Annotated in this window: 52 protein-coding genes and 1 riboswitch (2 of these 53 only partly in view); of the genes, 24 read left to right on the top strand and 28 right to left on the bottom strand. The window is 61.8% G+C overall.

Features of this window, described 5'->3' with window-relative positions; translation table 11 throughout:
- Window positions 1-1963 carry the 5' portion of a tetratricopeptide repeat protein gene (locus tag ACFJIU_RS03430; RefSeq protein ID WP_379067508.1) on the bottom strand. 80 nt of this gene lie to the left of the window's left edge, so 1963 of the gene's 2043 nt are visible here — the first part of the coding sequence; its start codon is at window positions 1961-1963; its stop codon lies off the left edge, out of view.
- A 240-nt stretch (window positions 1964-2203) separates the two neighbouring features.
- On the bottom strand, window positions 2204-3880 hold the full coding sequence (leuA, locus tag ACFJIU_RS03435; protein ID WP_379067510.1) for a 2-isopropylmalate synthase: 1677 nt from the start codon (window positions 3878-3880) through the stop codon (window positions 2204-2206).
- A gap of 585 nt (window positions 3881-4465) precedes the next feature.
- Between leuA and ACFJIU_RS03440 the strand changes: the two genes are divergently transcribed.
- The 3 genes from ACFJIU_RS03440 to ACFJIU_RS03450 all read left to right on the top strand — a co-directional run bounded on the left by ACFJIU_RS03440 (window position 4466) and on the right by ACFJIU_RS03450 (window position 7482).
- The gene (locus tag ACFJIU_RS03440; protein ID WP_379067512.1) at window positions 4466-5632 is read left to right on the top strand and encodes an ATP-grasp domain-containing protein; all 1167 of its coding nucleotides are present in this window, start codon (window positions 4466-4468) and stop codon (window positions 5630-5632) included.
- A gap of 3 nt (window positions 5633-5635) precedes the next feature.
- A complete protein-coding gene (locus ACFJIU_RS03445; protein ID WP_379067514.1) occupies window positions 5636-6412 on the top strand; it encodes an esterase family protein in 777 nt (258 codons plus the stop codon).
- A 77-nt stretch (window positions 6413-6489) separates the two neighbouring features.
- Complete coding sequence (locus ACFJIU_RS03450) at window positions 6490-7482, top strand: Bug family tripartite tricarboxylate transporter substrate binding protein (protein WP_379067515.1); 993 nt, start codon at window positions 6490-6492, stop codon at window positions 7480-7482.
- Window positions 7483-7606: 124 nt separating this feature from the next.
- Here the strand turns inward: ACFJIU_RS03450 and ACFJIU_RS03455 are convergent, their stop codons facing one another.
- A complete protein-coding gene (locus tag ACFJIU_RS03455; protein WP_144379357.1) occupies window positions 7607-7927 on the bottom strand; it encodes a putative quinol monooxygenase in 321 nt (106 codons plus the stop codon).
- A gap of 163 nt (window positions 7928-8090) precedes the next feature.
- Window positions 8091-8528, bottom strand: a complete 438-nt coding sequence (locus tag ACFJIU_RS03460; protein ID WP_379067517.1) for a DsrE family protein — start codon at window positions 8526-8528, stop codon at window positions 8091-8093.
- A gap of 94 nt (window positions 8529-8622) precedes the next feature.
- On the opposite strand from ACFJIU_RS03460, the gene ACFJIU_RS03465 reads away from it, so the two are divergent.
- A complete protein-coding gene (locus ACFJIU_RS03465; RefSeq protein WP_379067519.1) occupies window positions 8623-9702 on the top strand; it encodes a hypothetical protein in 1080 nt (359 codons plus the stop codon).
- A 13-nt stretch (window positions 9703-9715) separates the two neighbouring features.
- Here the strand turns inward: ACFJIU_RS03465 and ACFJIU_RS03470 are convergent, their stop codons facing one another.
- From ACFJIU_RS03470 to ACFJIU_RS03515, 10 genes are all read right to left on the bottom strand, one after another.
- A complete protein-coding gene (locus ACFJIU_RS03470) occupies window positions 9716-10645 on the bottom strand; it encodes a cation diffusion facilitator family transporter (protein ID WP_379067521.1) in 930 nt (309 codons plus the stop codon).
- A gap of 6 nt (window positions 10646-10651) precedes the next feature.
- Window positions 10652-12841: an anthranilate synthase gene (locus tag ACFJIU_RS03475; protein WP_379067523.1), complete on the bottom strand. Its 2190-nt coding sequence runs from the start codon at window positions 12839-12841 to the stop codon at window positions 10652-10654.
- 1120 nt (window positions 12842-13961) lie between these two features.
- Complete coding sequence (locus tag ACFJIU_RS03480; protein WP_379067525.1) at window positions 13962-14840, bottom strand: hypothetical protein; 879 nt, start codon at window positions 14838-14840, stop codon at window positions 13962-13964.
- Between the two features lie 133 nt (window positions 14841-14973).
- On the bottom strand, window positions 14974-15924 hold the full coding sequence (locus ACFJIU_RS03485; RefSeq protein WP_379067527.1) for an FAD-binding oxidoreductase: 951 nt from the start codon (window positions 15922-15924) through the stop codon (window positions 14974-14976).
- Complete coding sequence (locus tag ACFJIU_RS03490; RefSeq protein WP_379067529.1) at window positions 15924-16475, bottom strand: pyridoxamine 5'-phosphate oxidase family protein; 552 nt, start codon at window positions 16473-16475, stop codon at window positions 15924-15926. The genes ACFJIU_RS03485 and ACFJIU_RS03490 overlap by 1 nt, the downstream gene beginning before the upstream one ends.
- A gap of 10 nt (window positions 16476-16485) precedes the next feature.
- Window positions 16486-17802 carry an aspartate aminotransferase family protein gene (locus ACFJIU_RS03495; protein WP_379067531.1) on the bottom strand — a complete coding sequence of 439 codons (1317 nt, stop codon included), beginning with the start codon at window positions 17800-17802 and terminating at the stop codon, window positions 16486-16488.
- Window positions 17799-18632: an N-formylglutamate amidohydrolase gene (locus ACFJIU_RS03500; RefSeq protein WP_379067533.1), complete on the bottom strand. Its 834-nt coding sequence runs from the start codon at window positions 18630-18632 to the stop codon at window positions 17799-17801. Before ACFJIU_RS03500 ends, ACFJIU_RS03495 begins: the two co-directional genes overlap by 4 nt.
- Window positions 18565-19887, bottom strand: coding sequence for a glutamine synthetase (locus ACFJIU_RS03505; RefSeq protein ID WP_379067535.1), 1323 nt, complete (start codon window positions 19885-19887; stop codon window positions 18565-18567). Before ACFJIU_RS03505 ends, ACFJIU_RS03500 begins: the two co-directional genes overlap by 68 nt.
- A complete protein-coding gene (locus ACFJIU_RS03510) occupies window positions 19884-20531 on the bottom strand; it encodes a cysteine hydrolase family protein (RefSeq protein WP_379067537.1) in 648 nt (215 codons plus the stop codon). Before ACFJIU_RS03510 ends, ACFJIU_RS03505 begins: the two co-directional genes overlap by 4 nt.
- Window positions 20528-21445: a MurR/RpiR family transcriptional regulator gene (locus tag ACFJIU_RS03515; protein WP_379067539.1), complete on the bottom strand. Its 918-nt coding sequence runs from the start codon at window positions 21443-21445 to the stop codon at window positions 20528-20530. Before ACFJIU_RS03515 ends, ACFJIU_RS03510 begins: the two co-directional genes overlap by 4 nt.
- 143 nt (window positions 21446-21588) lie before the next feature.
- On the opposite strand from ACFJIU_RS03515, the gene ACFJIU_RS03520 reads away from it, so the two are divergent.
- From ACFJIU_RS03520 to ACFJIU_RS03550, 7 genes are read left to right on the top strand one after another with little or no spacing between them, the layout of a single operon-like run.
- Window positions 21589-22755 (top strand): NAD(P)/FAD-dependent oxidoreductase, encoded by a 1167-nt coding sequence (locus ACFJIU_RS03520; RefSeq protein WP_379067541.1) that lies wholly within the window; start codon window positions 21589-21591, stop codon window positions 22753-22755.
- On the top strand, window positions 22755-24611 hold the full coding sequence (locus tag ACFJIU_RS03525; RefSeq protein WP_379067543.1) for a branched-chain amino acid ABC transporter ATP-binding protein/permease: 1857 nt from the start codon (window positions 22755-22757) through the stop codon (window positions 24609-24611). The genes ACFJIU_RS03520 and ACFJIU_RS03525 overlap by 1 nt, the downstream gene beginning before the upstream one ends.
- Window positions 24612-24646: 35 nt before the next feature.
- Window positions 24647-25813 carry an ABC transporter substrate-binding protein gene (locus ACFJIU_RS03530; protein ID WP_379067545.1) on the top strand — a complete coding sequence of 389 codons (1167 nt, stop codon included), beginning with the start codon at window positions 24647-24649 and terminating at the stop codon, window positions 25811-25813.
- A 4-nt stretch (window positions 25814-25817) separates the two neighbouring features.
- The gene (locus ACFJIU_RS03535; RefSeq protein WP_379067547.1) at window positions 25818-26522 is read left to right on the top strand and encodes an ABC transporter ATP-binding protein; all 705 of its coding nucleotides are present in this window, start codon (window positions 25818-25820) and stop codon (window positions 26520-26522) included.
- Between the two features lie 2 nt (window positions 26523-26524).
- Window positions 26525-27406: a branched-chain amino acid ABC transporter permease gene (locus ACFJIU_RS03540; RefSeq protein WP_129413762.1), complete on the top strand. Its 882-nt coding sequence runs from the start codon at window positions 26525-26527 to the stop codon at window positions 27404-27406.
- 14 nt (window positions 27407-27420) lie between these two features.
- Window positions 27421-28047, top strand: a complete 627-nt coding sequence (locus ACFJIU_RS03545; protein WP_379067549.1) for an FMN-binding negative transcriptional regulator — start codon at window positions 27421-27423, stop codon at window positions 28045-28047.
- A 37-nt stretch (window positions 28048-28084) separates the two neighbouring features.
- On the top strand, window positions 28085-29155 hold the full coding sequence (locus tag ACFJIU_RS03550; RefSeq protein WP_379067551.1) for an ornithine cyclodeaminase: 1071 nt from the start codon (window positions 28085-28087) through the stop codon (window positions 29153-29155).
- Window positions 29156-29284: 129 nt separating this feature from the next.
- Here the strand turns inward: ACFJIU_RS03550 and ACFJIU_RS03555 are convergent, their stop codons facing one another.
- The 8 genes from ACFJIU_RS03555 to ACFJIU_RS03590 form a co-directional block, all read right to left on the bottom strand.
- Entirely contained in the window at window positions 29285-30496 is a 1212-nt protein-coding gene (locus tag ACFJIU_RS03555) for an amidohydrolase (protein WP_379067553.1), read from the bottom strand.
- 36 nt (window positions 30497-30532) lie between these two features.
- Window positions 30533-31498 (bottom strand): branched-chain amino acid ABC transporter permease, encoded by a 966-nt coding sequence (locus ACFJIU_RS03560; protein ID WP_379067555.1) that lies wholly within the window; start codon window positions 31496-31498, stop codon window positions 30533-30535.
- Window positions 31498-32361, bottom strand: coding sequence for a branched-chain amino acid ABC transporter permease (locus tag ACFJIU_RS03565; RefSeq protein ID WP_379067557.1), 864 nt, complete (start codon window positions 32359-32361; stop codon window positions 31498-31500). The genes ACFJIU_RS03560 and ACFJIU_RS03565 overlap by 1 nt, the downstream gene beginning before the upstream one ends.
- Window positions 32361-33086: an ABC transporter ATP-binding protein gene (locus ACFJIU_RS03570; protein ID WP_379067559.1), complete on the bottom strand. Its 726-nt coding sequence runs from the start codon at window positions 33084-33086 to the stop codon at window positions 32361-32363. Before ACFJIU_RS03570 ends, ACFJIU_RS03565 begins: the two co-directional genes overlap by 1 nt.
- The gene (locus tag ACFJIU_RS03575; RefSeq protein ID WP_379067561.1) at window positions 33086-33817 is read right to left on the bottom strand and encodes an ABC transporter ATP-binding protein; all 732 of its coding nucleotides are present in this window, start codon (window positions 33815-33817) and stop codon (window positions 33086-33088) included. Before ACFJIU_RS03575 ends, ACFJIU_RS03570 begins: the two co-directional genes overlap by 1 nt.
- A gap of 97 nt (window positions 33818-33914) precedes the next feature.
- Window positions 33915-35147: an ABC transporter substrate-binding protein gene (locus ACFJIU_RS03580; RefSeq protein WP_379067563.1), complete on the bottom strand. Its 1233-nt coding sequence runs from the start codon at window positions 35145-35147 to the stop codon at window positions 33915-33917.
- A gap of 126 nt (window positions 35148-35273) precedes the next feature.
- Complete coding sequence (locus tag ACFJIU_RS03585) at window positions 35274-36587, bottom strand: M20 family metallopeptidase (RefSeq protein WP_379067565.1); 1314 nt, start codon at window positions 36585-36587, stop codon at window positions 35274-35276.
- On the bottom strand, window positions 36584-37231 hold the full coding sequence (locus tag ACFJIU_RS03590) for an isochorismatase family cysteine hydrolase (RefSeq protein ID WP_379067567.1): 648 nt from the start codon (window positions 37229-37231) through the stop codon (window positions 36584-36586). Before ACFJIU_RS03590 ends, ACFJIU_RS03585 begins: the two co-directional genes overlap by 4 nt.
- 414 nt (window positions 37232-37645) lie before the next feature.
- Between ACFJIU_RS03590 and ACFJIU_RS03595 the strand changes: the two genes are divergently transcribed.
- From ACFJIU_RS03595 to ACFJIU_RS03635, 9 genes are all read left to right on the top strand, one after another.
- Window positions 37646-38500, top strand: coding sequence for a MurR/RpiR family transcriptional regulator (locus tag ACFJIU_RS03595; protein ID WP_379067569.1), 855 nt, complete (start codon window positions 37646-37648; stop codon window positions 38498-38500).
- A 237-nt stretch (window positions 38501-38737) separates the two neighbouring features.
- A complete protein-coding gene (locus tag ACFJIU_RS03600; RefSeq protein WP_379067571.1) occupies window positions 38738-39508 on the top strand; it encodes a MerR family transcriptional regulator in 771 nt (256 codons plus the stop codon).
- Window positions 39509-39706: 198 nt separating this feature from the next.
- Window positions 39707-40981, top strand: a complete 1275-nt coding sequence (locus ACFJIU_RS03605; RefSeq protein ID WP_379067573.1) for an ABC transporter substrate-binding protein — start codon at window positions 39707-39709, stop codon at window positions 40979-40981.
- Window positions 40982-41053: 72 nt separating this feature from the next.
- The gene (locus ACFJIU_RS03610) at window positions 41054-41908 is read left to right on the top strand and encodes a sugar phosphate isomerase/epimerase family protein (protein WP_379067575.1); all 855 of its coding nucleotides are present in this window, start codon (window positions 41054-41056) and stop codon (window positions 41906-41908) included.
- On the top strand, window positions 41905-42696 hold the full coding sequence (locus tag ACFJIU_RS03615; RefSeq protein WP_379067577.1) for a 6-phosphogluconolactonase: 792 nt from the start codon (window positions 41905-41907) through the stop codon (window positions 42694-42696). The genes ACFJIU_RS03610 and ACFJIU_RS03615 overlap by 4 nt, the downstream gene beginning before the upstream one ends.
- Window positions 42696-43604, top strand: coding sequence for an ROK family protein (locus tag ACFJIU_RS03620; protein WP_379067579.1), 909 nt, complete (start codon window positions 42696-42698; stop codon window positions 43602-43604). The genes ACFJIU_RS03615 and ACFJIU_RS03620 overlap by 1 nt, the downstream gene beginning before the upstream one ends.
- A 3-nt stretch (window positions 43605-43607) precedes the next feature.
- Window positions 43608-44702, top strand: a complete 1095-nt coding sequence (locus ACFJIU_RS03625) for an ABC transporter ATP-binding protein (protein WP_379067581.1) — start codon at window positions 43608-43610, stop codon at window positions 44700-44702.
- Window positions 44699-45595, top strand: coding sequence for a carbohydrate ABC transporter permease (locus ACFJIU_RS03630; RefSeq protein ID WP_379067583.1), 897 nt, complete (start codon window positions 44699-44701; stop codon window positions 45593-45595). The genes ACFJIU_RS03625 and ACFJIU_RS03630 overlap by 4 nt, the downstream gene beginning before the upstream one ends.
- Window positions 45596-45597: 2 nt before the next feature.
- Window positions 45598-46476: a carbohydrate ABC transporter permease gene (locus ACFJIU_RS03635; RefSeq protein WP_379067585.1), complete on the top strand. Its 879-nt coding sequence runs from the start codon at window positions 45598-45600 to the stop codon at window positions 46474-46476.
- Between the two features lie 11 nt (window positions 46477-46487).
- Here ACFJIU_RS03635 and ACFJIU_RS03640 read toward each other — a convergent pair whose 3' ends face one another.
- Window positions 46488-47711: an ROK family protein gene (locus tag ACFJIU_RS03640; RefSeq protein WP_379067587.1), complete on the bottom strand. Its 1224-nt coding sequence runs from the start codon at window positions 47709-47711 to the stop codon at window positions 46488-46490.
- Between the two features lie 94 nt (window positions 47712-47805).
- Between ACFJIU_RS03640 and ACFJIU_RS03645 the strand changes: the two genes are divergently transcribed.
- On the top strand, window positions 47806-48870 hold the full coding sequence (locus ACFJIU_RS03645; protein ID WP_379067589.1) for a Gfo/Idh/MocA family protein: 1065 nt from the start codon (window positions 47806-47808) through the stop codon (window positions 48868-48870).
- Between the two features lie 30 nt (window positions 48871-48900).
- Here the strand turns inward: ACFJIU_RS03645 and ACFJIU_RS03650 are convergent, their stop codons facing one another.
- Together ACFJIU_RS03650 and ACFJIU_RS03655 are read right to left on the bottom strand one after the other, a co-directional pair.
- Window positions 48901-49476 carry a L,D-transpeptidase gene (locus ACFJIU_RS03650; protein WP_379067591.1) on the bottom strand — a complete coding sequence of 192 codons (576 nt, stop codon included), beginning with the start codon at window positions 49474-49476 and terminating at the stop codon, window positions 48901-48903.
- A 335-nt stretch (window positions 49477-49811) separates the two neighbouring features.
- Window positions 49812-50678 carry a LysR substrate-binding domain-containing protein gene (locus ACFJIU_RS03655; protein ID WP_379067593.1) on the bottom strand — a complete coding sequence of 289 codons (867 nt, stop codon included), beginning with the start codon at window positions 50676-50678 and terminating at the stop codon, window positions 49812-49814.
- 101 nt (window positions 50679-50779) lie between these two features.
- On the opposite strand from ACFJIU_RS03655, the gene ACFJIU_RS03660 reads away from it, so the two are divergent.
- Window positions 50780-51685 carry a DMT family transporter gene (locus ACFJIU_RS03660; protein WP_379067595.1) on the top strand — a complete coding sequence of 302 codons (906 nt, stop codon included), beginning with the start codon at window positions 50780-50782 and terminating at the stop codon, window positions 51683-51685.
- Window positions 51686-51765: 80 nt separating this feature from the next.
- Window positions 51766-52479, top strand: coding sequence for a DUF1868 domain-containing protein (locus tag ACFJIU_RS03665; RefSeq protein ID WP_379067597.1), 714 nt, complete (start codon window positions 51766-51768; stop codon window positions 52477-52479).
- A 27-nt stretch (window positions 52480-52506) separates the two neighbouring features.
- On the opposite strand, the gene ACFJIU_RS03670 is transcribed toward ACFJIU_RS03665, so the two are convergent.
- The 3 genes from ACFJIU_RS03670 to ACFJIU_RS03680 all read right to left on the bottom strand — a co-directional run bounded on the left by ACFJIU_RS03670 (window position 52507) and on the right by ACFJIU_RS03680 (window position 55594).
- Window positions 52507-53559, bottom strand: a complete 1053-nt coding sequence (locus ACFJIU_RS03670) for a succinylglutamate desuccinylase/aspartoacylase family protein (RefSeq protein ID WP_379067599.1) — start codon at window positions 53557-53559, stop codon at window positions 52507-52509.
- A 194-nt stretch (window positions 53560-53753) separates the two neighbouring features.
- Complete coding sequence (locus ACFJIU_RS03675; RefSeq protein ID WP_379067601.1) at window positions 53754-55136, bottom strand: FAD-containing oxidoreductase; 1383 nt, start codon at window positions 55134-55136, stop codon at window positions 53754-53756.
- On the bottom strand, window positions 55133-55594 hold the full coding sequence (locus tag ACFJIU_RS03680; RefSeq protein WP_379067603.1) for a DUF4126 domain-containing protein: 462 nt from the start codon (window positions 55592-55594) through the stop codon (window positions 55133-55135). Before ACFJIU_RS03680 ends, ACFJIU_RS03675 begins: the two co-directional genes overlap by 4 nt.
- A 138-nt stretch (window positions 55595-55732) precedes the next feature.
- Between ACFJIU_RS03680 and ACFJIU_RS03685 the strand changes: the two genes are divergently transcribed.
- Window positions 55733-56284, top strand: a complete 552-nt coding sequence (locus tag ACFJIU_RS03685) for a sugar O-acetyltransferase (RefSeq protein WP_379067605.1) — start codon at window positions 55733-55735, stop codon at window positions 56282-56284.
- 55 nt (window positions 56285-56339) lie between these two features.
- A riboswitch (FMN riboswitch) is annotated at window positions 56340-56402 on the top strand (it continues 84 nt past the right edge of the window).

The raw sequence follows: 56402 nt of genomic DNA on the forward strand, positions 1-56402 counted from the left end.
GGTTCCGTTTTGCAAATTCTGGATCTCGACGGCCACCGTTCCTGCCGAAGGACCTGGCTGGACGTTGAAAACGAAACTGGTCGCGTCCGCTGCCCTGTTGCGGTCCTGGGCGGGATCGCGACCGATAAAATTGATGGTTTCGAAATGGGAAAGACCTGCACGTAGTGCGGCAACCACACGCTCCATGGCGGCGCCGGTTCCTTTTGCAGAGAGATACACGATCGGCAGATCTTCCGAATTGGGCATCGCCACTGTCGCTGGTGAAGGCTGTGGAGCGCTCGCCGCAATGCCGGTTGCATGCTTCAGCCCGGCATTCTGAAGGGCCTGCAGCAGTTTCTCCGTCATATCTGGCGGATAGTGATTCTTGGCGAAGGTGGCGCGTGGATTTGCCGCAAAATCCGGAAAACCTGGAATGCAGATCCGCCAACAGGCGTGTCATCTGATCCGAATTGCCGTCCTGGGTCGCTACGATGAGCTGCGCAACGAGATATTCGGGCTGGGGTTCGACTGTCGACAGTGCTTGCGCGGCACGCTTCTGCAATTCGAGATCGTCCAGCATGAAGGCCCCTTGGAAAAGGGCGTAGTCGAGCCATTTGCTGTGCGGGTTTGCCAGGTTGAGGCTACGAGCCAGCAGGGCTGTGCCTTCCCGATAGTCGGCGACCATCACAAGCGCCCAGCCGTAGTGATAGACGGCTCTCAGATCATAGGGGGCGGCATCATAGGCCTTCTTTGCCCAGCGGACCCTTTCCTTCTGGTTTCCAATGACCCCTTCGGCATAGGCAGCCATGCGATAGGCACGCGAACTGCTCGGATCGATCTGGATGGCCTTGTTTACGTAGGCCATGGCCTGCTGCACGCTCGGATTGGGCGGGTAAGGATAACCCCAGACGATGGCGTCCAGCTGCTGGCCAGCCAGCGTTGCGTAGATCATGGCCGACGTCTCGCCACGCGCGACCAGATTTTCCAGACAGCGGTAGGCAGCTTCGTGGCCCTCGGCGCTCTGGTTTGATGGATAGCTTTTCGAGAGAATGACACAGGTTGTCAGGTCGTTTTGCAGGCGGTTCTGTTCGATGTAGCCATAGATGGACCCGAACGGACCAGTGACGCTGCCGAGGATCTTCGCGACATGATCGGTCACCTGCGAAGCCGTGGTTTCAAACGCAGTCAGCGTCTCTGAAGTCAGGATGCGACCTGTCTTCAGGTTCTTTACTTCAATTGCCACGCTGCCGAGCGTTGCGCCCGAGCCGAGCGTGAAGGCAAAATTTGTCGGATCGTCAGAGCGCAGCGGATCCTCGCCGGGGCTTCGATCGATGAACTGGATCGTTTCCATATTGGAGAGACCAGCCCGCAATATCGTCTCGACGCGCTGGATCTGCGGACTTTCCTGAGCAGTGATCAGATAGACGGCGGGCAGCTTCTCCAATGCCGTCGCCGTCCCCAGGGCCGGCCTGCCGCCCTTCGCCGGATTGCCCGGAATGAGGTCCGGCCCGTAGGCCTGGCGCAGCATCAGCACGATGAGAGTGATAACGACAATGAAAAAGATCGCCATGGCGATCCAGAAGGCATGCAGATGCCTGAACAGGAAAACCGCCGAACCCGGAAGGGTCTGTGTACCGGCGCTCGGAATGGAGTCTGCCTCTGCCGGCGCGAATGCGGCTGTCTGCCCTTGAATGACCGGGACCATCCGCTGCGTATGCGGCTGAAACGGGATTCCAACTCCGTTCGGTTCATAACTTGGAATATAGCTGCCGCGTGGGATGACGATGCGAATTGGCTCGCCGGCACCTTCTCCGCTGAAATACTGCTCGAGCAGTTCCCTCAGCCTGCCTGCCTGCACACGCACCACGGCGTCAGTCGACGGGTCGAATCCCGAATCCTTTCCAAAGACATCGATTGCAATGGAAAAGCCCTTGAGCTTGTCGGCCTCGCCGGACTGTTCGCGTTCAACAAGATAGCGCAGCAATTCGCGCGCGCGTTCTGAGCGTCCAAATGTCTGGCTCGCTAGCAGTCTATCAAGCGTTTCGCGCACTGCGGGGGCGGCAGGCGTGGAATGCTGCAAGTGTCGAACCTCTCAAGCCGGCACAGGTCGTACGACATTACCCGCGATACTCGCACCTCCGCGCCAATATCGTCCCAAGCCCGGTTGAATCATTACAACCCCGGCTGGAAAAATCCAGCCGGGGTTTTTCGCAAAGCGTGGAAATCAGTGGCCTTTGAGGCCGATAATGCGATTTGCCGCGGATACAACCGCTTCAAGGGATGCAGCAACGATATTGGTGTTGATACCGGCGCCGAAGACCTTGCCGCCGGGATGCTCCATTTCGACGTAGGAGACGGCAGAGGCGTTCGAACCACGCTGCAGGGAATGTTCCGAATAGTCGAGCACCGACATCGGGATGCCGACATGCCGCGAAAGCGCGTCAACGAAACCGTCGATCGGACCCGTGCCGGTGCCCTTGATAAGGGTTTCCTTGCCCTTGTCGAGAATAACGGCCTCGACAACGCGCCGGCCTTTCACCGCAGGATCGGGGAAGGTCTGGTGATCGACAAATTTCAACCGGCCGTGAGGCTGTTCGACATATCTGTCGATAAAGCGATCATAGATCCGCTTTGCCGGCACCTCCTTGCCCTCGGCGTCGGTGATGGCCTGGATGTCCTGGCTGAACTCGATCTGCAGGTTACGCGGCAGGTTGATGCCGTAATCGGCCTGCAGCACATAGGCGATACCACCCTTGCCGGACTGCGAATTGATGCGGATGATCGCTTCGTAGGAGCGGCCGACATCCTGCGGGTCGATCGGCAGGTAGGGCACTTCCCAGACCTCCTTGTTGGCGGTCTGGATCGCTTTCATGCCTTTGTTGATGGCGTCCTGATGCGAACCGGAGAAGGCCGTGTAGACCAGCTCCCCGACATAGGGGTGGCGTTCGGGGATCTTGAGCTGGTTGGAATACTCATAGACATCCTTCATGCGGTTGATGTCGGAACAATCCAGATCCGGGTCGACACCTTGCGTGAACATGTTCAGGGCCAGCGTGACGACGTCGACATTGCCGGTGCGCTCACCATTGCCGAACAGCGTGCCTTCGACGCGGTCGGCACCGGCCATCAGGCCGAGCTCGGTCGTGGCGATACCGGTGCCGCGGTCATTGTGCGGATGCAGCGAGATGATCAGGCTGTCGCGGTTGTCGAGATGGCGGATCATCCATTCGATGCGGTCGGCATAGACATTGGGCGTCGACATTTCGACCGTCGACGGCAGGTTGATGATCAGCTTGTTGTCGGGTGTCGGCTTCACGATTTCGGTGACTGCGTTGCAGATCTCCAGCGCGACCTCCAGTTCGGTGCCGGTAAAGCTTTCCGGCGAGTACTGGAAACGATAGCCGCCACCGGCCTTGGCGGCCATGTCGGTGATCATCTTGGCGGCGTCGGTGGCGATCTGCTTGATGCCGGCCACGTCCTTCTGGAAAACGACACGGCGCTGCAACTCACTGGTCGAGTTGTAGAAATGAACGATCGGCGTCTTGGCGCCCTGGAGTGCTTCGAAGGTGCGCGTGATCAATTCCGGCCGGCACTGCACCAGCACCTGCAGGTCGACATTGTCGGGTACGCCGCTTTCCTCGATGCACCAGCGGGCGAAATCGAAGTCGGTCTGCGATGCGGATGGGAAGCCGACCTCGATTTCCTTGAAGCCCATGTCGAGCAGCAACTGGAACATGCGTGCCTTGCGCTCGTGACCCATCGGATCGATCAGTGCCTGGTTGCCGTCGCGCAGGTCGACGGAGCACCAGATCGGTGCTTTTTCGATCTTCCTGTTCGGCCAGGTTCGGTCGGTGAGGCCGACCAACGGATAAGGTTCATATTTGCGCGCGGCACTCGGCATACCTTTGGGGGCAAAAGCTGGGGCATGTCGACCTCGACGCTCGTTCGTTGCGTGATGTTCATCTTTCAGTCTCCCGGCTGCTTGGCCGGCATCGCCGAAGCACAAGCAGCGCCTTTGGGCTAAGTCAATCGGTTTGGTGACTTGAGGAGCTTTGCCTGGGAATAAGCCCTGGGCGGCAACGACCGCCGGGCGCTCCTTCAGCGGACCCGGCGATCGCCGATAAGGCCGAGAAGAAGTAGGGTCGAGGAAAGCGCGCGCACGGTCTCGCCAGCCAGGCTGGTCGGACGGAAAGCAGATTCTGCTGGGCGCGTCTTCATGGTCGCTCTCTTACAGGAGCGATCCGTTCGAGGCAAGCCGGACGTCATGGCCGCCTGTGAACAGAGTGCCCGGAACGGTTTTCCTTTGCGGTTTCACGCAAATGCGGCAGACTTTGGCGATCGCGCAGCGACCAGAGCGCCGCACGTCCTTTCGGGCGCGCAAAGGTCGCTCTGGCACTTTGATTTGGCGCATGACAGGTGGCGCAGGCCGCCCCCCTTTCCGAAAATCGATTCCGATTTTCGGGGTCATGCGCGAGGAGGACTGGCCGTGAATTTCGTGTTCTTCTCGCCGCATTTTCCGGCCAATGGCGCCGAATTCTGCGATCGGCTGAAAAAGGCCGGCGCAACGGTGCTCGGCATTGGCGATGCACCTTACGAAGCTTTGGTGCCCAGGCTCAAAGGTGCTCTCAGCGAATATTACCGCATCACCGACATGGAAGACTACGATCAGACCTATCGGGCGATGGGGCACTTCATCCACAAATGGGGGCGTATCGACCGGTTCGAGTCACTCAACGAGCACTGGCTCGATCTGGAAGCCGGCATCCGCACCGACTTCAACATAGAGGGCATCAAGCTCGATTATGTGAAGAACATCAAACGCAAGAGCCGCATGCGGGCGTCCTTCCGCAAGGCCGGCGTGAATGTCATTGCTCAACGCAAGACATCCGATCGCGCCGGTGCCATGACCTTCCTGCGCAAGGTCGGTTATCCCGTGGTGGTGAAACCGGATTCGGGTGCGGGCGCCGCCCACACCTACAAGATATCCAACGTTGCCGAACTGGACGAATTCTTCCGGATCAAGCCGGAAGGCATGAGCTTCGTGATGGAGGAATTCATCGATGGGTTGGTCGTGACCTATGACGGCCTGGTCAATCGGGATGGCAAGATCGTCTTTGCCGCGAGCACGAAATACGACGACTCCATCATGGACGTCGTCAACAAGAACAAGCACATGAGCTACACCTGCCGGCCCGAAATTCCGGCCGAGGTGGAAGAGGCTGGCCGCAAGATCGTCAAGGCGTTCGATCTCAAGGAACGTTTCTTCCACATCGAGCTGTTCGAGACGAAGCAGGCCCGGATCATTGCGCTGGAGGTCAACATCCGTCCCCCAGGCGCCTGGATGCCGGATGCGATCAACTACAGCTTCGATATCGATATCTATGCCGAATGGGCCAACATGGTGGTCAGGAACGAAGTCGGCGGGCCGTTCGAGGGCAAGTATTTCACCGTGTACGCCAGCCGCAAGAAACACATCCGCTATCGCCACAGCCATGCCGATGTGTTAGCCGCCCACGCCGACAAGATCGTCCATCATCAGGACATCGAAGAGGTGTTCAGCCGCGCCATGGGAAACTACGCCTATCAGTTGCGCTCGCGCGACCGCCAGGCATTGCGCGCGGCGGTCGATTACATCCATGCCGAGGAGGCGTAAGCGATGGACATCTCCTATCACAAGCGCTGGAGCGGCAGACTCGGGCGCGACATGGAATACAAGCGCTATGGCTATGCCGGCCGTCCCGTCATTGTCTTTCCGACCTCGCAAGGGCGCTTCTACCAATTCGAAGATGCTGGCGGGGTTGGTTCCCTGGCCGAGTTCATCGATACCGGCCGCATCCAGATATTCACGGTCGACGGCATCGACAGCGAGAGCTTCTTCGACAAGCACGGTGCTCCCGCACAGCGGATCGCCCGGCATGAAGCCTATTTCCGCTATCTGCGCGAAGAGGCCTTGCCTGAGTTCGCGGCCATCGCTTCGGAAGCCAATGGCGGCCGCTCACTGAAGCCACTGTTCTCCGGCTGTTCGATGGGCGGCTATCACTCATCGAATTTCGTGTTTCGCTATCCGGATATGGCCGCCGGCGTGATTTCCCTCTCTGGTGTCTATTCGACCCGAGGTTTCCTGGGAGACGGCCTGGCAGGCGATATCTACTACAACTCTCCGCTCGATTATCTGCCTGGCGTTTCCGACGAAGTCCTGCTGTCGCGGTTACGTTCGTTGCGACTGATCTTCTGCTGCGGGCAGGGGGCCTGGGAAGAACAGATGCTGGCGGAGACGCACGCGCTGGAGCGAGTGCTGCGCGACAAGGCGATTCCGGCCTGGGTCGACTATTGGGGCGGCGATGTCGACCACGACTGGCCATGGTGGCACAAGCAGCTCCCCTATTTTTTCAGCCGCTGGCTGGATGAGGATCTGAAGCACCGGCTGGATTGACGCTACCTTTCTCCTTGTTGTCTGCCCCTTTCGATTGTCGTAACCAATTCAAAGGGTGAGGGATGAGGAGGAACAGCATGGCATTTTCTAAATTCACACGTCGCGCCGTCCTAGCGCTCGGCCTGTCGATACTGCCGCTGGCCGGCATGGTGGCTCAGTCGGTGGCGCAGGAATTCCCCAACCGTACGGTGACGCTGGTGGTGCCGTTCGCCGCCGGCGGCTCGACCGACCTCGTCGCACGCATCATCGCGCAGAAGATGTCGGATGATCTTGGCCAGCAGGTGATCGTCGAGAACGTTGCCGGTGCAGGTGGCAACATCGGCGCCGATCGAGTCGCGCGCGCCGATCCGGATGGCTACACCATCCTGATGGGCACCGTTGCCACCCATGCGCTCAACCCGTTGATCCTGAAAACCAAACCCTACGACCCCGAGAAGGACTTTTCGCCGGTCTCCCTGCTGGTGATCGTGCCCAACGTGCTGGTGGTCAATCCGGAATTGCCGGCCAAGAACGTGCAGGAGCTGGTTGCGCTGCTGAAGGCTGAACCGGACAAATACTCCTATGCCTCGTCAGGCATCGGCACGCCGCTGCACCTCTCGGGCGAGCTGTTCAAGATCATGGCGGGCGTCGAAATGCAGCACATTCCCTACAAGGGTGCTGGTCCGGCACTCAATGACGTGATCGCCAACCAGGTGCCGATCATGTTCGACAACCTGCCGTCGTCATCTTCGCACATCAAGGGCGGTACGCTGAAGGCACTCGGCGTGACGACGGCCAAGCGTGTGCCGTCGTTCCCCGACCTGCCGACCATCGCCGAATCCGGCGTGCCGGGCTATGAAACCTACACCTGGAATGCGCTGTTTGCACCGCCCGGCACGCCGAAGGAAGTCGTCGACCGCCTCAACGCATCGGCTAACAAGGCGATGAAAGATCCGGCAGTGATTGCCAAGATGGGCGATTTCAGCGCCACCATCGTCGGCTCGACCCCCGAAGAGCTTGGCTCTCACGTCAAGGCGGAACTCGCCAAATGGGAGCCGATCGTCAAGCAGGCCAAAATTCAGGTCGAGTGACGGGCTTCCCAGATCCGGTTGCGCGGGGCATTAGAGCGTTTCCGTTTCTTACGGAAACGCTCTAAGCTTTTGTTTTCATCGCATTTTTGTAACGCCAAGTGATGCCGCTTGGCTACAAAATGCTCTAGTCCTGCGCATCCGCATCAGCGAGCTGGTTCAGTCCATATCCGCCCGCTGGCTCGGTTTCGAACTGAAAATCGAAACCAGACACCATCGGGCGGGCCCTGGCGATTGCTTCCTGCACATGCGGAAGCTGCAGCGATGCCTTGTGGCTCGCGGCATCGACCCAGACTTCGGTGACCCAGATCGCCGTGGTGTCGGCGGGGTCTCGGGCGACGATGTAATTCAGGCAGCCAGGCATGGAATCGGTGGCTTCGAGCAGGAGCTGCAGGAGCTCCTCGCGCTTGCCGGGAGTTGCACGCATCTTTCCGATCAGGCCATACATCAGGCACTCCCTTCGATCGCCACCCCCTAGAGCGCCGCGCATCCATTCGAATGCGCAAAGGACGCTCCAGCACTTTGAATCTGCGCATCGTGCTTTCCGAAAATCGATTTCGATTTTCGGGCCGATGCGCTGGACCGATCATCCGATGAAATCGGGGCCAGTATCAAGGCCTTAGATAAGCATAACCCGCAGCCTGCAGCTCGGCCAATTTCACGACCCCGCCAGCATCGGCGCTGACAAAGCCTTCGAACAGATCCGGCAGTGTTATGTCCATGCCGTGCATGGTGTTGGCGCAGGCTTGTGGCGTCATCCCCTTTTTCACCAAGCCGGCGAAACGGCTGGAGACCGCCGCTGAAGCGCCGTCGCGCTTGAAAGCAGCCAGCGCCGGACCGTGGACGACCAGGACGATGTCGACCTCACCGCCGGTGCCATCAAAATGGTTCTTGATGTTGCCAAGCACGAAGGCGACCTTGTCGAGATCGTCGAGGTGATAGGCAACCTTCTGTCTCGGATACGATACCGGCGCAGCCGTCGCGGCTTTGAACCCCAGGACCGTTGCGGTCGAGGCCAGAAATCCGCGGAAGATATCCCTGCGAAGCATGAAAACCACCCCGTTCCTACCAGCATAATGCGCGTGGCCTTCGGCAGGTTCCTAGCATAGAATCCGTTCGAGCGGATCTTGGTGGGAGGGCTCGATGACCACGTCGAGGAAGATCGCAGCGACTGCGATCGCAATCGTCGGGGCGCTTGCCCTGGCAGGAACGGTTCGCGCTGACGAACCAAGGATCCTGAAAGAGCTGAGCCCGGATGGCGGTGGCGCCTGCTTCAGCCGGGTTTATGATGCGAGCCATCTGAAAGCCCACCCGCATCAGAAGGTTGCGCGGATATTCTTCTATCATGGTCCTGATCCCGTCAGCCAACCGAGCGAAGATCCGACGGATGGCCTGGGTACCGCTGGCTACAACGGCTTCATGGCGACGACGGTACGAGGCGCCTCGAAGCCCGAATGGGTCGGCGGCTGGTGCAATACTTCAGGCGAGAAAGCCGCGATTCATTGCGGCATGGAATGTGATCGGACCATGGCCGACGTCAGCCTGGATGCCAAGGGACGCCTCAAGGTCGATGCCTTCGATCGCGACATCTACCTGGACGCCGGCGCGGAAGACGAACTCGGCAAGGCCGAATATGAAAGGCAGGCCCTGGGCACGGACGACAACGGCTTCCTGCTGGAACGAAGGCCGGTGGCGGATTGCAAGTCAGAATTCGCACGCATTGCTCCCGCCAATCCGGCGCTGGGCGATCCGCTGCGCATACGCTTGAAACCTGACCAGCCCTTCTGCTTCGGGCGCGACTATTCAGCCGCGCATCTTGCCTCCCATCCTGAGCAGGTGACGCAGACCATCCGCGTCTTTCGTGGGGCAACGGAAATCGCAAGCTTTGCCGCCCAGGGAAAGGCTGCGGATTGGCCGAATGGCGCCGATCTTGTGGTTGCCATGACCACGCGCAAGGGCGGTACGAAGGCCACGCAAAGCTATTCCTGCCAGGGTGAGGCGGATCAGTGGCGCTGCGTGGCGACTGTAGCTACCGGTGGGGCGTCCTGCGATCTGTCGGAGAGGGAAATCTACCTGCGCCGCGGTGCCAATGGCACCATGATGCTGGCCAATCCAAAGGAAAGCCTGCCGCTCGCCGACCTGTGCCAGGCGGGCGGCAATACAAAATCGGACGACAGGGTTTTCCGCCTGGAGGCGATGCCGCAGTCAGCCTGTTCGCAGTAAGAACCCTGGGCTTTCAGGCGAAAGGAACGGCGACGGTTCCCTTCGGCAGCTTGGCTTCGTCATCCGGCTCGACATGGATGGTGACGCGCACGGAGGGGATTTCGGCCTTCAACGCGTCTTCAATGCGGTCGCAGATGACGTGGCTGTCGCCAACCGACATATCCGCATCGACCACCATGTGGAATTCGATGAAGGTGGCGCGGCCGGCGATGCGGGTCCTCAGGTCATGGACCTCCAGAGCGCCCTTCGAATTGGCCGAGATGATGTCGCGGATGCGCATGTGCTCGTCCATCTCGACGGCACGGTCCATCAGACCGCTCATCGATGAACCGATGACATGCCAGCCCTGCCACAGGATGTTCAGCGCGACGATGACGGCCAGCGCCGGATCGAGGAAGCGCCAGCCGGTGTAGACCGCGCCGACGAGGCCCAAGAAGACGCCGATCGAGGTAACGACGTCGGTCAGGATATGCTTGCCGTCGGCGACAAGAGCAGGGGAGCGCTCGGACCGTCCGATGCGGATCAAGGTCCAGGCCCAGACGGCGTTGAGCAAGGTCGCCAGGCCGTTGACGGCCAGGCCCATCCATGGCTGTTCGAGCGGGGCCGGGTTCTGCCAGGTACGCCAGACCTCGTTGAGGATCAGCATTGCGGCGACGACGATCAGCACGCCTTCCAGAACCGCCGAAAGATACTCCGCCTTGTGATGGCCGAAAGGGTGGTCCTGGTCGGCAGGCTTGTGGCTGATGCGGATCGCCCAGAAGGCGGCAGCCGAGGCAATCACGTTGACGATTGATTCCAGCGCGTCCGAATAGAGCGCGACCGAGCCGGTGATCAGCCAGGCGAGCAGCTTGAGGCCGAGCACGACGAAGGCCACCACGATCGACCAGAAGGCGAGCGTGGCGACTTTCTGCTTGGAAGCGTCCTTGGCCGTAACTGCTGTCATTTCCGTCTAGGCTGCCTTTTCCTTTGCCTTGCGCGGCAGATGCGCGACGACATTCTCGATCATGCGCATGCCGGCGTTGTGACCGAGGGTCATGATCGATTCGGGATGGAATTGCACCGCTGCAATCGGTTCCTTCTTGTGTTCGAAGGCCATGATGACGCCATCCTCCGTCTCGGCGGTGACGATGAAATCATCGGGCAGGCGGACCGGGTCGGCAAAGATCGAATGATAGCGGCCGACCGTCACTTCCTTCGGCAGGCCGGAGAAGACAACGCCAGGTTTCGAGACCCGGATGCGCGACGGCTTGCCGTGCATGGGGATGGCAAGCTGCCGCAACTCGCCGCCATAGGCTTCGGCCAGCGCCTGCAGGCCGAGGCAGACACCGAAGATCGGCAGTTCGCGTTTCCGCGCCTTCTTGATGGTGGCGGCGCAGTCGAAATCCTTCGGTGTGCCGGGGCCGGGCGAAAGCACGACGAGATCCGGCTTGAAGCTGTCGAACACTTCCTCCGGCACCGGCGTGCGTACAGTGGACACATCGGCGCCGGTCTGGCGGAAGTAGTTCGCCAGCGTGTGGACGAAGCTGTCTTCGTGGTCGACGAGCAGGATTCGGACACCTTCGCCGACGCGGGCGGTGGCGCGTTCGACACCGGCGGAATTGCCGGCCTTGGCGTCGCGGATGGCGGAGAGCATGGCGGAGGCCTTCAGTTCGGTTTCTGCTTCTTCTTCCTCGGGAATGGAATCGAACAGCAGCGTGGCGCCGGCACGCACTTCGGCGATGCCGTCCTTGATGCGTATGGTGCGCAGCGTCAGGCCGGTGTTCATGTCGCCATTGAAATGCACCATGCCGATGGCGCCGCCATACCAGGCGCGCGGGCTCTTTTCGTTCTGCTCGATGAAGCGCATGGCCCAGAGTTTCGGTGCACCGGTGACCGTCACTGCCCAGGCATGGGACAGGAAGGCGTCAAAGGCGTCCATACCTTCGCGCAGGCGGCCTTCGATGTGATCGACCGTGTGGATCAGGCGCGAATACATCTCGATCTGGCGACGGCCGATGACACGCACCGAGCCCGGCTCGCAGACCCTGGACTTGTCGTTGCGGTCGACATCCGAGCACATGGTGAGCTCGGACTCATCCTTCTTCGAGTTGAGCAGCTTGAGGATCTGCTCCGAGTCCGAGATGGCGTCATCGCCGCGCTTGATGGTGCCGGAGATCGGGCAGGTCTCGACGCGGCGGCCGTTGACGCGCACGAACATCTCCGGCGAGGCGCCGATCAGATATTCGCCTTCGCCGAGATTGATGAAAAAGGAGTAGGGCGAAGGGTTGATGGTCTTGAGGCGGCGCGAGATTTCCGAAGGAGCCGTTTCGCAGCGTTCGTAGAACATTTGGCCGGGCACGACCTCGAACAGGTCGCCGCGCTTGAAGCTGTCCATCGCCCGGCGCACCAGCCTGGCATATTCGCCGGGCTCGTGGTCGCCGCGTGGCGGGATGCGGTCGGCCGGCTTGAAGGGTTCGGCCACGGGTTCGCGCGGCAGGCCCTCGGTCGAAAAGCCGTTGCCGGCATAGTCGTAGCGGTCGGTCCAGGCCTTGGCGGAATAGTGGTCGACGACCAGGATCTCGTCCGGCAGGAACAGCACGAGGTCGCGCTGGCTCTCCTTGCGCTCGAGTTTCAAGTCCACGGGATCGAACTGGAAGGCGAGATCGTAGCCGAAGGCGCCGTAGAGGCCGAGATTGCTGTCCTCGGGGCTCTTGAACAGGCCGGTGATGGCGCGCAGAACGGTGAACACCGAGGGCATCCGGCTGCGTTCTTCTTCGGTGAACACCCGCCCGGGTTTCGCAATCTCCAGCCTCGTCAGCGTCTTGGTGCTCTCACTGATGGTGATTTCCGCAAGACCGGCCAACACGCCGTTGAGTGTGGGCAGAAGCACTTCGCCACGCGCGTTCAGCGCTTCGATCTTCATGATGCGGCCGCGCGAGGAGATGACCAGCGGCGGATCAATGATGGCGGTGTCCCAGCGTGTGTAGCGACCTGGATATTCGTAGTTGGACGAGAAGACCGCGCCGCGCCGCGCGTTCAAGCCATCGAGATAGGATTCGATCGCGCCCTGATAGGGTGTGTCGTGCCGTTGTCGCGTGATCGCGATGCCGCCGGCGGTCACGAACCGCTCCGCGCCGTTTTCCAGGATTTCCACCGTCATTGCCATCTCCCTGTTCCGCCGCGGCGAGGTCTGGAGGCATTTCTGGAAAACAAAAGGCCGCCGGACTTCTCCTGCGGCCATTCTGGTCTCTTCACGCACACGCGTTTCGACAGGCCGCTCCTAGCTGGCCCACCACCAAACGGTCTTGATCGAAAGCATGTTCATGGCGAATTCCTTAGCGGCGAATGAGGGCTCATGCAACCGGATTTGCGTGGTGGGATTGGAGCAAAGAGCCGGTCAAGCCAACAGAAGAACGCGATGGTGGATGGCGATTTTCATGCTGTTATGCCTACATTTTCGCTCACTACGAGTGCACGGCTTCCTTTCCGTCTTATACGGTGCATATACTGTGGCCGTGCCGCAGCTTGCCATGATCGATCAAGGTAGTGACCTCTGCGATCGCCGATGAAGTGCTTAAGAAATAAGAACGAGGCGATACATATACTGGATTTTAAATTGGGGTTTCTTGATGAATCGATAGCCGTCGTCCTTACCCCACTGAGGAAGATTTCGCTATACACGGAAAAGTTGGTGATCGAAAATATACGCAGTGTATCTATCCGGGGATAGGAAATTCTTTCGCAATGATTACTTGAAATTACCCATCTTGTCGGTTTTTATCTTGGTTGTGGAATTTTGTGAGATGTTATTTCGAAGTGCGGGTGTGAATAAATTCATGAAAACGTTACCAATAATATTTTTGATATCTGTGTGCTTTGTGTCAAGTATACGGATGGTATGATTTTGTAAAACTGTCGTAGTAACTCTGTTAGAATGGGTGTTTCCTTGTGATGCAGAGATTCTGGCCTAGAAATATGTATACGAGCGATCCAGAAAGTAATTTCGTTGTGACGGCGAGGGAAGATTGAGATACGGTATTTTATTGATATTTCCTTGCCTTGTCATTTTGATAGGGATTTTGATTTCTTGGAAGAGAAGAAGTTTATTATACAATGTTGCAATCAATTTGATATATGCTTTTTTTTGTATACTTATTGTAAGCGTTATGGCTGAATTCGAATTCAGAGTGGCAATGATATTAGCCTTTGCCTCGCTCGTATATCTGGTAGCAGGAACAAGGGGAGGGCGAGATGATTGATATTTCTCTGAATACCTTTATTCAGTGGAGAGATGAGTATCTGAGAGATAATTTTCCTAACAATGACGCGCCGATATCGGTAATAAATTTCTTCACATCTGCTGCGGATCTGGTCACAAGTGCAGCGAGGTGCAAAAGCGAATAACGGTCACATGTGACGCTGGTGTAGACTTGAGGGCCAACCACGAGAAAGAATGCAGCAACCCCGGCGGCCGCGAGCGATAGCCCGTATGTCCTGAGATTCTTTTCTGCGCCCTCTTTTCGAGCAATGAACGCGAATGCGTAAAAGCCGACTGGCAGGGCCAGGAATGGCACCATTTCGGCGCTTATTGCCGCAGACAACGCCGTCAAGGCGCCGGTAAGTCCGGCTGCGAGTTCTCCGCCGCGCATTGTCAACAGAGTTACCGCTAAAAGGATACACATCTGCAGGTTGTGGTAATCGATGCGCCAAGGCTGAAATTCTGAAAATGAAGGCAGTCCTGCAAGAGCCGCAACAGCCAGCACAACGCCGGGATGCTCAAATTCAAATTCGCGGATCACCAGGGAAAGCAAAGTCACTGCGATCAGGAGAAAAAACAGCGGCACAATGAATGCCGCGGCCGAGACTGCGGCTTCCATCCCCAAAAAAGGTGCGGTCGCAGCCGCCATGAGCGCGTAAGGTGCGTCGACTATCCATGGCCAATGCGATGTTAACGGTTCGGGCTGCGCGATACCTGTCAACGTTCTGTCGAACGGGTCTCCAGTCGTCAAGAGATACCTGATTTCATGCAGTTTCAGGAGATCGTCGACGTCGGCATTGGGCATTTTTCCTAGGAAAAGCAGCAGGCTCAATACCGAGCTAAGCGCCAGCCAGACAGCTACGATTGGAAGAGACTGACGAACCGTCCGGATTGCCGACATTCCAAGCCCTTTCCCGCACGCCGGCTATTGGTAAGCGGAAATACTTTAGAGCGACTAAACTGATTGATGGCGGAAGTCAGAAGCCAAATACTTTCGGTCCGAATTTGGAATATGGAGCCACGAGGTTAAGCTGTTACGCCGAGTGAACAAACTCTTCGTTGAAGATGGCCGTGGCCGCAAGTTCGCGCGCCAGAAGCGCGTTGCGCGCCGCGTTCACCATACCGGGTGGTCCGCAAAGATAGGCCTCGGTTCCGCTGTCGAGCGGAATGGTGCGGATCTCACCCAGCGCGGCGATCGGATTGCCGACGAAGCCTTCCCAAGCTTCCGTGGCCCTGTCTGCGGCCAGAACCACCTCCAGGGGCAGCGTTTCAGCGAGCGCGCGCAGGGCTTCGAGCGCATAGGCGTCGTCGGCATCGGCGAAACCGGCAATCAGCGCCAGCGGCGGCGTGGTGGCGGGGTCGATGCTGGACAGCATCGAAACGATCGGCGCCAGGCCGGTGCCACCGGCGATGAACAGCTTGGGCCGCGCCGTCGCGCGCAGGTAGAAGACGCCGAACGGACCGCGCACGGTGAAGGCATCCTCAGGCTTCGCCCTTTCATTCAGATAGGTGGACATGGCGCCGCCCGGCAGGTCACGCACATGCAGCACCTGTTCCTTGCCGGAAGGCGGGTTCGCCATCGAAAAGCGGCGCGGGCTAGCCATGCCGGGAAAATGCACCTCGACATACTGGCCGGGCAGGAAGGGCAACGGAAACTGCAGCCGGTAGCGGATTTCCCAGACCGAACGGGATGCGCGCGAAAACGCGTTGACCTTGGCGCGCCGCAGGGATGGGGGCGTCACGTCGGTGCGCTGGTAGGGCAGGTTCAAAGCCGCGCCTGGCTGGGCTGACGTGATGCAGAGCAGGACCTCGTTGCCGTCTGCGTCGCGCGCCATGCAGGTGCGGCATGTGCCTTCGCGGCAATTGCTGGCGAGCACGTTGCCGGCCTTTTCGGCGGAAGCGAGGATGGACTGGCCGTCGATCGGCGGGAAGTGCATCACCTCGCCATCGGAGAAGGTGAGGTGGATGTGATACTGGTTTTCCATCAGAAATCGTCGGACACGTAGCCGGTTGAAAGCCCGTCGATGCTGACGACGTTGTTGGCGAGACGATAGGCTTCGATCTGGTCCTCGCTCTGGGCTCCGGCCCATTTCACCAGTTCGTCGCGCTCCTGCATGTCGCTGACGACGGGGATGCTCCAGCCGCAGGAGGTCGCCACGCTCTCGACATGCAACCGGAAGAGCTGGCGCACGCCAGGCAGCTCAGGATAGGGCGCACGCAGGGCCGGCCATTCGGGATGGTCGGGCCGGATCAAGTCGGCCTTGCCGTAGAGGCGCAAGGTCATGGCCTTGCCGGAAAAGGCGCAGAACATCATCGTCATGCGTCCGTTCTCGGTGACGTGGGCAGCGGTCTCGTTGCCCGAGCCGGTCAGGTCGAGATAGGTCACGGTGCGCTCGTCCAGCACACGCAGCGTGTCCAGCCCTTTCGGCGACAGGTTCACACGGCCGTCCTGCGGCGCCGTCGCGACGAAGAACAGTTTCTGCTCCTCGATGAAGGCTCGCATGTCGTCGGGGATCGTGCGCCAACCAAGTCCCATGGCTCTCTCCTCACCACATCATGAAGGAAGCGACGTCGGCATCGGCGACCTTGCCGGCGATGACGTCGCTGATGGCCTGGTCGACGATGGCAACGCCCTCGGCGGCTTCGTCCTCGGTCAGGGTCAGCGGCGGCATGAATTCCAGCACGTTGGCTTTCAGGCCGACATAGGTCAGGGCCGCGCCCAGTTCGTAGCTGCGGTAGATGATCTTGGCCGTTGTGGTCGCAGGCACCGGTTCGCGTGTGTCGCGGTCGACGACGAGATCGACACCGATGGCGAGGCCGCGGCCGCGGACTTCGCCGATGATCTCGTGCCGGTCGGCCAGTTTGCGCAGACCATAGGCGAAGAGCTTGCCGATGCGTGCAGAGCGTTCCGCCAGATGCTCGTCCTCGATTGCCTTGAGCACCGCGCCGCCGGCCGCCGTCGCGACGGGGTTGCCGGCGGTGGTCAGCAGGGCGAAAGCCGGCGCGTGATCCATGATCTCTTTCGGCCCGATCACCGCCGACAATGGCAGGCCGCCACCCAGCGCCTTGCCGAACACCACCATGTCGGGCGTCAGGCCCTCATGCTCGAAGCAGTGCATAAGGCCGCTTCGGGCCAGGCCGACCTTGACCTCGTCGACGACGATTTTGATGCCATGCCGGCGGCACCGCTCCTGCAGCGCCTTGAGAAACCCCGGTGGCGGCACGATCAGGCCACCGTCCGACATCAGCGGCTCGATGAAGACAGCCGCGACCTGATCCGGCGGACAGGTGGTCTCGAACTGGTAGTCGAGTATGGACAGCACGGCCTCGGCACTGAAGCGTGGCCGGTAAGGGTCGGGATAGGGCAGCAACAGCACGCCGGGCCTCGGCAGCGTGTGGGTCATGGCGGTGTGGCCGCTGATGCCCATCGAGCCGGAGAGATTGCCATGGTAGGAACCGATGAAGGAGATGAACCGTGGCCTGCCGGTGGCGGCAGCCAGCACGCGCAAGGCGCAATCGTTGGCGTCGGACCCGGAATGGCCGAACCAGACGCGGCGCTCGCCTTCGCCCGGCGTGACCGCCAGCAGCTTCTCCGCCAGGGACACAGCCGGTTCATTCGGGTAGAGCAGCAGGCTGGCGCCAGCCATGTTGCGAATGGATTTCTCCACCGCCTCGACGATCGCGGGATGACCGTAGCCGAGCAGCGCGGGGCCTGCCGAGCCAGACAGGTCTAGCACTTCGCGGCCGCCTTCCTCGATCAGCCGGTTGCCACGGCCGCCAACGAGCGAAAGTGGCGAGAAACGCAGCCGCCCTATTTCGGCAATCGCCCGTGCGTCACGCTCGCGCAGGCCGAGATTGCTCATCCCAAAGCCTCCTGCATGTGTGCGATCGCCGCGGACATCCTTCCGGCCCATTCCTCGATACCGGTTTCGTCGGCCAGCAGATCCTGTCGTATCTCGACCAGAGCAGCCTCGATGCCACGCTGGTCGCCATGGATCGGAACAGCATAGTCGGCGTCTTCGCTGATGACGTAAGGAACATTGGCCGCGACATTGAGCGACGGGTCGACACGCAGGCCGTCGAGAATAGCCTCGCCCAGCGCCGCGGCACGGTCATAAAGCACGCCGGCGTGCCATGGACGGCTTTCGCCGAGAAAAACCGGTGTGAAGGAATGGATCGTGACGATACGCGTCGGCCGCCCGGCGGCCTGGCGGGCATCGAGATGACGCGCAACCTCGTCGTGGAACGGCGTGAACATGATTGCCGCACGCCGTGCCCTTTCAGTGTCATCCACGCCGGCATTGCCCGGAATGTCGGTATCCTCGGAGCGCGTCGGCATGCTGCCCTCCGAGCCGATCGGCCGGTTGAGGTCGATCAGCAGGCGCGAATAGTTGCCGAGGAAAGCGGGCGCATCGAGCCGCTCCGACAGACGTCGTGTCACCTCCGCCGCACCGATGTCCCAGGCGATATGGCGCTGCAGATGCGGTGCGTCCAGGCCCGGCCGTGGTAGCGGGCCGGCATGTGGTTGGACGCATGTTCGCACAGCAGCACGATACCAGAACGACCGTCCGCGTTGAGCACCTCGACGGCCTGTGGCCAGTCGTGTTCGGGTTCGGCATCCATAATCAGTAAAGCTTTCGGTACAGATCACACACGCCGATTGGGTCGAGCCCGGCGAGACGTTCGGATTCATGGCGTTTGACACCGACAAAGGTCTCGATGAAAACCGGCGCGAACCACCCGGTGACTGTCTCGTCAGCGAGCAGGGCATCCAGTGCCGCGGGAAGGTTTTCCGGCAGCCGCTTCAGGCCAAGCTTCGCTTTTTCCGCCTCGGTCATCTGTTCTGGATCGCCAGTCACCAACGGCGGCGTGACGAGCCTGGCCTTGATGCCTTCCAGCCCGGCGCGCACGATGGCTGCCATGGACAGATACGGGTTGGCGGTGGCATCGGCGGCGCGATATTCGATGTTGTACTGGCGCGACGGATCGCGTCCGCCAATCGTCACCGTCGGGCAGATGCGCAGCGAAGCTTCGCGATCGCGGTCGGCCAGCCAGGTGTAGGACGAACTCCAGCTGTGCGGCTTCAGCCGGTAGAAGGAAGGCACGCTCGACGCCGTGAGCGCGGTGATTGCCGGCAGATGCTTCAGGACACCCGCGCAGAAGGCACCGGCAATATCCGACAGGCCGCCCGGCTTGGCAGCGTCATAGGTCACCGGTTTGCCGGCGGCGTCGGTGAAGCTGAAGTGGATATGCACGCCGTTGCCGACGCCATCCGGCACCGATTTCGGCGCGAAGGTCGCGTGCCAGCCGTTGTTGCGGGCAAGTTCGCGGGTGATCTCGCGGATCGCCACCGCGCGATCGGCGGCGACAAGCGCGTCGGCCGGGGCGTGCGTGACCTCGAACTGCTCATCGCCGAATTCCGCGATGATCACCTCCGGTGCAACGCCGGCTTCCTCCAGTGCAGCCATCAGCGTCGGCGCGAAGGGGTCGGCGCGCCGCAGCGCCGCGAAAGACAGAGAATGGGCAGGCGCGAAATCGGCACCGGAAATCTGGAACTCCTGCTCGAAGGCGCCCGTGAGGCTGAGGCCGGTCGCGGCCTTCAGCTCGGACAGCGCATCGATCAGCATGGTGCGGGTGCAACCCAGCCATGGCGAGCCGTCGAGTTCGACGATGTTGCCGGCCACCATGTCGAATGGCGTGGCCGAGCCGGTCAGCGCAGTGCGGAAGCGCGCCTTGAGATCGGGAACGAGGCGCAGGTCGCCCGACGAGCCCCAGGGATTGGGTAAGACGATGGAGTTGAACGGCGTCAGCGACAGGTTGGCCTGCAGCCAGCCGACACCGGTGGCGGCGACCTTGTCCAGCCGGCTTTCGGCCACCGAGCGGCCGCGCGTGATCGCTGCGAGATCCGTCGTGACGACGGCGACGAGGGGTTCGACAGGCGTCGTCATGCGGCCTTCCCCATCGCTTCGATGCGGGCCACGGCGGTGTCGGTATCGGTAACCCAGCAGTACCCTCCGAACGCCTTGAGCGCGATGTCATGGCGTTCCTGCGTGCGGGTGGCGCAGGCGTCGGACACGCAGGTGACGAGATAGCCGCGGTCGGCGGCGTCGCGCACGGTCATGTCGACGCACTGGTCGGTGAGGACACCGACGACGATGAGATAGCGAATGCCGAGGTTCTTCAGCAGATAGTCGACATTGGTCGAATTGAAGATGCCGGACGAGGTCTTGGGCAGCATGATCTCGTCACCGAGAGGAGCGAGCGGTGCGATCGGCAGCCCTTCCGGCAGGCTTGGCGGGATATGGATAGGCGTGAGCTTGTGGTCGAGCGAGCGGTCGCGGCCGTCCTCGGTCAGGCTCTGGATGATGGTGTGCAATACCTCGACGCCGTTGGCGCGTGCCGCTTTCAGCAACCGCTCCTGGTTGGGGATCGTCTCGGTCGCCGTCTGGCGATAGAAGTAGTGATCCGGGCCAAGTTCCGGATGGTCGGGGTCTGCACCGGGCTCCAGCCATATCCGCTGCATGTCGACGAGCAGGAGCGCGGTTTCGCCGCGCCGAAAGGGTTCGTCGCGCCTGGGAAGGGGTTGGGTCATTGCTTGCGGTCCTGCCTTGGTGATTTCGGTCCGGGGGTTGTCCTGGCACCATCCTGCGACGGCTCGTCGAGGGTGACGGCGTTGGCGTGCCGTACTTCCTCCAGACGCTCGATGCGCGCGCGGCCCTCGTCTCCCAGGGTCGAGAGAATATGGGCTGTGAGCGCTTCCATCTGGGCGATGGCCGGCGCCAGCGTGTCGTAGGGAGAGGCGACCTCAAGCGGGCTGACGATGGTCGTCTCCGCGAATTCCGCGACCGGCGACAGCCATTGGTCGGTGAACAGCACCACGCGCACATCGCGTGCGGCCGCCTGTCGGGCAAACGAGACGACGTCGAGCTGGTAGCGGCGATAGTCGAAAACGACGAGTACGTCCTTGCGCCCGAGGTCGGCGATGATGTCCAGGGACTGGCTGGAAAGGACGCCGATGTCGCGAACATTCGGCCGGAATTGCAGCAGGTATCCGGCGAACATGCCCGCCACGTGGCGGCTGAAGCGCCCGCCGACCAGCACGATCTCGCCCTTGGCTTCCATGATCAGGCGGGCAGTGCGGTCGTAGGTGGTCAGCGGCGTGATGCTCGCGGCCTTTCCCATCGCCTCGTCCACCGAGGCCAGATAGGCGAGGATAGGGTTGTCTTCCGAGCCTGATGGACGCTTGGCTTCCATCATCAGCAGCGGCGAATGCAGTCTCGCTTCGACTTCCGCCAGCAGCTTTGCCTGGAGGTCCGGATAGCCCTCGTAGCCGAGCTTGACAGCCAGCCGCACCACGGTGGGATCGCTCACCCCGGCGCGGCGGGCGAGGTTTGAGGCGCTGCCGAGACCGGCGCCCGGATAGTCCGTGAGCAGCAGGCGCACGATCTTCTCCTCGGAAGGAGTAAGCGCCAGATCCTGCCGCATCAGAACATCGCGTATCGCCATCTGCCTCCCCTGGCCGTTCTTTTTATCGTTGCAGAGTTTATTACAGAAACGGAATTATCGGTCAAGAATGAAGAAATATTGACATCGCTCTCGATGTCGTCTTAGCTGGCCGTAAAGCAGCGACAGACTGTGGGGAACGACGAATGAAGAATGGCGATGACATCATCATCGTGGGCGCCGGGATCGTAGGATCGAGCGCCGCGATGTACCTCGCCGGCGAAGGCGCCCGGGTAACACTCATCGAGCAGACGCATCCCGCAGGCGGGCCTTCGGGCAAGTCGTCGGCGCTTCTGCATGCCTTCTACCTGATGCCGGAACTGTCGCAGCTCGCGATCCGTGGGCGGGAGATCCTGGTCGACCTTCCGGAGATCGCGCAGGAAGGATCCTTCGTCACGCAGGTGGGCATGATGTGGGTTTGCGGCGAGGAGAATGCCGCAAGCTGGTCCGCGGCCGCGGAGCGTATCCGCGGCGAGGGTGCCCGCATGGAAACGCTAACTCCTGCCGAATTCGCTGCCGAAGCCCCCGGCTTTGCCTCCGAGGGCGTGGCACTTGCGATCTGGGAGCCGGAATATGGCTATGCCGACGCCTTCGGCGCCACCAATGCGATAGCCCGGGCAGCGCGCGCACGCGGTGCCCGGATCCTGCAGAACACCCCGGTTGCCAGGCTGCTGCGCGCGGGCGACCGGATCACCGGCGTAACGCTTGCCGACGGAACCGTGCTTGAGGCCGACAGGGTCATCCTCGCCGCCGGACCGTGGACACGCCGCCTGCTGGCAACGGCCTCGCTCGACCTGCCTTTGCATGTCGAACGCCATCCGATGGCGGTGTTGAATGCCGACGGCAAGGCGCGCCAGGTCATGCCCTGGGCCTGGTGCGATGACATTTCCCGCAACTATGCGAGACCCGACAATGATGGCGTGATCCTCGCCGGCACATGGGCCGGCGGTGGCACCGGGGTGCGGCACGAGGAGACCATCCGCCCGAGGTTGGTAGAGGACCCGGACAATTACATGGAGGGGGTCGAGGAGGCCGAGTCCGTCGATATTCTCGAGACCTTTGCCTCCCGCGTCCCGGCGATGATGGAGCTTGGGATCAGGCCCGGCTATGCCGGCCTCTACGACATGAGTCCGGACGATCTGCCGGTGATCGGCGCCATGCCGGGGGTCGAAGGGCTGCTCGTTTCGGCGGGCTCGTCCGGGCACGGCTTCAAGACCGGGCCGGCTGTCGGCGAGGCGGTCGGCAAGCTGGCGCTGCATGATGCCCAGCCTATTCTGGCGCCGTTTTCCCCGACCCGTTTCGGAGCCGTGTGATGGCGGTCATGACAATGGAGCAGAGCACGTCCCGTTCGGTCCTGCCGGCGGCATTCCGCAATGCCGGCGTCGATGCGCTGGCGATGATCGCCGCGCTGATACTGGCGGCGCTGGCGATCTACCTTTTCGGCAATGCCGCCATGCAGCGTGTGGTCACCTATGCGGCAATCATGCTGACGGCGGTGCTCGGCCTCCAGATATTCTCCGGCAACACCGGCATCGTTTCTTTCGGCCATGCCGCCTTTGTCGGACTTGGCGCTTATGCCACGGGCATCCTGACCTTGCCGGCCGCCTTGCAGCGCACCGCCCTGCGCGACCTGCCGCAGTTCCTGGCCGGATATGAAATGTCCTTTTTCGCGGCGCTGGTGGTGGTGCTGGTGCTGGCGATGCTGGTCGGCCTGATCACGGGTACGCCTTTGCTGAGGCTTTCGGGATCCAGTGCTTCGATCGCCACGCTTGCCCTGCTCATCATCGTCTACACTTTGCTGGTCGCGGGCCGCGAGATCACGCGAGGCAGCCAGCCCTTCTATGGCGTGCCGCGCGAAGTGGGTTTGTGGACGGCTGTCGTGATCGCGGCCATGGCGATCGTGGCGGCACGGCTGTTCCGGGAGACCTCCTTCGGTCTTGCCGCGCGCGCGGCCGCCGACGACGAACGCGGCGCCGCCGCCGTCGGAGTTGACCACCGCATCGCGCGGCTGGCCGCCTGGGTAATGGGTGCCGTGGCCGCCGCAGCAGCCGGTGCCATGATGGCGCAATTCCTTGGCGCATTCTCGCCCAAGGATTTCTATTTCGACTTCGGTTTCACCATGCTGGCCATGCTGATCGTCGGCGGCATGACGTCCTCGCTCGGCGCCTTCGCCGGCGTTGTCGTCACGGTACTCGTGGTCGAGGTGGTTCGCCGTTTCGAAGGCGGTGGCGAGGTGCTCGGCCTGCAGATGCCGGTGTTGTTCGGCCTCACGCAAGGGGTGCTGGCGGTGGCCATGATCCTCGTCATCTGGCGGCGACCGACCGGGCTGTTCGGTGACCACGAACTCAACCTGCTGCGCCGCCCCGGCCCGAAGGCGAATCCCGTCAGTTCGGCGGCGGCCGTCGATCCAGTGCGTGCTACAGGCGGGCCGATCTCCGTCGAACACCTGTCGCGCCGCTATGCCGGCGTCGTGGCCGTCGATGACGTGACGCTTGCGTTCCAGCCCGACAGCATCACAGGCATCATCGGGCCCAATGGCGCGGGCAAGACGACTCTGCTCAACATGATCGCCGGTGATGTCACGCCGAGTTCCGGCAGCGTTTCGGTCGGGGTACCGGCGCGGCGGGCAAGCGCGTTCCGTTTCGCCCGTGCCGGCATCGCCCGCACCTTCCAGAACATCCGCGTCTTCCCGCGCATGACAGTGCTTGAGAACGTCGTCGTGGCCGCACGCGAAGTGGAACCGGGTCTCGCCGCCGCCGAGGCCGCCGCCCGACACGAACTCGCGCGCATGGGGCTGGAGGCTTTCGCGGACCGGCCGGCCGCCTCTCTCGCCTACGGCCAGCGCCGTCGGCTGGAGGTGGCGCGCGCGCTGGCGCTCAAGCCGCGCTTCCTGCTGCTCGACGAGCCTGCAGCCGGCATGAACGCAGTGGAAACGGCGGAGCTCGTGTCGATCCTCGCGGCTGTGCGCAGCGAACGGCATATCGGTGTGATCCTCATCGAACACGACATGCGGCTGGTGATGAACCTGTGCGAGCGCATCGTCGTGGTCGATCGCGGTCGCGTGATCGCCGATGGCACACCTTCGGAAGTGCAGAACAACCCTGCGGTCGTGGCCGCCTATCTCGGCAGCCGCACGGCACGCGCCCGCCAGGGGAACGACGTCCAATGAACAAGAACAACCGGACATCCAATGGGAGAACTCACATGAGGCTTACTCGGAAGAGCACAGCATTACTGGCAGCCATATCCTCCATCGCCGTGATGACGGCCGCCCCCGCCTTCGCGGAGGAGATCATCATCGGCGCGGCGACCGCCCAGACAGGCGGGCTTGCACCCTACGACCAGCCGGCGCTGGCTGGTCTGCGCATGGCGATCGACGAGCTGAATGCCAAGGGCGGGCTTGCCGGCAAATACAAGGTCAACCTGATCATCAAGGACACGCGCAGCGACACCGCGCAGACGGCCACCGTCACGCAGGAACTGATCGACGCCGGCGCCAAGATCATGATCACGCCGTGCGATGCCGACCCGTCGATCTCGGCCGGCCAGCTTACCCAGCCGCTCGGTATCCCCTCGCTGACGCTTTGTGGCTCGGCACCGGTGCTGACCCAGGCGGTCGGAGACGTGATGTTCGGCACCTATCCGGCCGACAATCTGCAGGCGACCGCCGTCGCGGACTTCGCCATTGCCGAAGGCAAGCGCAAGGTCTTCCTGCTGACATCGCCCGACGCGACCTATGTCGCCAACCTGCCGGAGTATTTCGGCAAGGTGTTCGAGAAGAAGGGCGGCAAGATCGTCGGCCGCGGCACCTTCACGATGAACCAGCCGGACTTCTCCGCCGAGATCACCAACATCAAGGGTCTTGCCGAGCAGCCCGACCTGATCATGACGGCGGCCTATGAGCCGGATTTCCCGGCCTTCATCCAGCAATTGCGCGGTGCCGGCATCAACATTCCGGTCTATGGTGCCGACGCGATCGGAACCCCGACCATCAAGGCGCTCGGCAAGCTGGTCGACGGTGTTGTCTACACCGCTGCCGGCTATCCGCAAGCCGGCAGCAAGCTGGAGGCCTTCAATGCTGCCTTCACCAAACACGCCGGCCATGCGCCGGAATCCACCTATGAGGTCAATGGCTACGAGATCGGCCTGATCCTCGACCAGGCCGTGAAGACCGCCGGGTCGGACGATCCCAAGGCGATCCGCGATGCCATCGCCAATCTCAAGGACTTCGAGGGCATCACCGGCAAGATCACCTATGCCGGCACCGACCGCATGCCGCTGCGACCGGTTGTGCTGATGCGCTACGAAGGCGGCGAGCCGAAATATGTCGAAACCGTCGTGCCGGCTGCGGCCGACGTTCCGGCACCGTGACACCATGCTGAGCGTCGAAGCCCTCAGAATTCGATACGGAGAGGTCGAGGCGGTGCGCCGCGTCGACCTCTCGGTTGGCGCCGGTGAAATCGTCGCACTGGTCGGTGCCAATGGTGCCGGTAAAAGTTCGACGCTCGGTGCCGTCGCCGGGCTGGTGCCGGCAGCCGGCGGCAGGGTGCTGCTCGAGGGCAAGGACATCACCAATATGCCAGCCGAGGCGATCGCACGTCGCGGCGTGGCACTGGTGCCGGAGGGGCGGCGCATCTTCGCCAGCCTGACCGTGGCCGAGAATCTGCGCCTCGGTGGCGCGGTACATCAGACCGCCGTTGAGGCGAAGGCGCGAGAGGAGGAGATGCTCGAGCTCTTCCCGATCCTGCGCCGCTACCATCAGGTCAAGGGTGGCAACCTTTCCGGCGGCGAGCAGCAGATGCTGGCGATCGCGCGCGCCCTCATGGCGCGGCCCAAGCTTATCCTGCTCGACGAACCGTCGCTCGGGCTCGCCCCTCAAATCATCGACACCGTGTTCGACCTTATCGCGCAGCTCCGCAGCAATGGGCTGACGGTGCTTCTGGTCGAGCAGAACGTCGCGCTCGCGCTCGAAATCGCCGACCGTGCCACGGTGCTCGCCAATGGTGAAGTCGTATTGACAGGCACGGCCGCTGAACTCGCCAGTTCCGATCTCGTGCGCCAAGCCTATCTCGGAGCCTGACCATGATCGCGCAACAGATCATCAATGCAGTGAGCCTCGGCGGCGTCTATGCGCTGCTGGCACTCGGACTGGCCATCGTCTTCTCCATCGTCGGTCTGATCAATTTCGCCCATGGCGAGCTGATGACGTTGACGGGTTATGCGCTTCTGGCAGCCCTCATCGCCGGCGTGCCATTTCCAGCAGCCGTGCTGCTTGCCGTCATCTGCGCGGCTGTCGCCGCGGTGGCGATGGAACGTGTTGCCTTCCGGCCGATGCGTGGCGCCAGCGTCACCAGTCTTCTGCTGACCAGTTTCGCCGTCTCGGGCCTGCTCAAGGTCATCTTCCAGAATGGCGTGTCGGCGCGCCCGCAGGCTGTCGCCATACCCAGCTGGATGACCGGCGCTTTCTCGATCGGTGACTTCACCATCGGCGTCGGTCCGACGATTTCAATCGTCGTCTCCATCCTGGCGCTGATCGCGCTGGAGTTCTTCCTGAGGCGCACCGTGACCGGTACGGCGATGCGCGCGGCAGCGGAGGATTTCGACGTCGTGCGGCTGATGGGCATTCCCGCCAACCGCATCATCGCCACGGCATTCCTCCTGTCCGGCCTGCTTGCCGGGCTGGCGGCGATGCTGTGGGTAGCGAGCCGTGCCTCGGTCGATCCGCTGATGGGGTTCACTCCCGTGCTCAAGGCTTTCATAGCCGCCGTCGTCGGCGGGCTGGGCAGCCTGCCGGGAGCGGTGGCCGGCGGCTTTCTGCTCGGCGTGACCGAGGTCCTGCTGCAGGCGACGCTGCCGGCAGCCATCGCGCCCTACAGGGATGCCATCGTGCTGTCCGGTGTCATTGCGGTGCTGCTGATCCGGCCCCAGGGTCTCATTCCGGCCGTGCGCGTCCAGAGAAGCTGAGGTCCACTGGCATCGTGTACACCAAGCCGGAATTCGCACCGCTGTCTCGAGGCGAGGTGTTTGGTCTGATCGAGGCGGTGGTCTTTGCCACGATCGTGACCGCTGCCCCCGAAGGGCTGATGGTTTCCCATCTGCCCTTCGTGCTGCAGCCGGGAAGGGGAGAGAACGGGACGCTGGTGTCGCATCTGGCTGCCGCCAATCCGCATGCGGCCTCGCTGATCCAGGGGCACGAAACCGTTGCCGTTTTCAATGGGCCGCACGATTACATCTCGTCGTCCTGGTACCCGCACAATCCGGTTCGCGACAGTGCTCCGACCTGGAACTTCGCGGTCGTTCATTGCCACGGCAGGCCGGTGCCGATCGACACGGCGACGACCGCACGCCATCTTCTGGAACTGGTGGAGGTTCTGGAGAAGGACCGACCCGACCGCTGGCGGATGCGCGAACTTGGCCCGGGCGGCATGGAGCGGCGTCTGCCGCACGTGGTCGGCTTCGAGATGCCGATCACGCGACTGGAAGCCAAATTCAAGATGGGACAGGACGAGCGGCTTTACGACACCGCAGCTGCCATCGAAGCGCTCGACAAGGCCAATCCCGCACTCGCCGCCATGATGCGGAAACACAATTCCCATCGCAGTTGACGCCGCGGTTCACGCGCAAAAACAAGGAGACCGCGGCATGACCGCAGCGAAGCTGAACATCGTTCCGTTCGTGAGCGTTGATTCCATGATGAAGCTGGTGCTGGCCATCGGGGTCGAGCGCTTCCTGACCGAACTGGCCAGCTATATCGAAGAGGACTTCCGTCGCTGGGAACTGTTCGACAAGACGCCGCGCGTCGCCTCGCACAGCCATGACGGCGTCATCGAGCTGATGCCGACCAGCGACGGCCGGCTCTACGGCTTCAAATATGTCAACGGTCATCCGAAGAACACGCGCGAGGGCCTGCAGACGGTGACCGCTTTTGGTGTGCTCGCCGATGTCGGCTCGGGCTATCCGATGCTGCTGACCGAAATGACCATCCTGACGGCGCTGCGCACAGCAGCCACCTCGGCGCTGGTCGCGAGGTACCTGGCGCCGAAGGGTGCCCGCACCATGACCATCATCGGCAATGGGGCGCAGTCGGAATTCCAGGCCATCGCCTTCAAGGCCATCACCGGCATCGACAGGCTGCGGCTCTACGACATCGATCCGTCGGCCTCGAAGCGCTGTGCGAAGAACCTCGCCGGCATGGGCTTCGACATCACCATCTGCGCCTCCGGCCAGGAGGCGGTGGAGGGAGCGGACGTCATCACCACGGTGACGGCCGACAAGCAGTATGCGACGATCCTGACCGACAACATGGTGGGCTCGGGCGTGCACATCAACGCGGTCGGCGGCGACTGCCCTGGCAAGACCGAGCTGCATCGCGACATCCTGCTGCGCTCCGACATCTTCGTGGAGTTCCCGCCGCAGACGCGCATCGAGGGCGAGATCCAGCAGCTGGATGGCGATCATCCGGTGATCGAGCTGTGGCAGGTGATGGCGGGCAAGGCAGCCGGGCGCACCAGCGACAAGCAGATCACGCTGTTCGATTCGGTCGGCTTCGCCACCGAGGATTTTTCGGCGCTGCGCTATGTGCGCGACCAGCTGCAGGCCACCGGCCTCTATGAGGAACTCGACCTGCTCGCCGATCCCGACGAACCGCGCGACCTCTTCGGCATGCTGCTCAGGGCGGACAAGAAGCAAGGCGGCGCCAAGGGCGCCGCCTGAAGACACGCTCTGCCGGTTGAATTCGGTCTAGAGCGTTTCCGTTTTTCACGGAAACGCGGAAACGCTCTAACTCTTTATTTTAACGCAATTCCGGATGGAAAACCGCTACACACTTTTCCTGGAATTGCTCTAGTGCCGCCCTGGCGTTTCGGCCAGATAGCGTTCCGCCAGCGTTGTCCAGTAACGCACTCCGGTCGCTATGATGTCGTCGTTGAAGTCGTATTCGGCGGTGTGCAGAGGACGCGGCGCCGCCTCGCCTTCGCGAGCTGAGCCGAGGAACACATAGCTGCCGGGTACGCCGCCAAGCATGAAGGCGAAATCCTCCGCACCCATGATCGGCTGCATCTCGTCATCGACGAGTTTTTCGCCAACCACCTCTTCCGCGACCGAGGCGGCAAACTGCGTTTCTGTCCGGGTGTTGCGAAGAACGGGATAACCGCGCTCGAAAATGAACTTGTGCCCTGCGCCGACCGCTTCGGTGGCGTTGCGCACGATCTTCTCCAGCCCTGCCTCGAAGGCGTCGCGAACGCTGTCGTTGAGCGTGTACAGAGTGCCGCGAACGACCGCTTCGTCCGGCGTGACGTGGACGCCCTGACGGTGGTTCGGGTCGCCGCTGCGGAATTGCGTGATCGACAGCACCACGGGTTCGGCCGGGTTCAGGTAACGCGCCTTGAACATGTGCATTTCCTGCACGATCGCGGCAGCTGTCAGCAGAGGATCCGCGACGGCGAATTGCGTCGCAGGATGCGCGATGCGGCTCAGCACATGAAATTCGAAGGTGTCGATCGATGCGAGCATCGGTCCGGTTCGCATCATGAAGCGGCCGGCCGGGACATTAGGAAAATTATGCATGCCAAAGATCGCGTCGACGGGGAATTTCTCAAACAGGCCATCCTTGACCATGGCATTGCCGCCGCAATGCTGGTCGCCCGTTTCCTCGGCGGGCTGGAAAATGAAGCGCACGGTACCGTCGAAATCGCCGTTCCTGGCGAGATGGCTGGCCGCTGCCAGCAGCATGGCGGTGTGGCCATCGTGTCCACAGGCGTGCATCTTGCCGTCAATCGTCGAGCGGTGCTCGAAGGTGTTTTCTTCCTGGATGAAGAGCGCATCCATGTCGGCGCGAAGGCCAACCGTGGCGGGACTGGTGCCGCGCTTCAGCGTGCCGACCACGCCTGTTCCACCAAGACCCCGGTGTACCTCGATGCCGAATTCCTCCAGTTTCGCCGCGACGAAATCGGCCGTTGCCTTTTCCTCGAAGGCTGTCTCGGGATGGGCATGGAGGTGACGGCGCCAGGCCGTAGCCTCCTCAACAAGGCTGTTGTCGATCGGCGATCTGGTCATCTTTCGTCTCCTCCAACTATTCCGTCCGGGCTGCGATCATGTCCGTGCGCCGCGCGTCGATAACCGCAGCTTGCCCAGAAGCTCCACCAGCCCCTCGGGCGCCAGCCTGAGGACCAGGATCATTGCCACGGCGATAACGATGAAGCGGGCATCCTCGAAACCCTGCAAACCAGCCATCGCCTCGGTGGCGAAGGTGAGCACCAGCGCGGCAAGCACCGGTCCGAAGACGGTGTTGACGCCGCCGATCAGGACCATCGACAGGGCAAGCGACAGCGTTCCGAAGCCGAAGACTTCCGGCGAGGCAACACGCAGGTATATCGCGTAGAAGCCGCCGGCGATGCCGGTGAAGATGGCGCTCAGCGTCAGGGCCAGGATGCGCTGGCGGGCAACGGAGATGCCGCGTGCCGCGGCATAATCCTCGGCATCGCGGACTGCCTTGAGTGATTTGCCGAAGGAGGAGTTGCTGACGAGCGCCAGGAAGAGACAGGAAAACGCCAGCAGCGCCAGGCCGACATAGTAATAGCCGAACTTGAAATCCTTCAGGAAACTGTAGCTGCCCAGTTCCAGGAAGGGCAGGCGGACCATGCCCTCCGCGCCCCCGGTGATCTGGGATTGGCTGAGCACCAGCTGCAGCACGAGTTGCGTGAAGGCGAAGGTGACCAGCACGACATAAATGCCCTTCAGTCGCGCAACCGGCGCCGCCAGCAGCAGCGCCGAGAGGGCGGCCGTGCCGCCGCCGAGCAGCATGGCAACCCAGGGATTGACGCCAAACGTCTTGCTGGCGATCGCGGCGGTGTAGACACCGATACCGAAGAAGGTGAGGTGTCCGAAATTGAAGACGCCGCAATGGCCGAGGCTGAGGTTCCAGTTCGAGGCGATGACGGCGTAGACGAAAGCGATGATGAACAGGTGCCTGACATAGCTGTCCGTGACGAACAGCGGCACGACGGCAAGCGCTGCAAACAGGGCCAGGATGGCGAGGAGTTGAGGTTTGCTGACCATCATTTGCCTCCGAACACGCCGTTCGGCCTGAACAGCAGGACCAGGATCATCAAGAGGAACAGCACGAAGGGCGTCCAGTAGAGGCCCAGTCCCAAGATCAGAAATGCCTCGATGAAGCCGATGAGATAGGCCGCTCCAGCGGTCGCGCCGAGATTGCCCAGCCCGCCGAAGATGACGACGATCATCGCCTTGGTCAGCGGCTCGCTGCCCATCGTCGGCGTGATGAAGCGAATCGAGCCGAGCAAGGCGCCGGTGAGCCCCGCCAGCGCGGCCGAGATGCCGAACGCCAACGCGAAGGCTACGGGCACGTCGATGCCGAGAAGCGCCGCCGAATCGCCGTTCTGGCCGACTGCTCGCAGGCTGCGCCCGCGATTGGTCATCACCGTGAAGCGCCACAAGGCGACCAGGATAAGCGGTGCCAGCACGATCAGCAGGGCTTCATGCGCCGAGATGGTGGTGCCCAGGATCTGCACTTCGCCAGGGATCAGGCGCGGCAGTTGCTTCAACCGTGCGCCCCAGATCATCTGCGCGCCGCGTTCGAGGATGACCATGGCGGCAAGCGTGGTCATGGCGGTGATCAGGAGCATGTTGCGGTTGCTGTAGAACGGCCGGACCAGCAGGCGTTCGATGATGACACCGATAAGTCCGGCGGCAAGCGTCCCCGACAGGATGCCGACGATCGGCCCCAGGCCGAGGACTTCGCTGACAGTCCAGGCGATGAACGCCCCGACCATCATCAGTGCGCCATGGGAGAAGTTGAAGACGCCCAGCGTGGTCCAGACGAGGCTGAGGCCACTCGACATCAAGGCATAGAGCGAGCCAAGCACGAGACCGGAGACGAGCGTTGCGAGAAGAGCTTCCATCAGTGTGCTCCCTCCGCACCAAAATAGAGGCGCATCACCTCTTCGTGGTCGGGTGCATTCGCGCTGCTGATCTCGCGCACGACCTCGCCATGCTCGACCATATAGAGGCGATCGGTCAGCGACAGCAGGAACTCGACGTCCTGCTCGACGACGATCAGCGGCACGCCGGTCTTGGAGATCTTGGCTATGGCACCAGCCAGCTCTTCCTTGAGGCGCGGGGAAAGCCCCAGCGTCGGCTCGTCAAGCATCAGCAGGCGCGGCGCGCACATCAATGCGCAGCCGATCGACAGCATCTGGCGCTCGCCGCCCGACAGTGTGCGGGCAGACTGCTGCTTGCGCTCGGCAAGACGTGGAAACAGCGCATAGACCTCATCGATATGCCGGGCGGCTTCCGCCCTGGCGCGTTTGCTGAAGGCTGCAAGCTCCAGTGTTTCAGCGATGCGCATGGTGCCGAACAGAGTGTTGCCTTGCGGTGCATGGATGAGGCCTGCCGCCACGATTGCCGGCGGGCGTTGGCTGGTGATGTCGTTGCCTTCGAAGGTTATGGAACCTGCAGTCGGGCGCAACAGCCCGGAAATGGTCCTGAGCAACGTCGACTTGCCGTGGCCGTTCGGTCCAAACAGGCCGATCGACTCGCCTTCGTCGATGTGGACCGACAGTCCGTTCAGGACGCGGGCGGCGCCATATCCTGCTTCCAGGCCGGTGATGTCGAGAAGTCGCCGCATCAGCTGCGTCCCCCAAGATAGGCTTCGATCACCTGCGGGTTCCTGACGACATCGTGCGGGTCGCCGGCGGCCAGGACGCTGCCCTGGTTGAGCACGATCAGACGCTGCGAGACCGACAGCAGCAGGCTGAGCACATGTTCGATGAGGAGTACGGTCACGCCGCTTCTGTTCACGGCCATCAGCAGATCGTCGAGCCGCTGGATCTCAGGTTTCGTCAGTCCCGAAGCGGGCTCGTCCAGCATCAGCAGGGCCGGCTTGGATATCAGGGCCGAGGCGATCATGAGCTGCTTCTTTTCATAGACGGACAATTCGCGCGACGGCATCGAGCGGCGCGTCTGACCGAAATCCACCGAGCGCAGGGCATCGTCGATGCGGGCTTCGGCCTGGGCGCGGGACAGCCGGCCATTGTAGGTGGCACTGACCAGCAAGGTTTCATCCGCGGACAGTGCCGGGAACTCGGCATCCTTCTGGAATGTGCGGACGAGGCCGGCCCGCGAGATGCGATGCGCCGGCCAGCGATCGATGCGCTCGCCCATGAAACGCACTTCGCCTGCCGTCGGTCCGAACGGGACGCCGGTGATCAGGTTGAACAAGGTGCTCTTGCCGGATCCATTGGGGCCGGCAATGCCGAGGATTTCGCCGCGCGCGACGGTGAAGCTGACGTCGTTGACTGCTTTCAACCCGCCGAAGAATTTGCAGGCTCCGGCGATCTCGAGAATGTTTTCGCTCATGCGTGTCGCTCGATGGAGAGAGTGCCGCGCCTGGAGCGTTTCCGTCGTTCACGGAAACGCTCCAACCCTTTGTTTTTCTGAGCGCGGCCCTGCTGGATCACTTCATCCAGACCGGCTGCTTGAACTCGCCGCTCGCATATTCCTTCGGATAGAACAGCACGCGCTTGCCGTCCTGGATCTGATAGAACTGGATCGGCATTCCGTCCTTGCCCTGGACCGCGAGGTGCGTGGCCGGGTCAAATCGTGTGCGCCCCATGGCTGTCTGCTTGTCGGCCTTGCCGATCTCGGCACCGATTTCCTTGCGCTTGGCAGGATCGCCGACCTTGGCCAGGGCGTCGGCATAGAGCATCACCTGCTCGTAGAGCATGACGCCATAGGAGCCGGGCTCGACATTGTATGCGGCCTTGTATTTGCCGATGACTTCGTCGGCGCGCGGGTTGCTGGCTGCGCGCACCGGGCCGCCGAGGGCGTTGTAGACGATGCCCGAGGATTTCTCCTTGGTCAGCTCCAGGAATTCCGGCACCGACGGTGCATACTGGATGAAGACGAGGCTGTTGGTGGGATTTTCCATGAACTGCCGCATGAAGGTCGCGGCGTTCGCGGAGACGTAGTCGGTGTTGATCAGCAGAGCCGGCGGATCCTGCCGCACCTTGGCCAGGAACCCCCGCCAGTCATTGATCTCGCCGAAGGGCAGCAGGTCATTCTGCGTCACTTCCCAGCCGGCGGCCTTGAAGGCCTCGGCCATGCCGTTGGCGATACCCTTCGAATAGGGATTGTCGGATGCCACCAGCGCCACCTTCTTGTTCGGCAGCTTCAGCTTGCCGCTCGTGGCGAGTTCGTCGATGACCGGCACGATCTCGGTGTTGTAGGCATCGTAGGACGGCGTCAGTGACCACACCGTGGTGAAACGGGAAGGGTCGGGCGAGACGATGTCCTTGGTCTGCTGCGAGTTGCCGGAGACAAGATAGATCATGTCCTGCTCGGCCATCATGTCGATTTCAAAGTTGCTGGTGGATGCGTAGCCCGTGAAGATGGCGCCCGTCGCCTGGTCTCCGAGCAGGCGTTCGGCCGCTGTGGCGACCTTGTCGGCGCTGGCGTCGCCGACATCGGCAACGACAGCTTCGAAAGTGTGGCCGGCGATGCCGCCAGCCTTGTTGAGGTCTTCCACGGCGAGTTTGACGCCGTTGGCCACTTCCTGGCCGTCCGCGGCAGCAGGCCCGGTGAGGGGAGCAAGAATGCCCAGCTTGATCACGTCGGCGCTGGCGAAAGCGGTTGAGGCAGCCAGTGCGAGCGCGGAGACCGCGCCCATGAAAATTCGTCTTGTCAGCATGTCGTTCCCCTTGCCGTTTTTATGTCTGGAGCGGTTCCGTTTTTCACGGAACCGCGGAGAGGTTTAACTCTTTGTTTTTGCGCAATTCCGGACGCCAAACGCTGCGCCCTTTCCGCCGGATTTGCTCTAGCGTGTTCCGCAATTGTCGATGATCGCTGCGGCGATCACCTTCGTCGTTTCGATCAGGCTTTCGATCTCCACGCATTCATTGTCGCCATGGAAGCCGTCGCCGGCCGGCCCGTAGATCACCGGCACCACACCCGCACCGGCATAGTGGGCGGCATCGGTGACGGCTTCGAAGCCTCTGATTTCGGGCGCCTTGCGCTGTACATGCCGGGCCCGTTCGGCGAGCGAAGAGACCAGAGGGTGATCGACGGGTGTGTTCATCGGCGGGAAGTTCAGCCCGAACAGATCCCATTCGATCGCCGGGGGATGATCGCGCATCCAGGCGTCCGTCTGGGCGAAATGGCTGACGAAATTCTCGAATTCCGCCTTCACGTCTTCAAACCGCTCCTGAGGCATGAATTTGTAGTCGAGGTCGATGGTGACGACGTCTGGAATGATCGCTGCATTGGTCATGATCTGCGGCGTGCCATCGGGCCCGAGGCCGGCGCCACCGCGGATGACACCGGGATTGATCGTGGCAAGGCCAGCCGGCGTCAACGGATGCCAGTTGTCGCGGCAGCGGGATTGCTCGAAGTCGCGCAAGGCCATGAGGAAACGCGTCCCGAGCTCAATGGCATTGACGCCAGGCTCGAGACGACCCTGGACATGCGGTTGCGGCCACATCGAATTGAAGCGCCAGCCGGCATGAGCCTGTTTGCCGAAAATGGTGACCCTTACCCAGGTCAGGCCGCCTTCGGCCGGAACGATATTGCCCCATGTCGGCTCGGCGACGATCGCACGCCGGGCGAGCCGCTTTTCACGCTTCACCAGATCCATGGCGCCGAAGCCGCCGGCTTCTTCATCGACGACGCTGTGGATAGCCAGCCGGCCTTCCAGCTTGATGCCGGCCTGTTTCACCGCGCGTGCCGCCGCCACGCAGGCTGCGACGCCAGCTTTCATGTCAACGGCGCCACGCCCCCAGAGCTTGCCTTCGGCGATCTCTCCGCCAAAAGGATCGCGCGCCCAGCGGCTTGTGTCGCCGACCGGGACAACGTCGATGTGTCCGCACAGGATCAGGCTCTTGTCGTCGGAGCCGTCCCATTCACCGATCAGGTTCGGCCGCTCGGGGAAGACATCCCAGCTCCGCGTTTCGAAACCGAGGTCCTTGAGGTGACCGTCGAGGAGACGCTGGACATCGGCTTCGCGATTGATGCCTTGCTCGACCTGGAACTTCGGATTGACGGAAGGGATCCTGACCAGGTCCCGGGCCAGACTGACGACATAGTCCCGATCAGAGTCGATCCGGCTCCAGACTTCGTTGGCTGCATCGCTCATCGGCTCGTTCCTTCCAATTCGGCAATCAGCGCGTCGGTCGTTATCTGGCGGCAATAACCCTTGATTGTGTTCAGCGAATTGGAGTGCCGCTCGCTGGTGTAGGTGGCGCATGCGTCGGTCACCTGGGTTACCAGGTAGCCGAGGTCGCAGGCATCGCGGATAGCGCTTTCGACACATTGGTCGGTGAGGATGCCGCTGATGACCAGCTGCCGGACGCCGAGGTTGCGCAGGATGTAGTCGATATGGGTGGAGACGAAGACCGATGATGACGACTTGGGCAGGCAGATTTCGTCGTCGCCGGGAGCAAGCTCGTCGATGACCTTGCCGTCCCACGAGCCCCTGGGCACGTTGAAGCCGGTGATCTTGTAGTCGAGGCTGCGGTCACGCCCGTCCTTGGTCAGGCTCTCGATGGTGGTGTACATCACCTCGATGCCGTGGTTCCGGAATGCCTCTTGCAGACGCTGCATGCTGGGAACAATGCGATTGCGCAGCTCGCCGAAAAACCAGCCATACTGCCGCTCGAATTCGGCGTCGTTCAGATCGGCGAACTCGGCACCCTTGCGATGGGCCGAGAAGTTCTGGACATCGATGAAAATCACGGCGGACTGCTCGGGCACCAGCGCCACGTCGCGGGTTAGCGTCATAGGAATGTCTCCGGCTTGGCCGCGCTGTGAACGGTGTTCAATTCATGCGCGAGAACGATGGCGCATGCATGCGGATGGGGTAGTGTCGAAAGGGCTGCGTCTGTGCGCGATTTTCCGTGCCGACGCCTTGAGCAGCCTGATGCCGAACGTTGGCTGCCGGGGCAGGAGGGGTGGCGATGGTTGGCCGCAAAGCCCGGGAGGTTGTGCTTGTCGCCAGCAAAAAGAAGACACTGCGCCGCGCTGTCGATCCCCTTAGGCGAAGGGACCTCAACACGCGATACGCGCAGTGCTGATGGCAAGTTGAATTCCAATTTCAGTTCCCATTCTTTTTTCCAAAGGATGATGAAAAAATTCCATCAATGTCAATAAAGAAATCACGATTGACTAAAAAATTTCTACATGGAAGGGTGCGGCATGGAGCTACGCCAACAGATCGACAGCCTTGCTGAAACGCTCACGCCTGCCGAGCGGAAGCTGTCCGCGGCATTGCTGTCCGACTATCCGTTCGCCGGGTTGCAGACGATCCAGACATTGGCCGAGCAGACCGGCGTATCGGCTCCCTCGATCACACGCTTTGTCACGAAACTCGGGTGTCACGGTTACCAGGATTTCCAGCGTCGGCTGATCGGTGAATTGAAGGAAGGGCACCGTTCTCCGGTCGATCTGCATGAACGCATGACCAGCGGCGGCGCGGATTTCCTGCAGTCCTTTCTGGATCTGACCGCGGAAGCCGTGCGAGCCGTGGGTGAAACCCTGACACAGAGCCAGTTCGAGCGCATTTGCGATCTCGTGGCAGACGACAAGCGCGCCGTCTACATCGTCGGCGGCCGTATCAGCGATGCCATCGCCCAGCATTTCTCGCGGCATCTGCGCCAGGTCAGGCGCAATGTTTTCCACCTGCCGCCCGACACGGAAATCTGGCCTGAATACATCCTGCGCATGCGCGCACGCGACCTGCTGGTCATCTTCGACTTCCGGCGTTATCAGCAGCGTCTGGTCGAACTGGCGGACAAGGTGCGTCGGTCGGCAGGGGCCAGCGTCATACTGGTGACGGACAAGTGGATGTCGCCTGCCGCAGCCTATGCCGCCGAGGTCGTGGCCCTGCCGACGGAAAACAGGACGGCATGGGACAGCTATGCCGGCGCATTGGCGGTTGTTGATGCCATGGTTGCAAGCATTTCCGAGCGGGACTGGGATGCGACGCGGGACCGGATCAAGGCTTGGGATGCGGTCAGGTTCGAACGGAGCGACAAGTCGGGGGATACATAAGCCCGGCAGCTATCACGCATGTGCCCGGCTGTGAGGGTCGGGTTGCGGGAACATGTCCGGAGAGGCCGAGTCAACCTCGACGAGACGCATCCGTAGCTCCTTGGGCCGATCTCGATCCGCGAACTCTCCTCGGCCGGAGCATTGCTGCCCGGTGCTATCCTCTGCGCAACCGGATTTGCGCGCTTGACCCTCACGCGACGTAAGAGCGTATCTGAGCCGGGTCACGAGGTGTGGTCGATGAAAACCTACACGGTTAGCGAACTGGCGGAACTTGCAGGCATTTCGGTACGCGCATTGCATCATTACGATGAGATCGGGCTGCTCAAGCCCTCGCGCGTCGGTGACAATCGCTATCGCTACTATGGCGAGGAGGAGTTGCTGCGGCTGCAGCAGATACTCATCCATCGCGAGCTTGGCTTGTCGCTCGGCGAAATCGGCGCCGTGCTCGATGATCCTGCTTTCGACAGGCTTGAAACGCTCGTCAAGCAGCGCGACAGGCTGGAAATCGAAGCGAGACGCTACCGGCGGATGCTGAAAACCATCGATCGCACCATCGCCAAGCTGAAAGGAGAAAAGGCGATGAAGGATAGGGACCTCTACAGCGGTGTGGTTTCGCCGCAAAAACAGGCTGAATACGAGGTCTGGCTGGTTGAGCGCTATGGCGAGTGCGTTCGGGCCGAGATCGAAGCGAGCAAAGTCGAGGCAGAGTCGATATCGTCTTCCGACATGGCCGGCGTGATGCAAGACCTCAAGCCGATCGAAGACGCATTGGTCGAAGCCATGCGGGGAGGCATGCCTCCGCAAGCACGCGCGCTCGATCCGTTGATCGAGCGGCATCGCAACTGGGTTGCCGGGGCATGGGACAAGCCTTGCGGGCCGGACGCCTATGCGAAGCTGGCTGACCTCTATGAGGCGCATGCCGACTTCCTTGCCCGCTACGAAGCGCTTGCAAAAGGCTTCGGTGCCTGGCTGCCGGCGGCGATGCGAGCCTGGGCGAACCGTCAATAACAACGCCGGGAATCTGGGGTTTGCCGGGGTTTTCACGGAGTCTTCCCTGGAGATGGACGTGATGGCGCACAAGGTGCGCCATTTTCTGCCAACAGCCATTTAAATCCAGTCAGTGGATTAAGCCTTGATAAATCAATTGACTGGATTTACTGTCGACCTGCCGTGAGAGGACGGTCGCCAGAAGGGGTTGGGAGGAGAATGTTCATGAAGCGTCTTTGGAGTGCCGCTACGCTCGCGGTTTCGCTGTTTGCCACCGCGCCCGCCTGGGCAGAGACGGTGTCGCTGTTCTGTTCGTCATCGGGTGCCGAATACGAGCTGTGCAAGAAGGGGGCGGAGGACTGGGCCAAGCAGACCGGCAACGAGGTCAAGATCAACAAGATGCCGGCCGCCTGGGACGAGGCGTTGCCGCTCTACCAGCAGTTGCTTTCGGCGCAGTCACAGGATGCCGACGTGCTGCTGCTCGATGTCGTCTGGGTCGGCCTGCTGCAGAACCACTTGCTCGATCTGTCGGAAGCGCTGCCCAAGGAAGACATCGCGGCCAATTTCCCTTCGACGGTCGCTGCCGGCACGGTCAATGGCAAGTTCGTGGCTCAGCCCTGGTACACCGATACCGGACTGATGTTCTATCGCAAGGATCTGCTGGAGAAATACAAGAAGCCGGTACCGAAGACCTGGGCTGAGCTGACCGCAACAGCCAAGGCCGTGCAGGATGGCGAGCGTGCCGCCGGCAACAAGGACATGTGGGGCTTCGCCTGGCAGGGCAAATCCTACGAGGGGCTGACCTGTGACGCCATCGAATGGGTCGGCAGCTTCGGCGGCGGCAGCATCGTCGACGACAAGGGCAACATAACCATCGACAACGCCGATGCCGCAGCCGCGCTGAAGCAGGCGCATGGCTGGGTCAACACGATCAGCCCGCAAGGTGTCCTGAACTATGACGAAGAATCCTCGCGTGGCGTCTTCGAGGCCGGCAATGCCGTGTTCCTGCGCAACTGGGCGTATGTGTGGGGAACGTCGCAAGGCAAGGACCAGCCGCTGGTCGGCAAGGTCGGCGTAACGGCTCTGCCTGTGGGCAAGGACGGCGCGAAGTCGAGCGGCTGCATGGGCACCGCCCATCTCGGCATCTCAAAGTACACGCAGCACAAGGACGCGGCGGTCAGCCTCCTGCGTTTCATGGCGGGCAAAGCCGAACAGAAGCGCCGGGCCATAGAGGGGGCGTACAACCCGACCATCGCCTCACTCTACGACGATTCCGACGTGCTGAAGGCGCTACCTTTCCTCAAGGATGCGCAGACGGCTTTCGCCGACAGTGTCGCCCGACCATCGGCAGTGACCGGCTCAGGCTATAACCGCGTTTCGCAGGCCTTCTACAAGGCGGTGCATGGCGTGCTTGCCGGAGAGGAGCAGCCGGAGGTCGCGCTGAAGGCGCTGGCCGCCGATCTCGAGACCATCAAGAAACGCGGCAAGTGGTGACACAGGCCGCGTGAAGCCGGCGCGCTCCTCCCTGCGCGCCGGCAAACCTTTTCCAACCAGCAAGAGACCAGCATGCAAATCGGCAACGCGCCCTGTTCATGGGGCGTCTTCTATCCCACCGGCAACAGCATTACCGCTGACGAATATCTCGACGCGGTGGCCCGCGCCGGCTATCGCGCAACCGAACTTGGTCCGCTCGGCTTCATGCCGACCGATCCTGGGCAACTGGGGGACGCGCTGGCGGCCCGTAGCCTGACGCTCGCCGGTGCGGCGCATGTGCACGTGCTGGCCGAGCCAGGCTCGTGGCCAGCATTGAGAGAAGCGCTCGACGGCATCGGCTCAATCCTGTCCAGACTGGATGCACCCAATCTGATCCTGATGGATGAAAGCGAATGGTATCCGGCCGACAAGCCGGGCGTCGTCGATGAGGCCGGCTGGCGAACCATGATCGCGCATGTTCGCGACGCCCAGCGTCACCTGGGCGGGACCTATGGCGTCAAGCTCACGTTTCACCCGCATGTCGGGACCTGCGTTGAGCGCGAAGCGCAGATCGATCGCCTGCTCGATGAAACGGATGTCGATCTGTGTTTCGACACGGGCCATCACGCATTCTGGGATCAGGATCCCGTCGCGTATATGCGCAAGGTCTGGAGCCGGATCGGCTTCATGCACCTCAAGAACGTCGACGCGAAGGTACGGGCGCGTGTGCTGGCCGGTGAACTCGGGCCCAACGAATCCTTCGCCGCCGGCGTCATGTGCCCCTTGCCGGACGGCGTGGTCGACATCGCAGCCGTGATCGCCTTGCTCAAGAAGCAAAGGTACTCGGGTCCTTGCATTGTCGAACAGGATCCAAGCGAAAACGCCGCCGAAACACCCGAGGCGCTCGCCGCCCGCAATCGTATCTACCTTGAGGAGTTGCTGGCATGAGCGCGATAGAGCCTCAGATCTTTGACGACGCCGAAACGCTTGGCGAAGTCTTCGCCCGTCGATTGCTGGGCATGATCGCCGAAGCACGCTCCGCGGACCGTCATTTCCTGCTTGGTTGTCCAGGCGGACGCTCGCCCCGCCCGGCCTATCTGGCGATGGGACGGCTGCTGGGCGAAAAGCCCCAGGATATCAGCCATGTCACCATCGTCATGATGGATGATTATCTCGTCGAGACGGCATGGGGTCTGGACCATGTTCCCCGCGACAGCCATTTCTCCTGCCGGCGCTTTGCGGACGAGGAAATCATCGGGGTGCTGAATGGCGGCTTGCCGAAAGCTTTCCGCATCCCGTCCACTCAGGTCTGGTTCCCGGATCCGAGGGATCCTGCCGCCTATGACGACAGGATTGCCGCGGCAGGCGGCATCGATCTTTTCATCCTGGCATCGGGTGCCAGCGACGGCCATGTCGCGTTCAATCCGCGCGGCAGCAAGCGCACGAGCCGCACGCGTATCGTGTCCCTGGCCGAGGAGACACGTCACGACAACATGAAGACCTTCCCGGATTTTCGGTCGCTCGACGAGGTACCCAGTTTCGGTGTCACGGTTGGTATCGACACCATCGAACGGCTCTCGAAGTCCGCGGTGATGATCGTATGGGGGGAAGGCAAGCATCTTGCCTTCGGCCATCTGGTTCGTGCCGAGGAATACGATGCCGACTGGCCGGCTACGGTGATCGCCTCCTGCCGCGGAGGCGAGATCCTGGCAGACAAGGTGGCGGCCAGAGCCTGATGCAAGCAGCTATCGGTATTGACATAGGCGGCACCAAGATCGCCGGCGGCCTGGTCGATCTGGCCGTTGGCGCTTTGATCGACCAGGCCGAACTCCCGACGCCGCGCGGGCTAGGCGCCGACGCGATCCTGGCAGCGGCCAATGACATTGCTGGCCGGATGCATCGTTCCGCTCTGGCCAAGGGCATCGCGACTGTTGGCCTGGGACTTGGTCTGCCGGAATTGGTCGATCTCAACGGTGCTCCCGCCAGCGGCTGGATCGCGGATTGGAGCCGGAGCGACATCGCTGGTGCTCTTTCAAGCTACGGTCCGATCGCCGTCGACAGCGACGTGCGGGTCGCGGCGCTCGCGGAACTCCACTTCGGCCATGGCAAAACACTGCCGAGCTTCGTCTTTGTTTCGGTCGGAACGGGCCTGAGTTTCGCCGGGTGCAGCGATGGACGTATCCAGCGTGGCGCCAATGGCTTTGCCATCCATTTCGCCTCGAGCGAATTGGTGGCCTTCGACGAAGTTTCCGGCAAGCGGACAGATTTCCTCCTGGAGTCCTTCGCATCCGGCCTGGGCATGGCGCGCGTCTACAAGGCGCGAACCTGCGGAAGTGCGACGGCACGCGATATCGTTGAGGGACGGGCTGGTGCGCAAGGCGCGCAACTGCTCGACGAAGCAACGACGACACTGGCCAGCTATCTTGGCCAGATGATCAACATGATCGATCCGCATGGCGTTGTCGTCGGAGGCGGGCTGGGGACCGCGCAACCTTATTTCGACCGGTTGCGATCGAAAGTCCCTGCCTATGTCTGGGCCAAACAATGTCGAGACTTGCCGGTGCTCGCCAGTGCGCTCGGGTCTGCCGCGGGGGTGATTGGCGCAGCCGCGCTGCATGCGCGCGAGAAGTTGGAGAGAGATTGAACAATGTCGTCCATCAGCCTCAGATCCGTATCCAAGAGCTTCGGGGCGGTCGATATCATCCGCAATGTCGATCTGGAAATCGCGGAGGGTGAATTCGTCGTTTTTGTGGGTCCTTCGGGCTGCGGCAAATCCACCCTGTTGCGGTTGATCGCGGGGCTCGTGCCTGTATCCGGCGGCGATATCGATATCGATGGCGAGGACATGACCGAAGTGCCGGCCTCCAAGCGTGGCATAGCGTTCGTCTTCCAGTCCTACGCGCTCTATCCACATATGACGATTGCCCGCAACATCGGTTTCGCGCTCGAGACCAGCGGGATCGGGCGGGTGGCGATCCGTGCCAAGGTCGAACAGGTGGCTGCCGTGCTCAAGATCGGTCACCTGCTGGAAAGGCTGCCGCGCGAACTCTCGGGCGGCCAGCGGCAGCGCGTTGCCATCGGTCGAGCCCTCGTGCGGCAGCCGAAAGTGTTCCTGTTCGACGAACCGCTGTCCAATCTGGACACCGACCTGCGCGCGGAGATGCGTGTCGAGATCGCCCGGCTGCACGAGGATATCAAGACCACGATGGTCTATGTGACCCATGATCAGGTCGAGGCGATGACGCTGGCCGACAGGATTGTCGTGCTGAATGAAGGACGCATCGAACAGGTCGGTACGCCGCACGAACTCTATCGTCGGCCGGCGAACCGTTTTGTCGCCGGCTTCATAGGCTCGCCGCGCATGAACTTCCTGCAGGTGGGGGCGACGAAGACGGATAATGGCTGGCGTCTGAACGGCGTGGGCGGGCTGGATCTCACTATTCCGCTGGGGGCGTCGACGCCGGCTTCGATCGGCTGCAGGCCGGAGGCCCTGGCAGTTGCGGATGGCGGTCAGGTTGCCCGGATTTCAGGTGAATTGCTGCGTGTCGAAGACCTTGGCCATGAACATCTCGCCTATGTGCGCATCGCCGATGATGTGATCTGGACCGTACGTTTGGCCGGCCATGCCGACCTCGCGCGCGGTGACAGGATCGGGCTTACCTGGCCAGACAATGCGCTTTTTGTGTTCGATGCCGAGGGACGACGGCTTGAAGTGGAACACGCCGTGCAGGTTGCAGCATGAGCCGTCCAAACCTCCTGCAGCGGGGAGAGACGCGCGCGGCCTGGATGTTCCTGGCGCCTGCGCTTGCCGCGCTCGCGCTTGTCGCCTTCTGGCCGCTCGCGCGGACGCTGTTTTTTTCCTTCACCGACGCCACGCTCGACGATCCATCGGTCTACGGTTTCGTCGGTCTGCAGAATTTCATCGATATCGCTACCGACGAGCAGTGGTGGCGAGCGGTCGCGAACACGCTTGTTTTCTCGGTCGTGTCGGTGACGCTGGAGACGCTGCTCGGTTTGGGTATCGCGCTGCTGCTCAACGAGGCATTGCCCGGACGTGGTGTCTTGCGGGCCGCCATCCTGATCCCCTGGTCGATCCCGGTGGTCGTGTCGGCCAAGATATGGGAATGGATGCTGCATGATCAGTTCGGCATCCTCAACAACCTGCTGATCGGTCTCGGTTTCATCGATCATGGCGTTGCATGGACGGCAACGCCGTCCCTGGTGATGGGCGTCGTCATCTTCGTCGACGTCTGGATCACCACGCCCTTCATGGTACTCCTGATCCTGGCGGGACTTCAGGTCATACCGGAAGAGGTGCGGGAAGCGGCGCTGGTTGACGGTGTTCCTTGGTGGAAGCGCTTCTGGTCAATCACCTTGCCGCTGCTGAAACCGGCTATCGGCGTGGCGGTGCTGTTCCGCGCGCTCGACGCCATGCGCATGTTCGACCTGGCCTATATTCTGGCCGGCAATGGCGAGCGCACACAAACGATCTCGATCTATGCACGCAATCAGCTGATCTCCTTCCAGGAAACGGGGCTGGGTTCGGCCGCTTCCACCTGGGTGTTCTTTGTTATCGCGCTGGTCGCGATTCTTATCATCGGCGCGCTGCGGCTAGATCGCGCGGCAGGGAGATAGTCATGGTCAACACAGTTGCCGCCGGGCGACGCCGATCCGCTTCCTTCCGCTATCGCTGGCAACGGCGTGCACGCTCGGCCGGTCTCGTCCTGCTGAGCCTGTTCGTGCTCGCCTACACACTGTTCCCTTACTATTGGGCGATCGTTTCGTCCTTCCGCTCGGGCTCGCAGCTTCTGAGCTCCAGCCTGGTGCCGAACTTCGACCTGGTCCACTACAAGGCCTTGCTTGTCGATCCGGTCTTTGTCGGCTCGATCATCAATTCGCTGATCGTCGCGGGCTCGACAACGATCATCTCTCTGGTGCTCGCGGTGGCGGCTGCGTATGCGCTTGGCCGGCTCAATTTCACGGGCCGGCAGGCCATGCTGATGGCGATCCTGGTGGTCTCGATCTTTCCGCAGATCGCGGTGATGTCGGGCATGTTCGAGCTGGTCCGCTGGTTCGGCCTCTATAACCGGGTCGGTTCGCTGGTCCTCGCCTACCTGATCTTCACGGTTCCGTTCACCGTGTGGGTGCTCACGTCCTTCATTCGGGAGTTTCCGCGTGAACTTGAAGAGGCCGCGATCATGGATGGGTGTTCGCACTGGCGTATCCTGACCAGGATCCTGCTGCCGCTGATGGGGCCCGCGCTGGCGAGCACCGGACTGCTCGCCTTCATCCTGGCCTGGAACGAGTTCCTTTTCGCTCTCACCTTCATCCTCAGCGACGAGAACCGCACCGTGCCGGTGGCGATCGGCCTGATCTCCGGCAACAGCCGCTATGAATATCCGTTCGGCCCGGTGATGGCTGCGTCGATCATCGTCACCTTGCCGCTACTTGTCCTGGTGCTGATCTTCCAGCGCCGCATCGTCAGCGGACTGACAGCCGGCGCCGTCAAGGGATGAAGCAGCCAGGATCAATCAAGTTCGTGGAACACGTCGACGATTTCGCCGGCGATGTTCCATTTCGCGGCGGGCTGCGCCTCCAGCGTCGCCAGCAACGGCATCGTCGCGGCGCCAAGCGCGATCATGTCGCGGTCGAGCAGCCCTTTCTGCAACCTCGGCGCGCCACGGTCGTCACGCGACGCGATGGTATGGGCCAGAGGAGCGACTTTTTCCAGGAGCCTGTCGAGCAGCCATTCCGGCAAATCGCTGCCCAGGATGATCGTTTCAGGATCAAGCATGTTCTCCAAGGTGCCGACCAGCCAGCGCAAGTGTGGCGCGGCTTCGGCGAGCCACGTCTCGATCTTCGCGTTGCCCGCTTCAACCAGACGGGCAAATCCTGTCTCGCTATCGCGAGTACTGCCGCTGGCACCGATCACGTCGAGCAGATATTCCACCGAGACGATCTGCTCCAGATAGACCGTCTTGCCTTTGTGCGGGACGAGGATGCGACCGATTTCACCGGCGTTGGACCAGCCGCCACGAAACAGTCTTCCGTCATGCACAAGACCGGCACCGAGGCCGTGGCCGAGCAGCAGGTAGCAGAAGTTGCGGACGGAGCGACCTTTGCCAAAGGTCAATTCAGCCAAGGCGCCGGCGTTGGCGTCGTTCTCGACGATGACGGCCATGTCCCTCTCTTCGGCAAGGCGCCGATCGATCTCATAGCTGTGCAGTTCGCTCCAGAACGACCCTTCGAGGCTTGGAGCGTCCAGTACATGGGCATCGCGAAGTCGCGGGGAGGCGATGCCGATCCCCCAGATGCGATCGACCGGAACCGCAGCTGCTGCGATCAATTCATTGATCATATCGGTCAGGATATCTTTTACGCCGTCGACGCTGCGAGCGGTCAAAGGCCGACGCATGCCGAACCGTTGAACGAAATCGAAGTCTACCAGGGCAGCGCGTATGAAGTCGCGGTCAACGTGCAGGCCGATGCCGTAACCGCGGTCGGCCGCGATGCGGTAGTTGGTCGGCGGTTGTCCCTTGCCGCCGTAGATCTTGCCCGATGCTTCGATCAGGCCAGCCCGTTGCAGATCGTCGATCATGTTGGAAAGCGATTGCGGGCTGAGCCGCGTCAGTCGCGCCAGATCGGCCCGGCTTTGCGTGGGTTCACGACGCAGCAGATCCAGCACCATCTGTCGGTTGAGACGCTTGGTGAACTCGCTGTTCTTGCCAAGCCCGGCATTCCGGAGTTTCACGTATTCACCTAAATCCACTCAGTTGAATAAATCAAAGGGACATGTCATCTAGCACGGGAATCGCTAGTCGTCCCTAGCATTTTTGGAGACCATCATGGACATCCGCGTCGGCCTTATAGGTCTCGGCGAAGTCGCCCAGCTCATGCACCTGCCGCTTCTGGCGGACGACCGTCGCTATCGCATCGAAGCGGTGATGGATGTCGCGCCATCACTCGTCGAACACATTGGCGAACGCTATGGCGTCCCGCGGCGTTACCTGAATGCCGAAGACCTGTTGGCGGATACCAATCTGGACGCTGTCTTCATCCTGACGCCCGATCATATCCATGGCCGCCTGCTTGCCCAGGCGATGGACGCCGACAAGCATGTCTTCATCGAGAAGCCGGTCTGCCTGACAGCCGATGAACTGACGCCGCTGCTGCCGCGTGCCGAAGCGTACAGGAAAACGATCTTCGTTGGTTACATGCGCCGCTTTTCACGGCCTTTCCTGGAACTGAAGAAGCGCATGCCGTCGGTGGACAGTGTGCTGCATGCCCGCGTGCGCGACATCATCTGCGAAGGGCCATTCTTCATCCGCCAGACACACAACGTCTTTTATCCGAAGGACGTGCCGCAGACGATCATCGATGAAGGACGTGTCGAGACCGAGCGCCTGTTGCGCTCGGTCATGGGAGATGAGGCCTCGCGCGAGCAACTGCGGGCCTACCAGGTGCTGACTGGACTGTCGTCGCACAGCTTTTCGGCCATGCGCGAATTGCTCGGGGCACCGAAGGGGGTCCATGCGGCACGCCAGCATCGTGGCGAGGCGATTTCGGTCCTGTTCGACTACGGGCATTTCACGGCCGTCTACGAGGCGCTGATCCACAATGTGGCCCGCTTCGACGCGGGAATCGACATTATGACCGACCGGCAGCAGTACCGTGTCAACTACGACACGCCCTATATCCGCAACCTGCCATCGCGTCTCGAGATCATCGATTCCACCGACACGGAAACGCGTACCGAAACGTTCGGTCCAAGCTACGAAGATCCATTCCGCATCGAACTCGACGCCTTCCATGACTGCGTGGCCAATGGCGCTGCCGCCAAGACCACGCTGAAGGATTCGGTCGCCGATCTGGAATTGTTCGCCAAGGTCGGGAAAGCGTTCGTCCGCTAGCGGACGGCGATCCTGGCAAGGGACCCAGGTTCACATGACGAGCAGCGGAGCTTTCCCGGAAACGCGGTCGTAAAGATCGATAACGTCCTGGTTGAACATGCGCACGCAGCCTGCGGAAGCCGACTTGCCGATGGAGCGCCACTGTGGCGATCCGTGGATGCGGTAGAGCGTGTCCTTGCCGTCCTTGAAAATGTACAGCGCACGCGCGCCCAGCGGGTTGGTCACACCAGGCTGCATTCCCTGCCGCCATTTTTCCAGCTTCTGGTCACGGCGGATCATGGACGCCGGCGGTGTCCAGGTTGGCCATTTGCGCTTCCATTGCACGATCGCGCGCCCTTTCCAGGCGTGACCTTGCTTGCCGAGTCCGACGCCATAGCGCATGGCCTTGCCGTTGGGCTGGACCAGATAGAGGAAGTTCTGTCGCGTATCGACAACGATCGATCCGGCTGGTTCTCCCGTCGGATCATCGACAAGCTGGCGCAGGAACTTGGGATCGACCTTTCCCGTGTCGATGGCCGGCAGGCTGTAGCCGCCGTCGTCGATGGCAGCATACCTCCCGGCGTCCTTGCCCTGATAGGATGCGGGCTCGATTTGTGCCGGAGCCAAGGCTGGAGCCGCAGCAACGGCCGGTATCGGTGGAAAGACAGCGGCGGTCTTCGTATTGGCCTGGACGGTCTGTGAGCATCCGGCAGCGATCATGAGCGGCAGAACCGCAATGCCCGGCAAGCACCGCCGAAGCATCGATAGGATAGTCATTTCTGGTTTGTTGCCTTTTATGGATATTGAATGTGGGCTGAAAGCCGCGCTTTCTTCTTCTTCATCTCAACATGACCACGATATGGCCCGTGGACGCCGCAGAGCAGATTGTTTTGCCATGTGGTGCGCGGGCAACATCTGTCAGCGGCAGCAGGACAGAGGCGATCTATCGCAAAAGCAAAGGTTCAACCGGGCTGAGGTTTCTCTGTCAGGTCGCGGCGGAGGAATTCGTTCAGCCGTTCGACCGCGGGCGTGGTCGACATCGGATTGCGCATGATGCCGACTTCCAGGTCGGGAAGCGGCGGCAGGCCCTCGTTCTCACCGATGATGCGCAGGGAAGGCGGCACACTCAATTGTGCCAGTCCGGCAACGGCCAAACCGGCCTGAACGACAGCGACGAGGCCGAGCAGGCTGGCGCTGGAATAGGTGCAGTGAAAGGTGCGGTCTATGCTGGACAGCACCTGCAACATGTTCACACGGGCAGCACAACCGGGCTCGAACAGGGCAACCGGCAAAGGATCCTTTTCCCAGGCGACGTGATTTGGCGAAGCAACCCAGACACAGCGCTCCAGCCGCAGCACCTCGAGCGCCTGGTCCGGCAGCCGGGTGATGATTGCGAGATCCAGACGACCTTCCTCCAGCGTCTTCACCAAAGCTGTCGATTGCTCGCAGACAAGCTCCACCGTCACCAGCGGATGGGCGGCGGAGAACCGTGACAGAACCGGTGGCAGCAGATAGGCGGCATAGTCGTCCGGGACGCCGAGACGGACACTGCCCGCTTCCTCCGGACGGGTGACGCTGGCCAGGGCTTCATCCGAGAGCTTCAGCAACCGCCTGGCATAGACCAGGAATTCCTCACCGGCGGCATTCGGCGTGACCGCGCGCGGAGTACGGATCAGCAGCGGCTTTCCAATCGTCTGCTCGAGCCGCTGCATCTGCATGCTGACAGCGGACTGGCTGCGTCCGACACGCGGGGCGGCATTGGAGAAGCTACCGCTCTCGGCAATGGCGACGAAGGTTTTCAGCAGATCGAGGTCGAGGGGCAGAGCCATAATGCTATCAGCATAACGAATAGCTTTCACCAAATCTATTCGTTTGCATGAATACAAATGCAATGGCTTGCTGCTCGTCCATTCGATGCGGACCAATCCACATGACCGACATGCCGACGAGTCGATTTCCTGCCTTGAGCCTGGCGGTTGCGATGATGATCGCCGGCACGGTCGGCGCCTTTGTCACGGAGGCTGGGGTCGATCCCATAACCACCGTGTTCTGGCGCTGCGTTTTCGCCACCCTGTTCCTGGGTGCATGGTGCCTGCTGCGCGGCTATCTGCCGGATCCTCGCCTCTCAAGGGCGCGCCTGCTGCGCGCGGCGATCTGCGGCGTCTGCATGGTGCTGAGCTGGGTCGTCTTCTTTGCGGGCTTTGCCCGGACCTCGATCGCCGTCATGACGATCATCTATCATATCCAGCCATTCTTCGTGGTGCTGATCGGTGTCGTTTTCCTCAAGGAGCGGGTCAGCGCCGACCAGATCGTCTGGATGGTTCTGGCCTTTGTCGGTGTCGTGCTGGCGAGCGGTCTTGTCGCTTCGAACACGGTGATCACCGCGAGCTGGGCCGTAGGTATCCTCATGGCGCTCGGCGGCGCGCTGCTCTACGCGGTCGTGACGGTTCTCGCCAAGGGGCTCGGCGAACAGCGTCCGGAGGTGACGGTGTTGTGCCAGACCGTGGTAGGAGCCCTCATGCTGGCTCCCCTGGCGAATTTCTCGGAGAACATCCAGGTCGCGTCCTGGGCATGGTTGATCGGCATTGGCGTGCTGCACACCGGAATCGCCTATGTGATGATGTTTTCGGCCTATCCGCGCCTTTCGACGCCGGTCATCGGCGTGCTGACCTTCATCTATCCCGTGGTCGCCATTCTCATCGACTGGGCGATCTATGATCATCCGATCGGGCTACCACAGGCGGTCGGCATGGTGATGATCGCGTCAGCGACATTGGGTGTGCGTCTGGGGTGGCGTTTTCCGGGACGGGTGGCATCCATCTCTCCCGCCGAATAGCCTGCTGACGGCCTGGTGTCACACTGCCTTCAAGCCGGAAACCTACAGAGCTGCTGCAACATCCTTCCCCTGGAGCAGCCGTGGCTTACGAACGAAACGATGCCTTTGCCGAGACATTCACCGAAATAGGCAGGAGCGAGCCTCCTCACTATCTCAACCGTCGCTTCGATGCGGATGGCATATTCTTGCCGCAGCCGGGAAACACCATCGTCAGCCATGTCGTCGATGGTTCGGCAACACAGCAAGCATTGGTGCGTGTGCGCGAGGCGCTGAAGGCACTGCCCTACGGCGACCGCTTTGCCTATACGCCGGTTTCAAGCCTGCACATGACCGTCTTCCAAGGCACGATCGAAGGCCGGCGCAAGCTGGCCTACTGGCCGCAGGAGCTCTCTTGCGAGGCTCCGATCGACGAGACCACGGCCTTCTTTCTTGACCGGCTGAAAGCCTTTCCCAAAGCATCGGAATTTCGCATGCGGCCCGTCGAGGTCACTCCGCTTGGAGTGGTCGTGACCGGCGCCACGCTCGCTGACGAACAGAGCATTCGCGCATTGCGTGACCGGCTGACCGTGCCTTTCGGCTACAGCCATCCCGATCACGACAGCTATACCTTCCACATCACGCTGGCCTATCTGAAGGCATGGCTGCCGACAGGGGCTGAAGCCACCTATCCGCCGGTGTTGGCTGAACTGACGCGAAACCTCCTGACGGAAGTAGAGGTGCTTGAACTCGAGGTGCCGGCGTTCTGCACCTTCAACGACATGACGGAATTCAAGCCGCAACACCACCTGGCCTGAGCCTGCAGCACAGGCCGGACATTGCGGTCATGCTTCAAGCGCTCCGGCGCGGGCATCGTCGCTGCGCTTGCTGCCCACCAGCTTGACGAGATCATCTCCCTTGCGCGTGACGCGGTGCGAGCGGCGGGTCAGGATATAGCCATCCTGCGGTGCGAAGATCTCGGTGCGGCCGCCGGCTTCGCCTGGCGTGTGCACGATGGTGGCCAGCTTGTCACCCTTCTTGACCCAGTCGCCGGGCTTCACGTCATAGAGCACAGCGCCGGCCCTGGGAGCGGGCATCATGTCGATGTTCTCGAGCGGCGCGACAACGCCTTCGAAGTGGCCGGGCTTCGGCACAGTAGTGTCGGCAACGACGCCGCGTGCGACGAGCAGCCTGTAGAGGCCCGCGGCGTCGGCCTCGGCCGTTGCCCCGTCGACGTCGGAAACGCCGCGATACTCGACGGTGGTGACGACGAGGCTCCCGAGCCTTTCCTTGCCGCTTGCAAGGTGCGGTTGCAGAGACGCTTCCTCAAACGCGGCACCGCTTTCACCTTCCCACAGAAGTACGGCTTCGACGCCCATGGCAGCAGCGCAGTCCTGCATCGCCGGCCACAACACCGCAGGCACGTAGAGATAGGCAGTGCTTTCGTCGTCGCAATGCAGGTCGAGCACGATGTCGTGCCCGACCGACAGCTTCAGCAGCCGCGCCTTCAGGCGCTGGTCGATCGTCGGCAAGTCTTCTTCCTGCGGCAGCAGCGAGACATCGGGCCTGTCGATCAGGGGGAAGTCGCGGTTGAAATTGACGCGGTTCGGCAGGTGGAAACGGCCTTCCAATTCACCGAAGACATACTGGGCGCGACCGACCGGATTGGCCCATGGCACGACAGTGAGTGAGCCCTTGATGCGTCCTTCAACCTCAGCTTTGGCGAGCAACGGCATCAACGCGTCGATGGCAACCATGCCGGGCAGCTCGCCGGCATGCAACGCCGCCTGCAGATAGGCGGTTGGCGCTTTGGGGTCGCTTCCCTTGAAACGGTAGACCGGAAACTCATAGGCAACGCCTTCGCTGTCGCCGGCCAGCCGCTCTGTCGTCTTTTCCATGCTCTTCTCCGCCTGGAGCAATTCCAGCAAAAAGTGCGCGTCCGGAATCGCATCAAAACAAAAATCGGAGCGTTTCGACGTTTCCAAGAAAAACGGAGACGCTCTGGTGAATGCCGTTCTGCCGTGCAAGCGGGCGTGTGTCGAGTGGTCCAGCGTTGCGGACAATGAGCGCAGGGATGAGCCGACGTCGCAGATCAGACGAGCGGCTTGAGTTCCTGCGCAATCGTCGGCAGCAGTTCGGAGACGTTGGGATGGATGTGCACGGCCCGTTGCAGCGTCTTCACCGGGGCTCTGGCGTACATCAGGTCGAGCACGCAATGCACGGCTTCGTCGCCGCCTGGCCCCAGCACGGAGCAGCCAAGGATTTCACCGCTGTCGGCATCGACGAGGATTTTCATGAACCCTTGCGTCTCGCCCTTTTCCACTGCCCGGCCGACCCTGGTCATCGGGCGCTGGCCAACCAGAGCGCGGCGACCGGATTTCCGAACGGCCGTTTCGGTCATGCCGGCGCGGCCGAGTGGCGGGTCGGTATAGAGCGCATAGGCCTCGATCCGGTCGCTGACCTTGCGTTGATCGTTGTCGAGCAGGTTTGCGGCAACGATTTCGTAGTCGTTGTAGGAAGTATGCGTGAAGGCACCCTTGCCGTTGCAGTCGCCCATCGCCCAGATGTGAGGCACGCTGGTATGCAGCTGGTCATCGACCTCGACGAAGCCGCGCTTGTCGACCGTCACGCCGGCCTTGTCGAGACCAAGGTCGTCGGTGTTTGGAACACGGCCAAGCGCCAGCAGCACATGCGAAGCGACCACTGGCGGCTTGCCCTGCGCAAAGGTGATGGCAGTCTGGTCGCCCTGGCTTGCGAACGAGATGTCCTCCGCGCCGAGATGTACGGTGATCCTTTCCTTCTCGAACATGGACAGGATCGTGCTGGAAACATCCTCGTCTTCCCGGCCAATCAGGCGAGGGGCTCTTTCAATGACCGTTACCTCGGAGCCGAAGCGGCGGAACATCTGCGCGAATTCCAGCGAGATGTAGCTGCCGCCGACGACCACGAGATGCCTGGGCAGCACGTCGAGGTCCATGATCGAGGAGTTGGTGAGGAATGAGATGTCGGCGATGCCAGGCAGGTCCGGCACCGAGGCGCGGCCGCCGACATTGAGGAAGATCCTGTCTGCCGTGAGCAGGTCATCGCCGACGCGAACGGTGTGTTGATCCTCGAAGCGGGCATGGCCACGGAACAGCGTGCAGCCGGGCATGGCTGCGATCCAATCTTCCAATCCCTTGCGGGCGTCGCTGGACACCTTGTCCTTGCGTGCCTTGATCGCCTTCATATCGACGCCGACAGGACCGGAAAGCGTTACGCCATAGTCGGCGGCGCGACGTGCGAGGTGCGCGGCATAGGCGCTGGCGACCATCGTCTTGGTCGGCATGCAACCGGTGTTGACGCAGGTGCCACCAACCAGCTTGCGCTCGACCAGGGCGACCGTCATGCCGGCTGCGCTCAGGCGGCCCGCCAGGGAGGGGCCAGCCTGGCCACAGCCGATGATGATGGCATCGAATGTCCTGGCCGTGGTGCTCATGCGACGGCCATCACGATCAGTAGCGCGCCAACGATGGCAATCACATCCTCGACCAGGGCGGCCGGGAGGTCGCGTCCGAAGGCTGCGGCCATTTTAGCGCGCAGTGCGGCGCCGCCATACGTCCCGATGACGGCGCCGATGGCACCAGCGATCAGTCCACCAATCAGTGCTCCTCCGGTCGTCCCAATGACGGCACCCGCGAAAGCGCCACCAACCAGTCGTGCACCGAATTGCTGCGGCACCTTGCGGCTTGGCGTGGACGGAAGCTGGTCGGCGATCAGCTCGACAACGGCGAGGACTGAGAAAATGGCGACCGTGATCCAGTGGCCCGTGAAGCTTGCCCAGGTGCCGGCCACCGGCAGCCAGCCAAGATAGGCGCCCCAGGCGACCGCGGCGGGCGCCATCATGGTTCTCAGGCCGGCGACGACGCCGATCAGCAGAGCAAGCAGAAAAAGCATCTTAACCCCCTCGATTGACCAGCAGTGGCCACATGAGCAACCTAGCATATGACTGGTATTTGACCATGGCTGCGGTATCGGACGAACGCGTTCGCAACCGCGCTGATCGCGATGCGGCGAGCATTCCGGAGACCGGCAATGATGAAAAGTGAATTGCAGAAGATGGCCTCCGGTGAGTGGTACAACTGTGTCGACCCGGAGCTTGATGTATTGCGTCTCGCAGCCAGCGAAGCGATTTTCGAGCACAATTCGCTGCCGCCTCGGCAGCGCGGCGACATTGCGCCGGCTCTGCGTGCGCTTTTGGGACTGGCAGGTGAGCGCGCGCGCATCGAAGCGCCGTTTCATTGCGCCTATGGTTTCAACATCTTCCTCGGCGATGGCGTCTTCCTGAATGCTTCCTGCACCATTCTCGATACCGCGCCGGTGCGCATCGGCAGCGCGACCATGCTTGGTCCGCATGTGCAGATCTATTGCCCTGAACATCACAAGGGGGCTGCAGAACGGCGCGCCGGCCTGGAAATCGGCCGCCCGGTTACGATCGGCGAGAACGCCTGGATCGGCGGCGGAGCCATCATCCTGGGTGGCCTGACGATCGGCGACAACGCCATCGTCGGTGCCGGTTCAGTGGTGACCCGGGACGTGCCCGCCGGAGCCACCGTCGTTGGCAATCCTGCTCGGCCAGTTCGCTGAAATCATTGTTCCTGCGGGTTGACAGGCAAGCCGTGGGTCGCGTTACTGGCGTCGTTAATGTTCTCAGGGCGGGGTGAAAGTCCCCACCGGCGGTAAGAGCTTCGGCTCAAGCCCGCGA

It is taken from the genome of Mesorhizobium sp. UC74_2, from assembly GCF_042701485.1.
Classification (GTDB): domain Bacteria; phylum Pseudomonadota; class Alphaproteobacteria; order Rhizobiales; family Rhizobiaceae; genus Mesorhizobium.

Coding starts and splice junctions, on each gene's coding strand:
- ACFJIU_RS03590 (WP_379067567.1), bottom strand. CDS start 37,231: ATGACGCTAACCCGCGACGTGGCGCTGGTGCCCGAGCAGTCCGCCGTG.
- ACFJIU_RS03580 (WP_379067563.1), bottom strand. CDS start 35,147: ATGCTGACAAGACGAATTTTCATGGGCGCGGTCTCCGCGCTCGCACTG.
- ACFJIU_RS03495 (WP_379067531.1), bottom strand. CDS start 17,802: ATGAGCAATCTCGGCCTGCGCGAGCGTGACGCACGGGCGATTGCCGAA.
- ACFJIU_RS03445 (WP_379067514.1), top strand. CDS start 5,636: ATGGACATCTCCTATCACAAGCGCTGGAGCGGCAGACTCGGGCGCGAC.
- ACFJIU_RS03475 (WP_379067523.1), bottom strand. CDS start 12,841: ATGACGGTGGAAATCCTGGAAAACGGCGCGGAGCGGTTCGTGACCGCC.
- ACFJIU_RS03515 (WP_379067539.1), bottom strand. CDS start 21,445: ATGGCGATACGCGATGTTCTGATGCGGCAGGATCTGGCGCTTACTCCT.
- ACFJIU_RS03525 (WP_379067543.1), top strand. CDS start 22,755: ATGGCGGTCATGACAATGGAGCAGAGCACGTCCCGTTCGGTCCTGCCG.
- ACFJIU_RS03520 (WP_379067541.1), top strand. CDS start 21,589: ATGAAGAATGGCGATGACATCATCATCGTGGGCGCCGGGATCGTAGGA.
- ACFJIU_RS03670 (WP_379067599.1), bottom strand. CDS start 53,559: ATGGAAAAGACGACAGAGCGGCTGGCCGGCGACAGCGAAGGCGTTGCC.
- ACFJIU_RS03550 (WP_379067551.1), top strand. CDS start 28,085: ATGACCGCAGCGAAGCTGAACATCGTTCCGTTCGTGAGCGTTGATTCC.
- ACFJIU_RS03635 (WP_379067585.1), top strand. CDS start 45,598: ATGGTCAACACAGTTGCCGCCGGGCGACGCCGATCCGCTTCCTTCCGC.
- ACFJIU_RS03540 (WP_129413762.1), top strand. CDS start 26,525: ATGATCGCGCAACAGATCATCAATGCAGTGAGCCTCGGCGGCGTCTAT.
- ACFJIU_RS03600 (WP_379067571.1), top strand. CDS start 38,738: ATGAAAACCTACACGGTTAGCGAACTGGCGGAACTTGCAGGCATTTCG.
- ACFJIU_RS03530 (WP_379067545.1), top strand. CDS start 24,647: ATGAGGCTTACTCGGAAGAGCACAGCATTACTGGCAGCCATATCCTCC.
- ACFJIU_RS03485 (WP_379067527.1), bottom strand. CDS start 15,924: ATGGAAAACCAGTATCACATCCACCTCACCTTCTCCGATGGCGAGGTG.
- ACFJIU_RS03620 (WP_379067579.1), top strand. CDS start 42,696: ATGCAAGCAGCTATCGGTATTGACATAGGCGGCACCAAGATCGCCGGC.
- ACFJIU_RS03555 (WP_379067553.1), bottom strand. CDS start 30,496: ATGACCAGATCGCCGATCGACAACAGCCTTGTTGAGGAGGCTACGGCC.
- ACFJIU_RS03480 (WP_379067525.1), bottom strand. CDS start 14,840: ATGTCGGCAATCCGGACGGTTCGTCAGTCTCTTCCAATCGTAGCTGTC.
- ACFJIU_RS03685 (WP_379067605.1), top strand. CDS start 55,733: ATGATGAAAAGTGAATTGCAGAAGATGGCCTCCGGTGAGTGGTACAAC.
- ACFJIU_RS03610 (WP_379067575.1), top strand. CDS start 41,054: ATGCAAATCGGCAACGCGCCCTGTTCATGGGGCGTCTTCTATCCCACC.
- ACFJIU_RS03645 (WP_379067589.1), top strand. CDS start 47,806: ATGGACATCCGCGTCGGCCTTATAGGTCTCGGCGAAGTCGCCCAGCTC.
- ACFJIU_RS03575 (WP_379067561.1), bottom strand. CDS start 33,817: ATGAGCGAAAACATTCTCGAGATCGCCGGAGCCTGCAAATTCTTCGGC.
- ACFJIU_RS03595 (WP_379067569.1), top strand. CDS start 37,646: ATGGAGCTACGCCAACAGATCGACAGCCTTGCTGAAACGCTCACGCCT.
- ACFJIU_RS03680 (WP_379067603.1), bottom strand. CDS start 55,594: ATGCTTTTTCTGCTTGCTCTGCTGATCGGCGTCGTCGCCGGCCTGAGA.
- ACFJIU_RS03460 (WP_379067517.1), bottom strand. CDS start 8,528: ATGCTTCGCAGGGATATCTTCCGCGGATTTCTGGCCTCGACCGCAACG.
- ACFJIU_RS03505 (WP_379067535.1), bottom strand. CDS start 19,887: ATGACGACGCCTGTCGAACCCCTCGTCGCCGTCGTCACGACGGATCTC.
- ACFJIU_RS03605 (WP_379067573.1), top strand. CDS start 39,707: ATGTTCATGAAGCGTCTTTGGAGTGCCGCTACGCTCGCGGTTTCGCTG.
- ACFJIU_RS03560 (WP_379067555.1), bottom strand. CDS start 31,498: ATGGTCAGCAAACCTCAACTCCTCGCCATCCTGGCCCTGTTTGCAGCG.
- ACFJIU_RS03585 (WP_379067565.1), bottom strand. CDS start 36,587: ATGAGCGATGCAGCCAACGAAGTCTGGAGCCGGATCGACTCTGATCGG.
- ACFJIU_RS03500 (WP_379067533.1), bottom strand. CDS start 18,632: ATGAATCCGAACGTCTCGCCGGGCTCGACCCAATCGGCGTGTGTGATC.
- ACFJIU_RS03570 (WP_379067559.1), bottom strand. CDS start 33,086: ATGCGGCGACTTCTCGACATCACCGGCCTGGAAGCAGGATATGGCGCC.
- ACFJIU_RS03465 (WP_379067519.1), top strand. CDS start 8,623: ATGACCACGTCGAGGAAGATCGCAGCGACTGCGATCGCAATCGTCGGG.
- ACFJIU_RS03660 (WP_379067595.1), top strand. CDS start 50,780: ATGACCGACATGCCGACGAGTCGATTTCCTGCCTTGAGCCTGGCGGTT.
- ACFJIU_RS03510 (WP_379067537.1), bottom strand. CDS start 20,531: ATGACCCAACCCCTTCCCAGGCGCGACGAACCCTTTCGGCGCGGCGAA.
- leuA (WP_379067510.1), bottom strand. CDS start 3,880: ATGCCGAGTGCCGCGCGCAAATATGAACCTTATCCGTTGGTCGGCCTC.
- ACFJIU_RS03470 (WP_379067521.1), bottom strand. CDS start 10,645: ATGACAGCAGTTACGGCCAAGGACGCTTCCAAGCAGAAAGTCGCCACG.
- ACFJIU_RS03625 (WP_379067581.1), top strand. CDS start 43,608: ATGTCGTCCATCAGCCTCAGATCCGTATCCAAGAGCTTCGGGGCGGTC.
- ACFJIU_RS03615 (WP_379067577.1), top strand. CDS start 41,905: ATGAGCGCGATAGAGCCTCAGATCTTTGACGACGCCGAAACGCTTGGC.
- ACFJIU_RS03565 (WP_379067557.1), bottom strand. CDS start 32,361: ATGGAAGCTCTTCTCGCAACGCTCGTCTCCGGTCTCGTGCTTGGCTCG.
- ACFJIU_RS03455 (WP_144379357.1), bottom strand. CDS start 7,927: ATGTATGGCCTGATCGGAAAGATGCGTGCAACTCCCGGCAAGCGCGAG.
- ACFJIU_RS03655 (WP_379067593.1), bottom strand. CDS start 50,678: ATGGCTCTGCCCCTCGACCTCGATCTGCTGAAAACCTTCGTCGCCATT.
- ACFJIU_RS03630 (WP_379067583.1), top strand. CDS start 44,699: ATGAGCCGTCCAAACCTCCTGCAGCGGGGAGAGACGCGCGCGGCCTGG.
- ACFJIU_RS03450 (WP_379067515.1), top strand. CDS start 6,490: ATGGCATTTTCTAAATTCACACGTCGCGCCGTCCTAGCGCTCGGCCTG.
- ACFJIU_RS03490 (WP_379067529.1), bottom strand. CDS start 16,475: ATGGGACTTGGTTGGCGCACGATCCCCGACGACATGCGAGCCTTCATC.
- ACFJIU_RS03675 (WP_379067601.1), bottom strand. CDS start 55,136: ATGAGCACCACGGCCAGGACATTCGATGCCATCATCATCGGCTGTGGC.
- ACFJIU_RS03535 (WP_379067547.1), top strand. CDS start 25,818: ATGCTGAGCGTCGAAGCCCTCAGAATTCGATACGGAGAGGTCGAGGCG.